The organism is Rickettsia endosymbiont of Oedothorax gibbosus, assembly GCF_936269705.1.
Classification (GTDB): domain Bacteria; phylum Pseudomonadota; class Alphaproteobacteria; order Rickettsiales; family Rickettsiaceae; genus Tisiphia.
Genome location: NZ_OW370493.1, coordinates 173,015 through 229,682 on the forward strand (window position 1 = coordinate 173,015; position 56,668 = coordinate 229,682).

Below are 56,668 nucleotides of genomic sequence, written 5' to 3' on the forward strand. Positions count from 1 at the left end.
TGGCAGGAAGCTAAGATACATGCTCTTACTCATAGTTTGCATTATTCTGGTGGAGTTTTTGAAGGAGAAAAAGCCTATAATGGTAAAATTTTTAAATTAGAAGAACATACACAACGCTTGATAGAGTCAGCAAAAAGTCTAAGCATAGAGGTGCCATATAGTTTTGAAGAAATTATAGAAGCTCACCAGCTACTTATAACAAAAAACAATATTAAAGATGCGTATATTCGCCCATTAATTTGGTTGGGTAGTGAATCTCTTAATCTGACTAATGTAAACTTATCGGTTAATCTATTAATTGCTGCTGTTCCATCAACTCTTAGACCTTCTGGTGCCTTAAGTCTGCATATTGCTCGTTGGCGAAAATGTCATCCAAACTCATTGCCGCCACAATGTAAATCATCAGGACATTATAATATGATGATAGTATGCCAGAAAGAAGCTAAGTCTCTGGGGTACGATGATGCAATTTTATTAGATTGGCGGGGATATGTTGCTGAATGTAGTACGGCAAATATCTTCTTTGTTAAAGATGATCAATTATTCACTCCAATAGCTGATAGTTTCTTAAATGGCATAACACGTCAAACAATTATTGAACTTGCTAATGATTTAAATATCAAGGTTATAGAAGAGTATATAACTCCAGATAGGGTAGGGGAGTTTAATGAATGTTTTATGACAGGTACAGCTGTAGAAGTTAAGGGGATTAAATCGATTAACCTTGGTGAGCGAAATGTCATCTTTGAAGATAGTAAAATTACTAATTTGCTAAAAAAAGAATATAATTACTTAGTGTACAAATAAATAGTGATATACTGAGGTTATGTAAAGTACTTCCGTCTATTAGCGAAGAGTAGCTTGGCAATACCGTCATTGCGAGCGAACGTATGTGAGTGAAGCAATCCACAAAAATGATTAAATGGATTGCTTCGTCGGCTCATGCCTCCTCGCAATGACGTTGGGGTAGAAGTGCTTCCGTCATTGCGAGACCATATAATGGTCGAAGCAATCCATTGTTCATTGGATGTTATATATGACATTCCCGTTGAGACAAATGGCTAAATGCTAATTGGCTTAGCTATAGTCAATTCAGGAGAATTTGGGGCTAGGAACGATGGAGCGACGCCTATTAAGTAATAGGCGAGCGATGAGTGACGACGTCACCAACTTCTAATCAATTGACTATAATAAAAATGATATGAATTTAACAGGTGTTTATGGAAAATAATATATTAAAAGGAGTCATTACAGCTATGATAACTCCTTTTAAGGAGAATAAATTAGATTTTGCTTCTGTGGAAAAGATAGTGAACTATCAAATTGCTAATAAAGTTGATGGGATAGTGGTTGCTGGTTCTACTGGTGAGGGAGCTAGTTTAACTTTGCAGGAATATCAGTCTTTATTACAAGCGGTTATGGAAATTGTTAATAAACGTATGCCAGTAATAGCTGGTTGTTCAGCCATGACTACTAGCGTCGCCGTAGATATGGTGCAAATATGCACAAAAGTTGCCGTTGATGGATTTATGTGTAGTATTCCTTCTTATGTAAAGCCAACTCAAGAGGGAATATATTTGCATTTTGAAACTATCCATAATGCCAGTAATTTACCAATAATGCTATATTCAGTACCTAGTAGAACTTTGGCAGACTTTTCCGATGATACGATAATTAGGCTCAGTAAACTACCGCGTATTGTAGCCCTTAAAGATGCTGGTAACGATTTAGAACGCCCCTTACGAATTAGGGCTATAGTCAAAGATTTTAATTTATTGTGTGGTAATGATGAATTAGCTTTATCTTATAATGCTCATTCGGGGGTAGGGTGTGTTTCTGTTGCGTCCAATATCACGCCTAGTTTGTGCAAGAAATTACAGGATAATTGTCGTGAGGGTAATTATCAGGAAGCTCTGCAAATTCAACAGCAATTACTACCTATATATAAAGCATTATTTGCAGAATCCAATCCGATACCGGTAAAATATGCTGCGGCAAGATTGGGGTTATGTGCCAATGAATTAAGGCTTCCTTTAACTTCAGCTAACGTCGTTACCGAGGAAAAAATAAATAAAGCTATGGAATATGTCGGAATATAAAAAAGTAATAGCACAAAATAAGAAGGCATATTTCAATTACTTTATTGAAGAAAAAATTGAAGCTGGCATAATATTGACTGGTAGTGAAGTTAAATCATTGCGTCAAGGAAAAGCCAGTATAGAAGATAGTCATGCAGAAAATTCAGCAAATGAAGTGTTTTTGTATAATTGTCATATTGCGGAATATGAAAAAGCTAATAGGTTTAATCACTCGACTAGAAGGACACGTAAGTTGCTCCTTAATTCGAGTGAGATAAAAAAAATAATTGGTAAGATTCGCTTAAAGGGTTATACTCTCGTAGCTCTTTCTTTATATTTTAATAAGAAAAATAAAGTAAAAGTTGAGTTAGGGATCGCAAAAGGTAAAAAATTACATGATAAAAGACAGACAATTAAAGAACAAGATTGGAAAAGGGATCAAGGGCGAATTATGCGGGTGAAGTGCTAACCATCATAAATGGATTACTAAAATGGATTAGATTGCTTCGTCAAATATTAAGAAAAAATCAACGAATGGTGAATTAATGACAATAACTGCTGAATACCTAATTGAAAGAAAGCAAAATAAGAAGAAATTAATGCTTTGGAAGCTAGCAACAATTTTTATGTTTATAGTTTTAATTGTGGTGATGATTAAGCAATTTGATTTGACAAAATCTGAATATATAACTACTAATAGTAAATATATAGCTGCTATTTCAATAGAAGATATAATTTTTGAAGATGCAAAACGTGATACAAGATTGGAAAAAATCATTGATGATGATCAGATTAGTGCTTTAGTGGTTAATGTCAATTCTCCTGGTGGAACTGTTGTTGGTTCAGAGAAAATTTATAATATACTCAGGAAAATATCCGCAGAAAAGCCGGTAGTAGTTGTTATGGGTACATTGGCAGCCAGCGGGGGATACTTGATATCCTTAGGAGGTAATTACATAATTAGTCATAATGGGACAATTACCGGCTCAATTGGTGTAATTCTTCAAACTCTAGAAGTCACAGATTTAGCAAAAACTTTAGGTATTACCTTTAATAATTTTAAATCCGGAGAATTAAAGGCGGTTCCTAATCCTACTGAAAAAGTCACAGAAGCTGTTCGTCAGGCAATAATGTCGAATGTACTAGATACTTATGATTATTTCATTGAACTAGTGGCTTTAAGAAGGAATATACCAATTGATCAAGTTAGAGAACTAGCTGATGGGCGGATATATTCTGGTCGCCAAGCTTTAAAGCTAAAGCTTGTTGATGCTGTGGGGTCACAGGATGATGCGATTAAATGGTTACAGGAAGTTAAAAAAATCGATAAGGATTTGAAAGTAAAAGAATTTAGAATAAAACCGAAACCAAAATTCCTTGAAATGATTATGGAAGATTTTGATAGTATCTTGCCAAGTTTTTTCAAGAATAAATTTCAAGGATTAGGGGCAATCTTTTGATTTATGGCAAAAAAATCTGACTTAGTAAATAAAATATCGGAGAACCTTGGTTATCTTTCTAGAGAGGATATAAAAGATTCGGTAGATTTGGTTTTGGATTATTTGCAATCTAGCTTAGCTGAACAAAACCGTATTGAAATTAGAGGGTTTGGTAGTTTCTCGGTTAGGCAGCGGAAATTTTCAAATAGTGAGCAATCATATAAAATCGTTTATTATCGTATGCCTAAAAATTATGGTAACATATGGGAGAAAAATATAGGGTCTTAAATTTACTCCTCATCCCTATCTTTTATTAAAATCAATTTATTGCAAGATTTTTAGTGGAGAAGATGGTAAAATAGCATTAGTTATCAATATAGAATTAAGAGGTTATATTATATGTTTTTATCAAAATTTCTTGACCCTAAAAATGATTTTTGTTTTCGCCAAATATTTGGTACTGAAAAGAACAAGGATATACTTGTTCATTTTTTAAATGATGTCCTAAAGTTTGAAGGTAGTGACCAAATAACTAATGTGGAATTTTTGCCAACTATCCAAGACCCTGATATTGCTATTTACAGAAAATCTATAGTTGATGTATTATGTAAAGATCAACATGGTAATCAATTCATCGTAGAGATGCAGATAAGTAAGCATCCAGGATTTGAGAAAAGAGCCCAATATTATGCGGCTAAAGCATATTCTAGGCAAATACTCAAAGAAGATGAAAACCATAAAAAGTTGGCAGTATACGCTAAATTAAAAGGAGTGATATTTTTAGCAATAGCAGATTTTGTGATGTTTGACGATAAAAAACATTGGAAGTCAGAGCATCGTCTTTTAGATACAGAAAGCTACGCTAATGATTTAAAAGATTTTTACTTTGTTTTTTTAGAACTCAAGAAATTTAATAAAATTATCAATAATCTAGAGACTACAGAGGAAAAGTGGATGTATTTTTTCAAACATGCAGGAGATAGTACATTAACATTAGCCGAAATAGAGAAGTTAATAGGTAAGGATAAAATTATTAGGAGAGCCTTTGAGGCGGTAGACCAAGCAAGCTGGTCAGAAGCGGAGCTTAACACTTATGAGGAAAGAACAAAAGCCTATTTTGATAATTTAGCGGTAGAACAGCAACAAATTGAAGATGCTGAAGCTAAAGGAAAAGCTATAGGTGAAGCTAAAGGCAAGGCTGAAGGCAAGGCTGAAGGTATTAAAGAAAGTACTATAGCCATGGCGAAAGAAATGCTAGCTGATAATGAGCCAATAGAAAAAATAGTTAAATATACAAAACTAACTATTAAGGAAATAGAAGCATTAAAAAAAGAATGAACCTTAACAAGAATGTAATCGATTGTCTGAATTAAAATTTGATGAAAAGCAGCTATTTCTGCTTAGTAGAATCAAGAATGTTGCTAAACAAATTGAAGATAAGTCATTTTTGAAATTCTTTAATAGCAGTTTATTAGCAAAACAAGGTATCTATTTATATGGTAATGTAGGTAATGGCAAGACTGCATTAATGCAACATTTTTTTCAAATATTGCAAATTAAGAAATTAATGATCCATTACCAGAACTTGATGCAATCGGTACATAAAGATATTTATCAGTTACAAGACAAATCAAAGTCTAAAAATAATATTATAAAAAGCATTGCGACAAATTATGCAAAACAAGCAGCAGTAATATGTATCGATGAGTTTGAAATTAAAGATATAGCTGATGCTATGATAATAGGACCGCTACTCCTTGAACTGATAAAATGTAAGGTATTTATCTTCATTACCAGTAATACCAAACCAGAAGATTTGTATAAAGATGGTTTACAAAGAAATTCTTTTCTGCCAATAATTAAAGAGATTATTCAAAGGTTTGAAGTCATGCACTTAGATAGTGAGCATGATTATCGGTTAGATAAAATTATACAGAGGACTGGCAGGCATATAATCTACCCAATTAATGAAAATAATAAATTGGAGATACAAGAACTTATTAGCAAGTTAAATCATAATAACCAACTTGTTCCTAAAGATATTGTTGTTTTCGGACGAGAAATATCTTTTAAAATGGCTAGCGAGAAAATATTAGTAACAGATTTTGAAGAGTTATTTGTAAGAGAATTAGGTTATGTTGATTATGTAGATATTTGTCAAAAATTTTCTATTATAATAGTAGAAAATATTCGTATAATAAGTTCTGATAATACAGATTTAGCTGTTAGATTTATAAATTTTGTTGATAATGCTTATTTTTATAAGGTTGTACTATTTATGACTTTACAAGATGAACCCATAAAAATATATCAGAATGGTTTGCGTAGTAATGAATTTAAGAGAACTATTTCAAGGTTGCATGAAATGAATAGTGATAGCTATGCCAATTAAAGGCGGTAAATTTATTACGTTTGAAGGCGGAGAAGGGTGCGGTAAATCTACCCAGAGTAATATGTTATCCCAGTATTTACTGTCACAAAATATCCCTACAGATTTAACACGTGAAGTGGGTGGAACTATTGCGGCTGAGAAAATGCGTGACATTTTAGTGCATCAAGATTTGTTGCCTATGTCAGAACTGCTGCAAGTTATGGCGGCACGTTATGACCATCTTCATAAAAGGATTATTCCTAAGCTAAATTCTGGGGTTTCAGTTATTTGTGATAGGTTTATAGATTCTACGGCTTGTTATCAAGGGCAAGAGGTAGGTACTGATTTAGTTTACGACCTTCATAAATCTCTAATATCACCTGTGATGCCTGATATTACCTTTTTTATTGATATAGAGCCAAATATTGCTTTAGCAAGGGCATGTGCGAGAGGTAATAATAATAAATTTGAAAGTAAGAATATTGAATTTCATCAAAAAGTCTATGATAAATTTCAATATATATCAGATAAATTTCCAGATAGAATAGTAAAAATAAACGCTGCAGATCTTAGTGCAAACGAAATTCATGATATAATTGTTGTGATGCTCACACGAAAGCTTGAAAAAACTATATAATTTTGTCACGTAACTATTTTGTTAATAGAGAAATATGCTAATTTTCATTGACTTTATTGCCATAGAGCTTTAAAAGTGCTAATGTAGCTTCACCCGACTTCCGCAAGAAAATGTTGAAAGATGGGAAGAGATGATATGGAGGAGCCATAGAGCTGGGAAATGATTTTTTCAGGCGGCTTGTTGTGCCTAGTAAATAATTTGTTGTTGACTTTGGTTTTTGTTATGCTATAAATATATTATTACATCTTAACTCTACAATTACCCAAATGTACATACGTCGTAAAAAAACACCCAACAGTCCAAGGCAATCAATACAAGTGGTTGAAGGATACCGAGATAGCAAAGGTAATGTCAAACAGCGTATTGTCCGGCATTTAGGGGTATTCTTCGATGATGCAGAAGAAGCCAAATTAGTTGCATTAGCAGAGGATTTAATTGTAAAGATTAAAGCTGAACGGGCAGTAGCTTCCGGTCAGGGCAGCTTCTTTGCTGATGATGGCTTAGCTAGCAAAAAAGGTCGCCCAGTCAAAAAGCAACTATCGGATATTATCCCTGTTAACCAAGTTAAATTAGACGAAATAGTTGAGACTGCTAGGCTTGTAGAAGGGGTGCATGAGGTAGGCGGGTATGTTTACGATCAAATGGATTTCAACCAACTATAGTTAATTCAGGGGAATTTGGTGCTAGGAACGATGGAGTGACGCCTATAAGTAATAGGCGAGCGACGACGTCACCAACTTCCCATCAATTGACTATAATGCAACGTAAACGTGATTCTGAGATACTTCGCAATTTGGTATTAGCCCGTATGGTAAAGCCTGATAGCAAGCGTGGTCTAGCGCAATATTTAAGCGAACAATTTGACAAAAACCATGATTTAGACGCCATATATCGCATGATGGATAAGTTGCAGGAGCAGATCCTAAAATTAAAGAATTATGCTTTAAAAATACCTTGGCTCTAATCCCTAACAAGCAAGTAAGTTTAGTATTTTTTGATGTTACAACATTATATTTTGAATCAACAGAAGTCTATGAACTCATAATAGTTGAAATGGGAGAAAATTAATATTTTGTTGTAGAGCTTGATTTGAAGTTGAGACAGGAGAAGTTTTGAGGGTAGGCTCATGGGCTTTTTTAATTGAACTGATTGTTGCTTTATTAATATTAAGATGTTTAGCTATCTCTTGGTAAGAATAATGATGGAGTAATTGGTAAACTAATTCCTTTAGATGGTTTGGTATAGGATCAAACTTATTAGTTTTAGTTTGACGCCAGGCTTTAAATTGCTGAGCTACTTGCTCAATAGTAATTGATGGTATTTGCATAGTATGGAATCCAAATGTATAAAAAATTCATACTAGCAAAAACATTAGATAAAGTTATGCAGTTTTGCTGCAGGTATACAACCATTGAAGAAATAGAGAAGTTATAGCTAACCCATTAATGTTTTCGATAGTTTCTTTGTTTCTATTAGTTAGGAATCTTCCTGTGATAACTATAGTCAATTCAGGAGAATTTGGAGCTAGGAGCGATGAGTGACACGTCCCCAACTTCTCCTGAATTGATTATAGTTATCACAGGAAGACTCTTAGGAGATGTGCTTTAATGTCAATAAAGCACCCTATTTTGTGTTATTCCTACGAAAGCAGCTATTCTCGTTCTATTTGCAAGACATCTTATCGTCTTTATTGTTTATTTCTTATAATTATGTGTAGTTATGACTTTAGAAGAATTTCACCAAAAATATAATTATGTTCAATCAACCAAGATGATGCAACAATATTTAGACATCAAATTTGCTAATCTTGATTGTCTTCTATTGTTTAGGATGGGTGATTTTTATGAAATGTTTTTTGAGGATGCAATTCTTGCCAGTCAAGTTTTAGGTATTGCTTTGACTAAAAGAGGTTCTAATGGTGATTGTGAGATTGCTATGTGTGGTGTCCCTCATCATGCTCTTGAGACCTATTTGAATAAATTAATTGAAGAGAATTACAAAGTTGCTATTTGCGATCAATTAGAGACACCCGAAGAGGCAAAAAAACGTGATGGTTATAAGGCTGTAGTACATAGGGATGTAACGCGTATCATCACCCCAGGTACTATTACTGAAGAATCTTTAATTGATGTTTGCGAGCCTAATTATTTGGCAAGTTTAGTTTTGTTAAAAAACAAAGCGTCAATTTGTTACGTAGATATTTCTACTGTGGAAATTTCAGTTATTGAGATTCCGCAAAATGAGATTATCAACGAACTATCGCGTCTTAAGCCAAAAGAGATTTTACTTAGTGAAAATTTGAGGGGACATCAATTAGCTAGTAATATTAATAACCAATTGCATTTTCGTATCTCATATCAAGTTGATAGTTTTTTTGCTAGTAAGAAATGTCATAAAATTATCTTAGATTTTTATAAAATTAATGATCTAAAAGCTATAGGTGAAGTATCTGAATGTCAAATAAGTAGTATTGGTAGTGTTTTAGAATATTTATCTTTGACCCAAAAGCAAAATATACCTTCTCTACCTTTACCTCGGTTGGTTAATTATCATAATTTTATGATTATTGATTCGGCAACTCGGCGGAATTTGGAAATTACCAGTAATTTATTAGGAAAAACCAAAGGCAGTGTTCTTGCTACTATTGATCATACCGTGACTAAGGCTGGTAGCCGTCTATTATATCACTTTTTATCTACACCACTAATAGATATTGATCAAATAAATTCTCGACAAAATATAACTGAGTTTTTTTATGCAAATATTGCAATAGTAGGAAATATTAAAAAATTACTCAAGAAAACTGGAGATTTAGAACGTTGCTTATCTAGAATTATGATGAATCGTGGTTCAGGACGAGATTTGTTAAATATTAAATATACATTAAATGCTGCACTGGAAATAAAGGGCGAATTTATTGCTCATTACGGGCTAAATTTGCCAGACTATATAGAAAACTTAATTAAACCATTATCTGGCAATGAACAATTATATTCCTTACTAGAGCAGGCAATTAGGGAAGATGCTCCAAATAATATCAATGAAGGCGGTATAATAAATCATCATTATCACCCTAAAGTACAAGAATTATATGACCTAATTAATAATGGCAAATCACATATAGAGAAGCTAAAGAATCTATATCGTCTTGATACTGGCATTGAAACTCTCAAAATATCACATAATAATGTGCTTGGGTTGTTTATTGAAATTACCCTAAGACATAGTGATAAGATGGTAGACACAAAATTTATTCATCGTCAAACAACTTCTAATGCTAGTCGATATACTACTATTGAATTACAAAAATTAGAAAGCGATATGGTTAATAGCAAAAGTTTAGCAATTAGTCTTGAACTGGAATTATATAATAAAATATGCCAGCAAGTTATTGATAATGCCATGTTTCTTCGATTGCTTAGCTGTTCTTTGAGTCAACTTGATGTATTCTGTAATTTTGCTTATATTGCCGATGAATATAATTATGTTAGACCAGTTTTAACGAACGATTTAACTTTTGAAATTATCAAGGGACGTCATCCAGTTGTTGAGCAAAGCTTGTTATGTGATAAAAAAAGTTTTATTGACAATAATTGTACTTTATCAGAATCTAATAGAATTTGGTTAATTACTGGACCTAATATGGCTGGTAAAAGTACTTTTTTGCGGCAGAATGCTCTAATAGCCATATTAGCACAAATTGGTAGTTTTGTACCAGCGACAAGTGCCAAGATAGGAGTGGTAGACAAGATATTCAGTAGAATAGGGGCAGGGGACGATTTGCAGGCAGGACAGTCGACTTTTATGGTGGAAATGCTAGAGACATCAGCTATTTTAGCACAATCTACTAAAAATTCCTTAGTGATACTAGATGAGGTTGGGCGTGGAACTTCGACATATGATGGTGTATCAATTGCTTGGTCAGTACTTGAATATATTCATGATAATCTCAAATGCCGATGTTTATTTGCTACGCATTATCATGAATTAACCAGTATGAGTAATTTTTTGCCAAGCCTAAAAAATTATACAGTTGCTATTGAGGAATTAGGAAAAGAAATATTATTTTTGCATAATATTATAGAAGGGGCGGCTGATAAATCTTATGGAATTCATGTAGCCTACTTAGCGGGGCTACCAAAATCTGTTATAATTAGGGCGAATGACATTTTAGCAAAATTAGAAAAAAGTGCAACGTACAAAAATAAGCATATATTAAATACCGAATCAAACAATTTAAGTCTATTTAATTTGCCAGTAGAAAGCAAAAAAGAAATGAAATTCAATAAGTTAGAAAAAGAAATTAATAAAATCGATCCTGATCAACTCTCTCCTAAGCAAGCTTTAGAGTTAGTCTATAAGTTAAAAGGATTGATTGTTGAGTAAATGCCTATGATTCGTTTTTTGGATTGCATCAATGCCACTAAAGTGGCTCCTCGCAATAACGCATAAGCGTTAGTTTAAGAAAACATTGAAAAACCGTCATTGCGAGGAGACCGTAAGGTCAACGAAGCAATCCAGAAAAGGGATTAGAAATGGATTGCCACGACCACTACATGGTCTCGCAATGACGACTAATTCACTTTAAGATTATAAAATAATTTTTTATAAAAATAACGATTGCCTTATTAATTATATCATGTATAATATACCCCATAAAATAAAAATCCGTTCAATACGGCATATAAATTGTAAATGTATGTCATTAGAACAATTAACTTTAATTAACCTCAGTTTGATGTAAGAGGAAGGTTGAGATTGTTTAATTTTCCAAAAGCTACAGAAATTTTATTAGGCTTAAAAACATAGGCAAGCAGTCCAGCTAATACGTTAGTTTGAAAATTCATAACAGATCTATGCCTTGTATGGTCTATATGACAAAGGTTTTTTAGTTGATCGTTAATGGTTTCAATAATATACCTTTTATTTAAAAACCGCTTTTTAATAGGATCTATTATTCTTTCTTTCATATTACTTTTAATTTTTGTTATTAGTTCTAAACCTTGATTAGCAAGGGATTGAGTGAGTTTTTTACTATAGTACCCTACAATTTTGAGAAGATGAAGAAGAATGGTTGATTTAGAGTGGTGTGAAGTAGTATAAGGTAGGTATTTTTATAACAAAATGCATAATATAATACTTCAAGAATTGATTTTATATATAGACGGAAATAAATCAAGATTAAAATGTTTGGTTGGTATGGTAATTAGTTTGCTGACGGGCAGCTCAATTTATCAAAAAGGTTTAGCACTTGGTATTTTAGGTGATGCTAAAGCGACGTCAAAAACTCATAGAATTTATCGTTTTTTAAAAGATTTTAATTTTGATTATATGAAGGTTGGCTATTTGCTATTAAGCTTTTTTGCTTCAAAAAATTATGTCGTAGCAATGGATAGGACAAGTTGGAAATTTGGTAAATCCGATATTAATATTTTATTTTTAGTAATGGTAATTGGTAAAATATCGGTGCCAATATTCTGGAAGACTTTGTCGCATGGTGGCGGGTGTTCTGCAGAATTTATGAAGGAATTTTTACAGAAATTTATTAATAATTTTGGCGTTGAAAGAATAAAATATTTGCTTGCTGATAGAGAATTTATGAATAAAGAATGGTTAGACTTTCTGATAAATAACCATCTAAAGTTTGTTATTCCATTAAAAATGGATCATAAAATTCGTCTTACAAAAGGTTTAAGAACTTTAACCATTGAAAGAATATTTAGTGATGTTAAAGCCTTAGAGTATAGGGCTTGTAGTGGTATATTATGGAATAGAAAGGTTAATTTTACCGCATATAGAAATGATAAGAGCGAGCTGATGGTTCTGGTGTCTTCAATTGAAATAGAGCAAGATATTTTTGCTTTATATAAATTTCGTTGGAGTGTTGAACGACTATTTTTGCACCTAAAAAGCGGTGGTTTTGATATTGAAAAAAGTCACATTGTAAAATTGGATAGATTTGAAAAATTATTAGTGATAACTGCTATTGCTTCAGCTTTAATAGTCAAAAATGGAATAATACAAAATGCCTTAAATCCCATCCGAATAAAACGGTACAAAACCATTGAAAGACAATTGTTTTCATTATTTACCTATGGCTTTGATCATATCAAAAATGCTTTTTATCAATCTACAACAGCCATAACGCAGCTAATATCCACATTATTAATACCTCCCAAACAAAAACTTTTTTCTATCCTAATACCATCTTTACAAAAATTGTAGGGTACTATGGTTTTCGTCAATCGTGGCCTGAAGTAGAGATTATTTTTCGTGGTGATGGTGGATTTTGTCGTCATCAGATGCTGGATTGGTGTGATGAAAATAATGTAAAATATATAGTCGGAATAGCCCAAAATACTAGACTCAACAAGCTGCTTGAGCCATTGATGCAACAATCTAACGAAGCCTTCACAATTAGCAAAGAGAAGCAACGCTTTTTTAGTGAATTTAAATATAAAGCTGATAGCTGGAGTCGTCATCGTAAGATAGTTGGTAAATCAGAAGTAACTAGCCTTGGTGAGAATCCAAGATATATAGTAACTAATTTAGCAGGTAAGCCAGAAGATTTATATGATAAAAATTACTGTGCACGTGGAGATATGGAAAATCGTATAAAAGAGCAACAGTTAGAGCTATTTGCCGATCGCACTTCATGCCATAAATGGTGGGCTAATCAACTCAGACTAATTTTGTCAAGCCTTGCCTATACATTAGTAGAATAACCTGAGTTTGACGTAAGCACCAAACAAAATGCTAAGCATTATGTAATAACATAAACAAACTGTTGGTGGTGAGCTATGGTAAAAATAAAACCTTCTTTCAAACTAGTGTGTTAGGAGAAAGAATATTTGAAAAGTAAGAAGGGAGGGATTATAAAGTTCTCGAATAATAACAACAAAATTGGAGAATATATTATGATCCCTCTTACGGAGATTTTCTGCTTAATTGATGATTTTTGCAAGCATTTTGATACGGAGCAAAATAAATATATATTACCAAATCCTAACCGTAAGCGTAAAGTAGTTTGCAGTATAGGACTCTCAGAGATTATTACTATTATAGTAATGTTTCACTTGAGTCACTACCGTACCTTTAAAGATTTTTATTTATGCTGCCTATGTCAAAGTTATAGAAAGGAATTTCCAAAACTTGTGAGCTATAGTCGTTTTGTTCAGTTAATGCCAATGAGCTTCATGCCCATGGTATTACTGCTAAAAAGCCTATCAGGAAAACAAACTGGTCAATATTATATCGACTCTACTAAACTTCCTGCTTGCCATAATTTAAGAATTAATAGACATAAAGTATTCAAAGACATAGCAAAAAGAGGTAAGACTTCCACTGGGTGGTTCTTTGGTTGTAAGCTACATATTGTCATTAACAGTTGCGGAGAGATTATGAGTTTTTCTTTAACTCCAGGAAATGTTGATGATAGAGCAGTGGTAGAAAATTTAGTAGATAAATTACAAGGCTGGCTTTTTGGTGATCGTGGGTATATCAGTAAAAAACTCACTCAATCCCTTGCTAATCAAGCTTTAGAACTAATAACAAAAATTAAAAGTAATATGAAAGAAAGAATAATAGATCCTATTAAAAAGCGGTTTTTAAATAAAAGGTATATTATTGAAACCATTAACGATCAACTAAAAAACCTTTGTCATATAGACCATACAAGCCATAGATCTGTTATGAATTTTCAAACTAACGTATTAGCTGGACTGCTTGCCTATGTTTTTAAGCCTAATAAAATTTCTGTAGCTTTTGGAAAATTAAACAATCTCAACCTTCCTCTTACATCAAACTGAGGTTAAATTAGTTACTATATATCTTACGTCAATTCGGGATAAGGATATTGTGAACATGTAGATTAAAATCAAATTTTGTTGAAGGTTTATTTTTCTTTAATGAGTAAGCAACAAGAGTAGATAATATATGGACAAAGGCATTTATTGGTGATCTATGTCTAGTATGTTCAAGGTTCATTTTATTTTTTAGATAATCAAAAACTGTTTCAATTAAGTTACGCTTTCGAAGTAAGATTTTTTCTTTCAAATCCATTAATTTATTTTCCATATTCTTCTTAATTCCATGAATCATTTTTAAGCCTCTTTCATATAAATTTAAGAACAAATTTTGCTTAATATAACCTTTATCAGCTGCTATAATTCCAGTTAATCTTTTTGTTAACTCCGGTACTGGAACCCTATCATCTACATTGCCTTTGGTCACTTTTAATGCCATAAACTCCCCTTTATTATTGATTATTACATGTAATTTAAAACCATAAAAATACCCCATAGAGGATTTACTATGTTTGGCTAATCCTTTAAAAACTTTATTGCTATAACGCCTTTTATTGTGACAAGCTTTAATCGTTGTAGAGTCAATAAAATAAATACCTGTTTCCTCACCAAACAACAAATGAATCAACATATTTAGCGGTATGAATAATCGTGCCATTAATTCAACAAATCTATTATAACTCAAGGCTTTGGGAAAATCATCCTTATGCATGCACTCTATATAACTTTTATAGAAAAATTTAAAATTCTTAGCATAGGATGTATGAAACATAATTATTATTGTTAACATTTCACTTAGACTCATGCTACAACAGCGATTTCTTTGCTTATTTGATGGTAATAACTTTCTCTGTTCATACTCCAAATAAATTTTACAAAAATCATCTATAAAACTATATAATTCTGTGATATCTTTTTTCATGCCTGTAGTTTGTTTTTTTGTTTAAAAATATAAATACTGCAGGCACTCCTTTTTGACAATCCTTTTATCTATTACTATTTCATCTATATCTTATCCCGAACTGACGTATCTTGGATTCTCACCAAGGCTAGTTACTTCTGATTTACCAACTATCTTACGATGACGACTCCAGCTATCAGCTTTATATTTAAATTCACTAAAAAAGCGTTGCTTCTCTTTGCTAATTGTGAAGGCTTCGTTAGATTGTTGCATCAATGGCTCAAGCAGCTTGTTGAGTCTAGTATTTTGGGCTATTCCGACTATATATTTTACATTATTTTCATCACACCAATCCAGCATCTGATGACGACAAAATCCACCATCACCACGAAAAATAATCTCTACTTCAGGCCACGATTGACGAAAACGCTTGACTAATAGAGATAATATTGCCCAGCTATGCTTTGCTTGTTCTAGCTTTGAGCTGCGAAGATTGCTTACTAACAGCTTTTTTCCACAAAAAACATATAAAGGTAGAAAGCAATTATGACGATAATATCCATGATAAAACTTCCCCTCTTGATTGCCATAAATTTCATCATCAGTGGCATCAAAATCAAGTATTAATTGTTTCGGCACGGTTTTACGAGATTCGACAAACTTGTCAATCATCACCTTATGAGCTTTAAGAGCAAATCCACGATCTGCTTTATTTTCTAAACGGCATAAAGTAGAGCTACTAGCCATATCGTCCAGTGTGTCTATACTTGTTTGCAAAGCTGGACATTTTCTTAAATTATCGTGATCATTTAAATCTTCATAACCAAGAGCAATACCATAAATACACTGTTTGAGCATTGTTAAAATAGTATGAGTAATTTTATCAGAATCTCGCTTATCAGGAAAAATCTTAGCCAGTTCATTAGTTAGACCAAGTCTTTTATCTGCTTCTCTTAGCAATAATACACCTCCATCGCTACTAATATTACCTCCTGTGAAATTTATTTCTATTTGACGATTTTTTACTTTCGATTGGTAAATTAATCCTGTACAATTTGTCATGGCAAAACCCTCTATGTAATCTTCTTTTAACACTGATATTATATAGTATTACAAGGGTTTTGTCTCTATTCTTTCATGCAATATTCAGGTTAGCATTTTGTTTGGTGCTTACGTCAAACTCAGGTTAATTTAAGTGAAAATTAACATATCCATGACCACTTATAAGCGATATTGCCATTTTATTTTTATAAATACCACCTTCATGCAATATCCAGGTTAGGCTTGTGCCAGTCGATATAGAATTTTACTATGAATTGCTTTTCTGGAGTGGGGGCATTTATTGCAATTTATTTACACACAAATTATGATATTAGTAATGATAGTATTATTCAATACTTGGGTAAATAAAGAATTAAGATTTAACAAATTGTATCTGATATTATTATATTTAAATTTTTTGATAAGTATTTCAGCTATTTGGGGCATAGTACCCTACAATTTTTGTAAAGATGGTATTAGGATAGAAAAAAGTTTTTGTTTGGGAGGTATTAATAATGTGGATATTAGCTGCGTTATGGCTGTTGTAGATTGATAAAAAGCATTTTTGATATGATCAAAGCCATAGGTAAATAATGAAAACAATTGTCTTTCAATGGTTTTGTACCGTTTTATTCGGATGGGATTTAAGGCATTTTGTATTATTCCATTTTTGACTATTAAAGCTGAAGCAATAGCAGTTATCACTAATAATTTTTCAAATCTATCCAATTTTACAATGTGACTTTTTTCAATATCAAAACCACCGCTTTTTAGGTGCAAAAATAGTCGTTCAACACTCCAACGAAATTTATATAAAGCAAAAATATCTTGCTCTATTTCAATTGAAGACACCAGAACCATCAGCTCGCTCTTATCATTTCTATATGCGGTAAAATTAACCTTTCTATTCCATAATATACCACTACAAGCCCTATACTCTAAGGCTTTAACATCACTAAATATTCTTTCAATGGTTAAAGTTCTTAAACCTTTTGTAAGACGAATTTTATGATCCATTTTTAATGGAATAACAAACTTTAGATGGTTATTTATCAGAAAGTCTAACCATTCTTTATTCATAAATTCTCTATCAGCAAGCAAATATTTTATTGTCCCAAAATTTGGTTAAAACCTCCGGCTTCAGCCGGAAAAGACTTCAGTCCTTGTTCTAAAATATTTCAATTTACTAATGTTATCATATATATTATTCTCTGAATAGAGAATAATATATATGACTGATTATAGTAAGTCTAGCCACACCGTATTTTACCACCGCTTCCATATCGTTTGGATTACTAAGTATCGATACAAAGTACTCACAGGTAACCTCAGGATTAGAATTAGAGAAATTATTGCTCAGGTAGCAGAATATCTTGGTATCAAAATCATCAATGGAATATTATCTGCCGATCATGTCCATATTATGGCTGAAATTCCACCTCATATATCCATTAGTCAGTTTGTTAAAGCAGCTAAAGGACGTTCATCATATAAAATTCAGCAAGAATTTCCTGAAATTAGAAAAACTTACTGGGGACGCCACTTTTGGGCTAGGGGCTTCTTTAGCTCAACCAGTGGTAATGTCACTGATGATATAATCAATAACTACATTAACAATCATTCAGATGCACATCAGCCTAATAATGTAATGAATATCTCTTTAGAGTAAATCCGTGACTTCTAGTCGCAACTTCAACCTACCAGCTTCAGCTGGTTAGTTATTGAGTCTTTCAACGCCAAAATTATTAATAAATTTCTGTAAAAATTCCTTCATAAATTCTGCAGAACACCCGCCACCATGCGACAAAGTCTTCCAGAATATTGGCACCGATATTTTACCAATTACCATTACTAAAAATAAAATATTAATATCGGATTTACCAAATTTCCAACTTGTCCTATCCATTGCTACGACATAATTTTTTGAAGCAAAAAAGCTTAATAGCAAATAGCCAACCTTCATATAATCAAAATTAAAATCTTTTAAAAAACGATAAATTCTATGAGTTTTTGACGTCGCTTTAGCATCACCTAAAATACCAAGTGCTAAACCTTTTTGATAAATTGAGCTGCCCGTCAGCAAACTAATTACCATACCAACCAAACATTTTAATCTTGATTTATTTCCGTCTATATATAAAATCAATTCTTGAAGTATTATATTATGCATTTTGTTATAAAAATACCTACCTTATACTACTTCACACCACTCTAAATCAACCATTCTTCTTCATCTTCTCAAAATTGTAGGGTACTATATATTTGGGGACACTTATCATATGATATTATAGATGCTGAATTCAAAGAATATTATACTAAACAAATGAAATATGGTGGTGGGATAGCCCCAGTTCTGTCTTTGATACTAATATTTTATGAGCTAGTTAGCCATAATCATAAACTAGTGGTAAATTCTCTTATGAGAAATTCTCCTATAAAAGCAAGCATCATTTGTTCTAGCATATTATTTTTGTCTGGAGGGTTTATTGGTGTGTTAATTACCAGTATGAACGTTACTGTTCCTGCCCACTATCATGGTTCGATTGTTGGAATAAGTGTGGCATTTATGGGATTTAGCTTTCTTTTATGTGACAATGCATGTAATAATGAACAAAAGAAAAATTCATATTCCTCTGCAGCAATTATTACTTTAACTATCGGACAAATGTTACATATTATAACTCTTCTTTTGGCTGGTGGTTATGGGGTGATGCGAAAAACACCAGGGGTAGAAATGGCTATTAGCAGTAAGTTACTGATGGGGGCAATGGGTGGTGGAGAACTAATTGCTATTGTTGGTGGCTTGATGTTTGTTGTTATTTGTGGTAAAAAGATGGTATTGAAATAATTAGTATAATAAAAATAATGACCTTGAAAAAACCTACTATAGAAGAAGCCCAAGAGGCAGTTAGAACTTTATTGCGATTTATTGGCGAGGATCCAAATAGAGAAGGGTTAGCGAAAACTCCTGATAGAGTAATAAAAACTTACCAAGAGATGTTTTGTGGGTACAATAAAAATGTAGAAGAAATATTATCTACTAAATTTTATGAAACTGGTAACTTTCAGGACTTCATTCTATTAAAAGACATAAAGTTTAATTCTTTTTGCGAACACCATTTATTACCAATAAATGGTACGGTTGATATAGCTTATATACCAGATAATTGTATAATAGGTATCAGTAAATTTGCCAGAATAGTTGATGTTTTTGCAAAAAGATTACAGATTCAAGAAAAAATGACAGTACAAATTGCTGAAACATTACAGAAATATATTAAGCCTATGGGTGTTGCGGTCAGGATTTCTGCATTACATAGTTGTATGACTCTTAGAGGTGTTATGCAAAATGATAGTATTATGAATACTATGCATTATACTGGTATATATTTAGAGCAGCAGAAATATCGTCATGAATTTCTAAATATTATTGCCAAAAAATAATCAAAGGTAATAGACCTCTTGCATAACCTAATCTAATTGGTAATTTTGTTGTCAAAACTCGTCTCCGTTCCTCACGTACATCTTAGTACGCTGCGGTACTCGACTTCGTTTTTCCTAAAAATTCCTCAATTATCTTTAGGTTATGCAAGAGGTCTAATGTAACCCAGTGGGCAAGTTATTTAAACAAAAAAGATGTCATTCCAGCTCCGGTGCAGAATCTCTAAATCCTCGCCTACGCTGGGAGAACAACTGTTATCATTGAGGTAAAGCAGTCATGTTACTATCAAAATATTTTTTACCCGTGCTAAAGGAAGAGCCAGTAGAGGCTCAAGTAGTTTCTCACAGATTGATGCTTAGAAGTGGTATGATAAGACAACAATCTGCTGGAATTTATAGCTGGTTGCCTATGGGATTAAAAGCCCTGAAAAATGTTGAGAATATTGTTCGACTTAATATGAATAAAGTAGGTGCCATTGAAATATTAATGCCTTGTATTCAACCAGCATCTTTATGGATGGAATCTAGAAGATTTGAGAATTACGGTAAGGAAATGCTAAAATTCCAAGATCGCCACGATAATACTTTATTATTTGGACCTACTAATGAAGATATGGTTACCGATATTTTTAGAAATAATATTAAGTCCTATAAAGATTTGCCAAAAAACTTATATCATATTCAATGGAAATTTAGGGATGAAATTAGACCTCGCTTTGGGGTGATGCGTGGTAGAGAGTTCTTAATGAAAGATGCATATTCTTTTGATATAGATCAAATAAGTGCGATAAAAACTTATAATCAGATGTATCTAGCATATATGCAAACTTTTCGTGATATAGGGCTCCGTGTAATCCCAGTGCTTGCTGATAATGGTCAGATTGGTGGGGATTTAAGCCATGAGTTCCATATTCTTGCCACTAATGGTGAGAGTACTATTTTTTATGACAAAAAATTTCTATCTTTAATAGATCAGGAAAATTTAGATATTGAAAAATTACAATCCTTATATGCGGTAGCAGAAGAAAAACATGTTCATGATAAATGTTTGTTAACAGAAGAGAATCTTGCTAATAGTAAGGCTATAGAGGTTGGGCATATTTTTTATCTTGGTACAAAATATTCTAAAGCAATGAAGGCTCTAGTAAATGCTAGTGATGGGAGTCTTGTGCCAGTGGAAATGAGTTCCTATGGTATAGGTATTTCAAGACTTTTAGCCGCCATAATTGAATCAAGTCATGATGATAAAGGGATTATATGGTCTCCAAATATTGCTCCTTTTATGGTATCAATATTAAATTTGAATATACTTGATAGTAAATGCAATGAACTATCACAAAATCTATATGATCAGCTTGTAGCGAATAAAATAGAGGTGTTATACGATGATACAAATGAGAGAGCTGGTAAAAAATTTGCCACTCATGATCTTATAGGTTCACCGTACCAAATAATTATTGGTTCCAAAAACTCTGAGAAAGATGTGGTCGAATTAAAAGATCGTAGAACAGGAATAATAGAAGAGTTAACAATAGAAAATGTTGTTACCTACTTCTCTAAAATTCTTTCTTATATTTAAGTTATGACTCTAGACAAGCCAAAACATGACGAAATCTTTCGCAAATCTATGGAGAATCCCATAGTTGCTAAAGAGTTTTTGGCAACTCATTTGCCGAAGGATGTGTTGGCTTTAATCGATAGCACAACTGTAAAATTAGAAAAAGATAGTTTTATTGAGTTAGACCTTTCTGAAACTATTTCAGATGTATTATTTTCTGTTAAGTTTAATGATCAGGATGGCTATATTTTTTTGCTATTGGAACATCAAAGTACTGTTGATAAAATGATGGCATTTAGGTTATTTAAATATATGATTAATATTTGTGATCTATATTTAACTACTAACCCTAAAGCTAAAAGCCTTCCATTAATTTATCCCCTAATAATTTATAATGGCAAGAAGAAATATAACGCATCGCTCAATATATGGAATTTATTTAGCCATCCAGATTTAGCCAGAGTCTTTTGGACAAATGATTGTCAGCTTATTAACGTACATGATATCCCCGATGAAGAACTTAAGGAAAAAGTATGGTCTGGGATTTTGTTATTTTTCCTCAAGCACATCCACGAACGTCAATTACTGAAGAGATGGCAAGAAATCTCTCATCTCTTGCCTAAATTGAGTAAAATAACAATAGGCTATGACCATATAAGAAATCTATTACAGTATACTTTGACCTTTATTGAGCAAAGTGATAAAATAGAGTTAGAAAAAATATTAAAAAATAGTTTAACTAAAGAGAAAGGAGAGGGAATTATGCCTAGTATAGCTCAAGTATGGAAAGAAGAAGGGATAGAGATAGGGCTACAGGATGGTATTAAAATCGGAGAGGCTAGAGGTGAAGCCAAAGGTAGAGCCGAGGGTAGAGCCGAGGGGGAAGCTAAATTAATAAAAATGATGATAAACAATGGTAGCTCCATTGAAGAAGTAGTAAGAATTACTGGACTATCTATTACTAAAATCAATGAATTACTGAAAGTATAGTAAATAATGAATTATTAGATTAGCTATATAAGCAAATTTTATTATGACTTCAGATAAGCCAAAACATGACGAAATCTTTCGCAAATCTATGGAGAATCCAATAGTTGCTAAAGAGTTTTTGGCAACTCATTTGCCGAAGGATGTGTTGGCTTTAATCGATAGCACAACTGTAAAATTAGAAAAAGATAGTTTTATTGAGTTAGACCTTTCTGAAACTATTTCAGATGTATTATTTTCTGTTAAGTTTAATGATCAGGATGGCTATATTTTTTTGCTATTGGAACATCAAAGTACTGTTGATAAAATGATGGCATTTAGGTTATTTAAATATATGATTAATATTTGTGATCTATATTTAACTACTAACCCTAAAGCTAAAAGCCTTCCATTAATTTATCCCCTAATAATTTATAATGGCAAGAAGAAATATAACGCATCGCTCAATATATGGAATTTATTTAGCCATCCAGATTTAGCCAGAGTCTTTTGGACAAATGATTGTCAGCTTATTAACGTACATGATATCCCCGATGAAGAACTTAAGGAAAAAGTATGGTCTGGGATTTTGTTATTTTTCCTCAAGCACATCCACGAACGTCAATTACTGAAGAGATGGCAAGAAATCTCTCATCTCTTGCCTAAATTGAGTAAAATAACAATAGGCTATGACCATATAAGAAATCTATTACAGTATACTTTGACCTTTATTGAGCAAAGTGATAAAATAGAGTTAGAAAAAATATTAAAAAATAGTTTAACTAAAGAGAAAGGAGAGGGAATTATGCCTAGTATAGCTCAAGTATGGAAAGAAGAAGGGATAGAGATAGGGCTACAGGATGGTATTAAAATCGGAGAGGCTAGAGGTGAAGCCAAAGGTAGAGCCGAGGGTAGAGCCGAGGGGGAAGCTAAATTAATAAAAATGATGATAAACAATGGTAGCTCCATTGAAGAAGTAGTAAGAATTACTGGACTATCTATTACTAAAATCAATGAATTACTGAAAGTATAGTAAATAATGAATTATTAGATTAGCTATATAAGCAAATTTTATTATGACTTCAGATAAGCCAAAACATGACGAAATCTTTCGCAAATCTATGGAGAATCCAATAGTTGCTAAAGAGTTTTTGGCAACTCATTTGCCGAAGGATGTGTTGGCTTTAATCGATAGCACAACTGTAAAATTAGAAAAAGATAGTTTTATTGAGTTAGACCTTTCTGAAACTATTTCAGATGTATTATTTTCTGTTAAGTTTAATGATCAGGATGGCTATATTTTTTTGCTATTGGAACATCAAAGTACTGTTGATAAAATGATGGCATTTAGGTTATTTAAATATATGATTAATATTTGTGATCTATATTTAACTACTAACCCTAAAGCTAAAAGCCTTCCATTAATTTATCCCCTAATAATTTATAATGGCAAGAAGAAATATAACGCATCGCTCAATATATGGAATTTATTTAGCCATCCAGATTTAGCCAGAGTCTTTTGGACAAATGATTGTCAGCTTATTAACGTACATGATATCCCCGATGAAGAACTTAAGGAAAAAGTATGGTCTGGGATTTTGTTATTTTTCCTCAAGCACATCCACGAACGTCAATTACTGAAGAGATGGCAAGAAATCTCTCATCTCTTGCCTAAATTGAGTAAAATAACAATAGGCTATGACCATATAAGAAATCTATTACAGTATACTTTGATCTTTATTGAGCAAAATGATAAAATAGAGTTAGAAAAAATATTAAAAAATAGTTTAACTAAAGAAAAAGGAGAAGAACTTATGCCTAGTATAGCTCAAGTATGGAAAGAAGAAAGGATTCAAATCGGACTACAAGATGGTATCAAAATTGGAGAGGCTAGAGGAGAAGCAAGAGGAGAAGCAAGAGGAGAAGCTAAATTAATAAAAATGATGATAAAAAGTGGTAACTCTATTGAGGAAGTAGCAAGAACGACTAGATTATCTGTTACAAAAATCAATGAATTACTGAAAGTACAGTAAATTGGTGCTTGTTAGCAAGGCGTTACTTTAATAATAACGCCTATGTATAGCATAATACCTTAAAATTTTTGTTATTCTCATAATAATAAAAAAAATTATAGGGTATGAAAAAAATAAGCAATATTGCAAAAATAATGCAAACAACTATTAGTGGGTCAAAAAAATCTGTTATATTTATAGATATATACTCAAATGATTTGGAAAATTGGATTTGAAAATAATGGGCTAGGAGGCAGCCTCCTAGCCTACGGCAGCGTATGTGAGTATGCGAGTCCCTGATATTTTCAAAAAAACAATCCTTCAAAGCAGGAGAGTGTAGATGTATTAAGGTAGAATAATTATTAATATAGGAATAACATGGGTTATAGTTTAAAAGTACTGGATCATTACGAAAATCCGCGTAACGTTGGATCATTGGACAAAAATGATGCATATGTTGGGACAGGTCTTGTGGGAGCCCCTGCCTGTGGTGATGTAATGAAGCTACAAATTAAAGTTAGTGCAGAGGGAATTATTACAGATGCAAAATTTAAAACATTTGGTTGTGGTTCTGCTATTGCTTCAAGTTCTTTAGTAACGGAATGGGTTAAGGGTAAATCTCTTGACGAGGCTGGTAGTATAAAAAATACAGAGATAGCCAAGGAATTATCTTTGCCACCAGTAAAACTCCATTGTTCTTTATTGGCAGAAGATGCCATAAAAGCGGCAATACTTGATTATAAAACTAAAAACTCATAGTAATTATTATGAAAAATGTTATGTCATTGACTGAGGCAGCAGCTCAACAAATAAAGAGATTGATAGACAGGCGTGATAAACCATCTTTTGGTATTAGGATTGGTGTGAAATCTGGTGGTTGTTCCGGTCTATCTTATTATGTAGAATATGCTGATATCAAAAATAAGTTTGATGAGGTGATAGAAGATAAAGGTGTACGAATATTAATTGACCCAAAAGCTCTAATGTATCTTCTAGCAAGTGAAATGGATTATGTAGAAGGTAAGTTTAAGTCTGGCTTTACTTTTAACAATCCAAACGAAAAAGGTAGTTGTGGATGTGGGAAATCGTTTAATGTTTAATATGCAATTACTAGATTTTGTTAATAAAAAAAACTATATAGATGGAAATTGGCTAGATTGCCAAGAGCAGTTATCAGTTTATAATCCTGCCAATGATAAAGTGGTTGGGTCGATACCAAATTTGCCTAATGATTTAATTATTAGTGCTATTGACAGTTCTGTTAGAGCTTTTAAGATTTGGTCACAGACTTCTTTTGAACAAAGAATAACTATATTAAGAAAATGGCATTCTTTAATATTAGAGAATATTGATCAACTAGCCTATATAATTACCTTAGAACAGGGGAAATTATTAGAAGATGCAAAGCGTGAGATATTATATGGGGCATCTTTTATTGATTGGTTTGCTAGTCACATTCATAATATTCAAGGTAAAATAAAGCCTGGAAAATCAATAAATCGGCTCTGTACAAATAAGTGTGTAAATTTTTCAAAGGTTATATAAAAATATAATATAACAAAAGGAGAAATTATAATGCGTCACAAACAAAATGAAGCAATGAATCAAGCAATAGATTTATTAATAAATAATGATACAGATATATCAACTTTATTTAAAGAGGATGGTTTATTAAAACAATTAACCAAAAGGCTTGTAGAGAAGGCATTGCAGTCAGAGATGAATAATCACTTAGGATATGATAAATATTGTCATACTGATAGCAATAATGCAGCGATTCCAAATATGTCATAGAAGGAAGGTAAGTAAAAGGATATGGAATAAGTTTTTCGTAGAGGAATAGTTAAAAAAGTAGTCAAAGTTGGATAAATTATCTAAGATAATATCAATATAATATTGGTATCAAGTTATGCATTCAAAGAAACATTTAAGTTTTAGTGCAATCAGAAGTATGATTGCAGATAGATTTGCTGGTATAGAAGATAGAAGGGGTGTAAATAGTAGTAATAGTATAGCAGATATTATGTTATCTGGTTTGGCGTGTATGTATTTTCAATCAGTATCTTTGCTAGAATTTCAAAGGCGTATGGAAAGGAAGGAACAACGTAATAATCTGCGTAGCATGTTTACAGTACAATCGCTTCCTAGCGATCAGGGGATGAGGAACGTAATAGACCAAGTAGATAGTGACGTAACGTTTAGACCTATTTTCAAAGAATTATTTAGTAAATTACAACGAGGGAAGCATCTAGAACAATATCAAATATTTCCTGGTAAATACTTATTAAATGTTGATGGTACACAATATTACAGCTCTGATAAAGTGAGTTGTAAACGTTGCCTAATTAGAGGGCATAAAAATAACCAATATCATTGTCATCAAGTATTACAAGGGGCTATTGTAAAATTTGGGTTACGACAAGTAATACCAGTAATGCCTGAGGAAATTCGTGTACAAGATGGTGATGAGAAAGAGGATTGTGAGACGAATGCTTTCAAGAGATTTTTGACAAGATTTAGAAAGGATCATGATAAATTAGGGATAATAATCAATGCTGATGCCTTATATGCAACAACTCCAGTGATAGAAACAATTCGTGATCATAAAGCTAATTATATTTTTAAAGTAAAACCCAATAATCATAAGACATTAATGGATAATGTTCAATCTGTAGATAAATCAAAGATAGAGACATTGAGCCTTAGAAGGAACAAATTGATAATTGAATGGGTTAATGATGTTGAATTATTTACTAGCACTAAGGTAAGAACAAATTATATAGCGGCATGGGAGCTAGTGCCGCAGAAAGATGGTAGTAACAAAAGTCAGTATTATGGTAAATGGATTACTGATCTAGAAATCACCTCAGATAATGCTAAAACAATAATAGACGGAGCAAGAGCACGTTGGAAAATAGAGAACGAATGCTTTAATAGCTTAAAGAATCATGGTTATAATATAGAACATAATTACGGTCATGGTTCTGAGAATCTATGTTATAATTTCTACAATTTTACTTTGTTAGCATTTACTATTCATCAAATACACCAATTAGTTGATAAATTATTTCAAGAAATGAGGGAGCAATTTGGTAGATTAGGATCGTTATGGGAACGAATAAGAAGTTTAGTAGACCTTTTTTTCTTTGAATCAATGGAAATGTTATGGGAGATATTAGCTGGCAAACGAGATTACAGAGTCCCGCCAATATAGATTCGACCTATCAAAAGCTTTTTCTAGAGCAATAGACTTATTTATTGCTAACCGTTGGTTTTTACCAAATTGATTACAATAACGTGAATTATGATAAGTTTGTATAAAAATATTTATAGAATTCAAGAAAATACATACAAATCTTTAACAGAAAAATAGATTATTCGTCTTAAAGTTGAGTGGATCGCAATGCTAAAATTTCCCTATGTATCCATAATGTCATATTTGGAATTGCTGCATAATTGTACTATAGTACTCGGGAATACACTGCTTATAGCTTCTGGAAAGCCCTTTAAACCCCACACAAGCAACATAAATTTGTTCAATTCCTCGATTCTTTAACTCAGTAACTACTTGCATCCAAAATTTAGCACCTTCATTTTTGCCTATCCAAATGCCAAGTAACTCCTTTTTCCCTTCTATATTTACAGCAAGTGCTAAATATACTGCTTTATTTATTACTATGTGATTGTCTCTAGATTTTACATAGATACAGTCCAAGTATAATATTGGATACACCCTATCTAAACAACGATTTTGCCACCTAGTTACTTCTTCTATTACCCCATCTGTTATGGTGGATATCAAGTCACCAGATACATCAGTTTGATATATTTCTTCTAAATGCCCTCGGATCTCGCTGACTGTCATACCGCGACCATAAAGGGATATCACTTTCTCATCAAATCCATTAAATCTCCTCAGCCCTTTTGGTATTAATTGAGGATTATACTCTCCTTCCCGATCTCTTGGTACTTCTACTGTCAGCTTACGACCATCCCCATCAATTACTGTCTTCTCATAGCTACCATTACGACGATTATTATCTACTTTTGCCATCTTGCTATGTTTTGAATATCCTAATTCATGATCCAACTCACTTGCTAATATTTTCTCAACTATTTGCTTCTTTAGCTGTTGAAATAAACCATCTCGACCAAATAACTCCGATGGATCTGCTTTTGATAATAATTCTTCTACTAGCTGATTACTGATGTTTAATGTATCTTTATCTGTATCTAATTTTTTAGCCATAATTCCTCCTTGCTTGCTTAAGTTACTTTTTTTACAGTAATCTCTTACTGCTTTCTTTGCAACTTACACAAACTATAGGACAGACTCTTTTTGTGAATTATATCTCTATTTATCTAAATTTTTGTCTAGACAAAGGGGACCACCTTAATCGCCCTCGCATTATAAGCAGCTTTACAACAGCTATTTCCTCCTGAGCTTCTACTTACTATCTCGATCCTGGCAAATTGTATCGCCATAATTCTTTACTGTTCATTATCTCAATCTTGCATTACATTACCATGCTAATTTTAAATCATCGAGTAGAATCTAGATCAAATGAACCAGCAAAAAAAAAGCAATAAACTTTAGTTTATATATTGCGTAGTGCGACACGATGGCACTAAAATAAAGTCTGCAAGTATATTGCGGCTAGGTTGCATTTAGACCTAATTACTATTATTGCGGTGCAAGGTTGGTAACGATCTTGTGCTAAGCGCAATAAGAAGCCTAACTAAATTACTAATCTGGATGGGAAATAGGGGCAAGGTAAAGTTAAAATTGGTTAAACGAAAGTGAATCTTTGTTTGGAAAATATCGTAAATATAAAAGTAGATACTCCAGATAACATCTATTATAGGGATAAAGTTGAAAAGCTTAACTGTAAGAAGGCATACGCGACCTTCTTTAAAAATGCCAGTTCCCCGGTATAAAGAAGATAACCAACTTAACGCATCTTTAATTAGTGAAACGTGGTAAGCCTATTACTTGACAACTTGTAGTAGGTAAGAGAGGTCTTAAAAAGCTAATGACACTAAGCTGAAAGGCTACAGGAATAAATAACTGGGTGTATAGGCACTATGTGCTAATCAGAAATGATGCTGACTTGAGACTGGTGATTTACCCTAAGTAAGTAAACAAGATTATGAATTATATTGGAAAAGTTAGATGCAAAACGCAAATGTAACAATTAAGACCGATAATAATAACTTTGAGAAAATTTATTGGCATGCAATAAATTGGCAAGAAGTCAGAACGCCCTCGCAAAGCGAGGGGCTTGACGGTTATGAGCAGCCCAAAGGGCTGCCATTGTTAATTAAAATTCTCCTGATTCGTCAGAGCCTAAACTATCAAGTTGCTCTTGATTCTTAATGTAGTGTTTGATCTGATTCTCTTCAAATCCTACAGTTGAGACCGCATAACCTCTAGCCCACAACTTTTCTCCATTAAAATTACGTTTTCGTCCACCAAACTGCCTAGCAACGGCTATAGCACTTTTCCCCTTGATATAGCCTATTACTTCAGCTACAGAATATTTAGGAGGAATCTTGATGAGCATATGCACATGATCTTGTACCATATGCCCCTCTATGATCTTGCTCCCACGTTGAAAAGCTAACTCATGGAATACGTTCCCAAGATATTTTCTAACCTTCCCGTACAATTCTTTTTTACGACACTTTGGAATAAACACAATATGATATTTGCAATCCCATTTAGAATGATTTAAACTTTCGTATGTTGTCATATATTTTCTCCTTTGACCGTCAAGCCAAAGAAGTTATATATGATAACTTTTTATTTTATACTAAATCTAAAGGCCAAGCCTTGATGGTCTCACTAGTCAAACTAGTGGCTTACCTATCATTGAGTTAATAAAAAGGTTAATAATCTTCGTAGACGTATCTATAGGGCATCTGCAAATGGTAACATGAAATTAGTACGTAGTTTACAGAAATTGATGTTGAAATCAAGAACAAATAAATTACTTGCTATAAGACGTGTTACCCAAATCAATAAAGGGAAGAAAAGTCCTGGTATTGATAAAATAGTTGTTAATACAGATAAAGAAAGAAATTTGTTAATGGAAAAGTTAGCAAATAATAATCTATCATCTGTTAAACCGATCAAGCGTGTGTATATTCCCAAACGAAAAGGCAAACTTAGACCTTTAGGTTTACCTATTATTTTGGATAGATGTATGCAAACTGTTGTTAAATCAGCACTTGAACCATTTTGGGAAGCTAAGTTTGAAGGTAATAACTATGGTTTCAGACCTGGACGTAGCACCCACGATGCAATACAGAGAATTTCTGCTATTGTCTGCCCTGGCACAACCAGGGGGTGGATACTAGATGCTGATATTAAAGGTGCATTTGATAATATTGATCATAATGTTCTTTTGAAAATTATAGGAAATTTTCCAGCACGAAATTGGATTAAAGCATGGCTTAAATCTGGTGTGATGGAAGAATATCAATTCACGTCAATTCGGGATAAGGATATTGTGAACATGTAGATTAAAATCAAATTTTGTTGAAGGTTTATTTTTCTTTAATGAGTAAGCAACAAGAGTAGATAATATATGGACAAAGGCATTTATTGGTGATCTATGTCTAGTATGTTCAAGGTTCATTTTATTTTTTAGATAATCAAAAACTGTTTCAATTAAGTTACGCTTTCGAAGTAAGATTTTTTCTTTCAAATCCATTAATTTATTTTCCATATTCTTCTTAATTCCATGAATCATTTTTAAGCCTCTTTCATATAAATTTAAGAACAAATTTTGCTTAATATAACCTTTATCAGCTGCTATAATTCCAGTTAATCTTTTTGTTAACTCCGGTACTGGAACCCTATCATCTACATTGCCTTTGGTCACTTTTAATGCCATAAACTCCCCTTTATTATTGATTATTACATGTAATTTAAAACCATAAAAATACCCCATAGAGGATTTACTATGTTTGGCTAATCCTTTAAAAACTTTATTGCTATAACGCCTTTTATTGTGACAAGCTTTAATCGTTGTAGAGTCAATAAAATAAATACCTGTTTCCTCACCAAACAACAAATGAATCAACATATTTAGCGGTATGAATAATCGTGCCATTAATTCAACAAATCTATTATAACTCAAGGCTTTGGGAAAATCATCCTTATGCATGCACTCTATATAACTTTTATAGAAAAATTTAAAATTCTTAGCATAGGATGTATGAAACATAATTATTATTGTTAACATTTCACTTAGACTCATGCTACAACAGCGATTTCTTTGCTTATTTGATGGTAATAACTTTCTCTGTTCATACTCCAAATAAATTTTACAAAAATCATCTATAAAACTATATAATTCTGTGATATCTTTTTTCATGCCTGTAGTTTGTTTTTTTGTTTAAAAATATAAATACTGCAGGCACTCCTTTTTGACAATCCTTTTATCTATTACTATTTCATCTATATCTTATCCCGAACTGACGTAATTCACCAAAACAACAGTTGGAACTCCTCAAGGGGGAGTAATCAGTCCATTACTTTTAAACACAGTTCTTCATGGAATGGAAGACATACTTAACATAATACCAATTGCAATAATTAACGCAGTGGTGTAAAATGGGTTTTTAACTGATAAAGGTACTCAAATGGCTAGGTTAATATTACCACAAGGTTTTCATGGTCATGATTTTATAAAAATGATGAAACATGAGCCGCATGGTCGAAATCGTATACGTTTATTGGCGATGTATCACCTTCAATTAGGCAAATCTTTAAAAGCCATATCTGAAATAGTGAAGTCACACTGGAAAACTGTGCAATCATGGCTCAGAAGATTTAGGAATCATGGTTTTGAAGGATTATTTGAATCACAAAGAAGCGGCGCCCCTAGGAAGATTAACACTATACAAGAGTCTGCTCTTTTTGATAAAATCAATACGCTCAGTGAAAGTAAAACTGGTGGGTATATAACTGGAAAGGAGCTACATATCATGTTACTTGAGGAATATGGTGCTAAATGCGCTTTAAAAACAGTCTACAATACTATGCACCGCCTTGGTTTTAGCTGGATTACTTCTCGTTCAATGCATCCAAAGTCAAATCAAGAGACTCAAAATACATATAAAAAAACTTCCCAGACATGTTAACAAAATTATTACCAAAAAATATCGATAGATGTAAAGTTGATATATGGTCTCAGGATGAAACTCGAGTTGGGCAACAAGGTAGCTTAACTCGTATATGGGCTAAGCGTGGCACTAGACCCCGTAAAGTTCGGCAACAGCAATTCATTTCAACATATATTTATGGAGCTGCTTGCCATGATACAGGAGAAGCTTTTGCATTAATTTTACCATATGCAAACACACAGGCAATGAATAAATTCTTAGAAGAGCTTTCTCGCAGTATTCAAGGCAACCGACATATAGCTTTACTAACGGATAATGCAGGTTGGCACACAGCCAAAAAACTAACTGTGCCAAGCAATATCACTTTGATACCGCTTCCGCCCTATGCACCGGAACTTAATGCAATGGAACAAGTTTGGGAATGGATCAAAAATCATTTCTTGTCTAACCAATGTTATGGTGTATATGAAGATATCGTCACTATGGCTTGTTATACCAATTGCAATAATTAACACGGTGTGTTTATCCAGTCTCTATACATAATTGATTTTACTAAATCTACATTATGAGCAAATTGATTCCAAGCGTAACAAGCCATAGTGACGATATCTTCATATACACCATAACATTGGTTAGACAAGAAATGATTTTTGATCCATTCCCAAACTTGTTCCATTGCATTAAGTTCCGGTGCATAGGGCGGAAGCGGTATCAAAGTGATATTGCTTGGCACAGTTAGTTTTTTGGCTGTGTGCCAACCTGCATTATCCGTTAGTAAAGCTATATGTCGGTTGCCTTGAATACTGCGAGAAAGCTCTTCTAAGAATTTATTCATTGCCTGTGTGTTTGCATATGGTAAAATTAATGCAAAAGCTTCTCCTGTATCATGGCAAGCAGCTCCATAAATATATGTTGAAATGAATTGCTGTTGCCGAACTTTACGGGGTCTAGTGCCACGCTTAGCCCATATACGAGTTAAGCTACCTTGTTGCCCAACTCGAGTTTCATCCTGAGACCATATATCAACTTTACATCTATCGATATTTTTTGGTAATAATTTTGTTAACATGTCTGGGAAGTTTTTTTATATGTATTTTGAGTCTCTTGATTTGACTTTGGATGCATTGAACGAGAAGTAATCCAGCTAAAACCAAGGCGGTGCATAGTATTGTAGACTGTTTTTAAAGCGCATTTAGCACCATATTCCTCAAGTAACATGATATGTAGCTCCTTTCCAGTTATATACCCACCAGTTTTACTTTCACTGAGCGTATTGATTTTATCAAAAAGAGCAGACTCTTGTATAGTGTTAATCTTCCTAGGGGCGCCGCTTCTTTGTGATTCAAATAATCCTTCAAAACCATGATTCCTAAATCTTCTGAGCCATGATTGCACAGTTTTCCAGTGTGACTTCACTATTTCAGATATGGCTTTTAAAGATTTGCCTAATTGAAGGTGATACATCGCCAATAAACGTATACGATTTCGACCATGCGGCTCATGTTTCATCATTTTTATAAAATCATGACCATGAAAACCTTGTGGTAATATTAACCTAGCCATTTGAGTACCTTTATCAGTTAAAAACCCATTTTACACCACTGCGTTAATTATTGCAATTGGTATTACGCTTGGAATCAATTTGCTCATAATGTAGATTTAGTAAAATCAATTATGTATAGAGACTGGATAAACACACCGTGTTAATTATTGCAATTGGTATTAGACATGGCAATAGCAATTATCTTTTATCTAAATTTTCAAAAAAATATTGAGTCTGTCCTATAGTTTGTGTAAGTTGCAAAGAAAGCAGTAAGAGATTACTGTAAAAAAAGTAACTTAAGCAAGCAAGGAGGAATTATGGCTAAAAAATTAGATACAGATAAAGATACATTAAGCATCAGTAATCAGCTAGTAGAAGAATTATTATCAAAAGCAGATCCATCGGAGTTATTTGGTCGAGATGGTTTATTTCAACAGCTAAAGAAGCAAATAGTTGAGAAAATATTAGCAAGTGAGTTGGATCATGAATTACGTTAATTCGGGATAAGGATTAGTAAAAATGCTTTAGCTATAACTAATACAAGATTTTGGATATGTATAAATTGCATTTCTGTGAATTCATACATTAATTGCTCTTCGTAGTGTATATATGTCTGCTATTTTTACTAATCCTTATCCCGAATTAACGTATGAATTAGGATATTCAAAACATAGCAAGATGCCAAAAGTAGATAATAATAGTCGTAATGGTAGCTATGAGAAGACAGTAATTGATGGGGATGGTCGTAAGCTGACAGTAGAAGTACCAAGAGATCGGGAAGGAGAGTATAATCCTCAATTAATACCAAAAGGGCTGAGGAGATTTAATGGATTTGATGAGAAAGTGATATCCCTTTATGGTCGCGGTATGACAGTCAGCGAGATCCGAGGGCATTTAGAAGAAATATATCAAACTGATGTATCTGGTGACTTGATATCCACCATAACAGATGGGGTAATAGAAGAAGTAACTAGGTGGCAAAATCGTTGTTTAGATAGGGTGTATCCAATATTATACTTGGACTGTATCTATGTAAAATCTAGAGACAATCACATAGTAATAAATAAAGCAGTATATTTAGCACTTGCTGTAAATATAGAAGGGAAAAAGGAGTTACTTGGCATTTGGATAGGCAAAAATGAAGGTGCTAAATTTTGGATGCAAGTAGTTACTGAGTTAAAGAATCGAGGAATTGAACAAATTTATGTTGCTTGTGTGGATGGTTTAAAGGGCTTTCCAGAAGCTATAAGCAGTGTATTCCCGAGTACTATAGTACAATTATGTATTGTACATATGGTTCGCAATTCAGTAAAGTATGTGTCATATAAAGATTTAAAAGAGGTCACATCAGATCTAAAACAAATTTATACAGCTAATAATGACGAAATGGCACGTTTAAAACTTCAGCAATTTGGTGTAAAATGGGATAAAAAATATCCGGTAATTTCTGATATTTGGCAACGTAATTGGTCTGGGATAATACCGTTTTTTGCCTTTCCTGAAGAGAACAGAAAGGTAATTTATACTACTAACACTATAGAATCTGTAAATCGTCAAATTAGAAAAATTATCAAAAATAAGGGGGTGTTTCCAGATGATAAGTCAATTCAAAAAATAATATTTTTATCCCTACAAAATGCAGCCAAAAAATGGACCATGCCTATTAAAGATTGGTCTTTAGCTTTAAATCAATTTGAAATACTTTGTGGAGATTTTAAATATGATTTATTGGAAAATAAAAAATGAACTTACACAAATTAAATGATTGACTCGGAATTTAAAGGTTAGGTGTAATATGATAGAGCCTAATCATAATAAGTTAACAATTGTACAACAGTGTAAGTTATTGGATATTAGCAGGTCAACCTATTACTATCAACCTACTGGTATTAGTGAACAAGATATCAAGATTATGGCAATAATTGATGAGACCTATACTATGCATCCATATTATGGTATGCGGCGGATGGCTAAATATTTACAAGCCCAAGGTTTTTCGGTAGGTCGTAAAGCTGTTAGACGTTACTACAAGATAATGGGTCTTGAAGCTGTTTATCCTAAAATAAATTTAAGCAAGAGGAATCAAGCGCATAAAATATATCCTTATTTACTAAAAGGATTAGAAATAGTATTGCCAAACCAGGTTTGGAGTGCAGATATAACGTATATAAGACTGAGCCAAGGATTCGTATATTTAGTAGCTAGAGCCTTTCTAATTAAGTGTGTAAATTTTTCATAGGGCTTAAATTCTACCTTCAAATTTTATCAAAAAGTGAGCCATAGCTGCGTTCCAGTTCGGAATCGGCATAACCCATTTCTTGGTCATATAATCAATTGCCAAATATAAGGTCTTAAAAACGGCATTATCATTTGGAAAAACCCTTTTATTCTTAGTAACCTTACGTAATTGGCTATTGACAGATTCTATACTATTAGTTGTGTATATTACTTTCCTTATCGCCTCAGGGTATTCTAGAAAAACCATTAAATTTTCCCAATGAACATACCAAGATTTAGCAATTTGTGGATACTGTTTACTCCATTTAGCTTCAAAAGATTCTAAAGCAAGATGTGCTTCTTCCTCTGTGCTAGCAGTATATATAGGCTTTAAATCAGCCGCTAATTCTTTTCGGTCTTTATATGATACATATTTTAAACTATTTCTAATCTGATGTACAATACATAATTGATGTTCGGTTTTCGGAAAAACTGCTTCTATTGCCTCAGACATACCGGTTAAATTATCACTGCAAGCAATAAGCATGTCTTGCATACCTCTGTTCTTCATCTCAGTAAAATTACCAAGCCAAAATTTAGCTCCTTCATTTTCACTGTTCCACAATCCTAAAATATCCTTCCTTCCAGATAAATCAATACCTAATGCTACATATACAGACTTATTGATAATTCGTTTATCTTGACGTACTTTTACTACTAAACAGTCAAAAAATACTATAGCATATACTCGATCCAATGGTCGGCTTTGCCATATCTTGACATCCTCAATTACATCATCAGTAATTTGACTTATCAAACTTTCGCTAACGTCAGCTCCATACAATTCTTGCATTTGAATCTTAATATCAGATAAGCTCATTCCTTTAGCGTATAACGATATTATTTTATCATCAAATCCTTCAATACGTCTTTGACGTATAATGGTTCCAATATTTTGGACAGAAAAATAAGAAAAATGAGATAGAATTCTTTAGCAAACAAGGAGAGCTAGAGATGAAAAAACAAGTAAGGCAATATAGTGCTGAGGAGAAAGCCAAAATTGTCATAGAAGCAATTAAGGGAGAGCTAACAATAGCCCAGATAACCAGTAAGTATGGTGTTCATGCAACACAGATCAGTAACTGGAAAAAACAAGGTCTTGAGTTGTTAGTACAAGGTTTTAAGAATAAAACACAGAGTGCTGATCCAAATCAGCAGGGGTTAATCAAGAATCTATATGAGCAAATTGGTCAGTTAAGCGTTGAGTGTGACTGGCTCAAAAAAAAAATCTGCATTGTTTGGAATTAAAGGTTAGGTGTAATATGATAGAGCCTAATCATAATAAGTTAACAATTGTACAACAGTGTAAGTTATTGGATATTAGCAGGTCAACCTATTACTATCAACCTACTGGTATTAGTGAACAAGATATCAAGATTATGGCAATAATTGATGAGACCTATACTATGCATCCATATTATGGTATGCGGCGGATGGCTAAATATTTACAAGCCCAAGGTTTTTCGGTAGGTCGTAAAGCTGTTAGACGTTACTACAAGATAATGGGTCTTGAAGCTGTTTATCCTAAAATAAATTTAAGCAAGAGGAATCAAGTGCATAAAATATATCCTTATTTACTAAAAGGATTAGAAATAGTATTGCCAAACCAGGTTTGGAGTGCAGATATAACGTATATAAGACTGAGCCAAGGGTTCGTATATTTAGTAGCTATTATTGACTGGTATAGTCGTTATATTCTAAGTTGGCGAATCTCCATTAGTTTGGAAAGTGAATTTTGTGTAACAGCCCTTGAAGACGCTATAGAAAAATATGGTATGCCAAAAATATTTAATACTGATCAAGGAGTACAATTTACCTCGGAGAATTTTATTAGTATGCTAAAGCTACATAATATCTTGATTAGTATGGATGGTAAGGGACGAGCCTTAGATAATATTTTTATTGAACGTTTTTGGCGATCATTAAAACAGGAAAAAATTTATCGGATTATTTTAACAACAGTAAAGGAGGCAAAGACAGCAATTAACGAATATATGGACTTTTATAATAGACAAAGGATGCATCAAGCTTTGGATTATAAAACTCCAGAATGTGTATATTTTGAAAAAAATATTGTATAAAAACAACAATTTAATTTTTGTGAATTATATCTCTATTTATCTAAATTTTTGTCTAGACAAAGGGGACCACCTTACTTATTTGTACAGAGCCGGTTTCTGCATTCTTATAAATATCCTTGAGTGGCCTCTCATTCCCACGGCTTCTAGAGCCTCGACATAATTACGGATTTTATTCAGAATACTTATTCATTAACTCTTTAACTTTCGTTCTCTTTATTGTTACTATTCTTTACTCGCAATATTTATCAATTACCAATTTTTATTTAGTTGACATAGTTTCTTCTTTTTTCTCAACTAAACTAATTTGCAACATATTCGCTACCATTGGTGACTACTGCATAAGCAATCCTTGCTAACTTATTTGTATACCTACAGCAAAACTGCATAACTTTATCTAATGTTTTTGCTAGTATGAATTTTTTATACATTTGGATTCCATACTATGCAAATACCATCAATTACTATTGAGCAAGTAGCTCAGCAATTTAAAGCCTGGCGTCAAACTAAAACTAATAAGTTTGATCCTATACCAAACCATCTAAAGGAATTAGTTTACCAATTACTCCATCATTATTCTTACCAAGAGATAGCTAAACATCTTAATATTAATAAAGCAACAATCAGTTCAATTAAAAAAGCCCATGAGCCTACCCTCAAAACTTCTCCTGTCTCAACTTCAAATCAAGCTCTACAACAAAATATTAATTTTCTCCCATTTCAACTATTATATTCTATAGATACCGATCCTGTAGCTGCCCCCAAACAAAATCACTATACTTGTCACATTATTAAACCAAATGGTACCAAACTTATTATCCAAACACTAGAACCAAAAACCATAATTCAGACATTTTTATGTTGCAACTAACCCCGGCGTCAGTTATTTTTGTTACCACTATTGCCATCGATTTTCGCAAGGGTATCGATGGCTTAATCGCTGTTTGTAGACAAAAACTTTCTTCTGACCCTCTTAATGGTTCCTTGTTTTTATTCTATAATAAAAACAGAACTGCCATTAAAATTTTGTCCTTTGACGGTCAAGGCTTTTGGCTATGCTCTAAACGCCTATCCAAAGGTAAATTTACCGCAAAACTTTTCCCATCTGATAATTCATCTTATCAAATTTGTTATAGAACCTTACACATTCTTATTCATAATGGTAATCCTAGTTCTGCCAAATTCTCTAATGATTGGCTTCCTGTCGTTTAAGCTGCTGTCTCGATTAATTCCGTATTATTCATATATCTTGCATAGGCAAAAGGCGTATAATTCGCAGGACTCTTCTTTGCTTTGCTACTCTGCTCTTGTAGCCAATTTAAATATTTAAAGGCATTGATCTCGTTCTCACTACAAGTCTTTACTATACTATACAGACCACTATGTATCTCAGCACTATTGATTGTTTTAAAGAATAATGAATTCTTCCTTTGTAAAATAATGGTACGCAGTGATCTCTCAGCCCAATTATTATCAAGATTGCTAACTGGCATTTTGAGTCAAACCTTCTTTATTATTTATCCAATATTTCATAGCTTGTCCAAGCCTACTATTAGGCTCAACTTTCTTGTCGTTAAATAATTCGTCTATTTTGTTATATATGTTTTCTATATATTTACCGCTATGTTCCTGATGATACAAAGTTTTTCTTCAGGACTCATCTCTTTACATTGATGTTCATTGTGGTAAATCCCTCGTGTTTGTTTGAGAAAATATCCGCATTCTTCAGGGTAATATAGTTCATTCTCTGTAAATTTTCTCTGACCATGTGACAAACAATTGATCATCACTATTATTGCCAGTAATTCTTGATCTGCTTCTGATAATACCGGGTTATTATTATTACTTGCGTCAGTCATTAATTGGATAGAATCTGTTCTATTCTTACGATTCTTTAGTACGTTACCTATATTTTCTCCACCATGCCTATTACCGGTAAAATATAAAACTATCACCTCATTATTTGCAGTCTTAGCACATATTGTAGTAGTATAACAGCTGCGTCCTTTCTTATTTTGAGTACGTAATTTCTTATTGGCTATAGTAATTTCTAAAATCCTAGCTCTAGTATCATCAAGGTTCAGTGAACTACATTCAGCAGCCATTTCCAATAATACCCCGTAAATTTCAGCTCCACCACCTTCTTGCCAAACATCTAAATATTGTTGCCAGAGCGAGCTATATGCCACAGGAACACCACTTAAACTTTGCAGCCTAGATAAACGGTAGAAAGGAGTGCCATAGGTCTTTTGTAACACTATTGCACTTCTGCTACTATTTGTCCATTTGTTGATATTTTTATTGTTCATAACTATATAATCACAAGCATTACAACGTAGCGTTTTCTTTACATATCTGTTGACTGTAATTGGAGCATTACCTGTAAATTGTAGCAATTTTCTAGCTTCACTATTATATAGTTTGCCATTACAACAGTGAGGACAGCTATCACCACTACAAAAATTCTCAGGAGTTAAATAGCTGGTATTCGCATCCTTATAATCATCAAACCCATATTTACCTTGCTAATTACTACGATCTATCTTTTTGGGCTTATCGCACTCTTCTTCATTACCACCATTCCCGTTATCAGATTCACTTGGCGGTTCTTTTAATGAATCTGAACTATCTTTTTTTTGTTATCTGCCTTAAAACCAATCAGCATTTCCTTAAGCTTATTTATACTGATATTTGATGATGCTAGCTTGTCTATTAGCTCATTACAAAATTTCACAAGTTCTACTATCGTTTGCTATAGTACCCTACAATTTTGAGAAGATGAAGAAGAATGGTTGATTTAGAGTGGTGTGAAGTAGTATAAGGTAGGTATTTTTATAACAAAATGCATAATATAATACTTCAAGAATTGATTTTATATATAGACGGAAATAAATCAAGATTAAAATGTTTGGTTGGTATGGTAATTAGTTTGCTGACGGGCAGCTCAATTTATCAAAAGGTTTAGCACTTGGTATTTTAGGTGATGCTAAAGCGACGTCAAAAACTCATAGAATTTATCGTTTTTTAAAAAATTTTAATTTTGATTATATGAAGGTTGGCTATTTGCTATTAAGCTTTTTTGCTTCAAAAAATTATGTCGTAGCAATGGATAGGACAAGTTGGAAATTTGGTAAATCCGATATTAATATTTTATTTTTAGTAATGGTAATTGGTAAAATATCGGTGCCAATATTCTGGAAGACTTTGTCGCATGGTGGCGGGTGTTCTGCAGAATTTATGAAGGAATTTTTACAGAAATTTATTAATAATTTTGGCGTTGAAAGAATAAAATATTTGCTTGCTGATAGAGAATTTATGAATAAAGAATGGTTAGACTTTCTGATAAATAACCATCTAAAGTTTGTTATTCCATTAAAAATGGATCATAAAATTCGTCTTACAAAAGGTTTAAGAACTTTAACCATTGAAAGAATATTTAGTGATGTTAAAGCCTTAGAGTATAGGGCTTGTAGTGGTATATTATGGAATAGAAAGGTTAATTTTACCGCATATAGAAATGATAAGAGCGAGCTGATGGTTCTGGTGTCTTCAATTGAAATAGAGCAAGATATTTTTGCTTTATATAAATTTCGTTGGAGTGTTGAACGACTATTTTTGCACCTAAAAAGCGGTGGTTTTGATATTGAAAAAAGTCACATTGTAAAATTGGATAGATTTGAAAAATTATTAGTGATAACTGCTATTGCTTCAGCTTTAATAGTCAAAAATGGAATAATACAAAATGCCTTAAATCCCATCCGAATAAAACGGTACAAAACCATTGAAAGACAATTGTTTTCATTATTTACCTATGGCTTTGATCATATCAAAAATGCTTTTTATCAATCTACAACAGCCATAACGCAGCTAATATCCACATTATTAATACCTCCCAAACAAAAACTTTTTTCTATCCTAATACCATCTTTACAAAAATTGTAGGGTACTATGATCGTTTGCTGTTCATCTCCCGTTAATGAACTTTCCTTGACGTGTTGTATTAGTTCTTCTCGTTCTTCAGCACTTAAGGTCGCTACTTTTGGTTTTTTCATTTGATTAATTATCATTATTATTAATATTTCAAATGTTATAATATAACTGGTACTTTTTCAACTAGTTTTTATTAATCGGTGATATTTGCATAGTAGAAACCCAAATTTATACAATAAATTCGTACTAGCAAAAAAATTAGATAGTGTTACGCAGTTTTGCTGCAAGTATACACTTATTTGCTAAACCAACACATATAATATTATATGATTTATTTTCAGCAAATTTCTTCACTGCCCACTGCACTAGTTTATCTTTCGATTCCTTACCACTTTTTGCTCTTATTGCTATTGTCCTTGCGGCTTGAATCAACATAGTTCTGGCATATCTATCTCCCTGTTTGGTAATCCCTCCTAAAACTATCTTATCTCCTGAGCTATGTTGCTTTGGTACCAAACCAAGCGAAGCAGCAAAATCCCTCGGGGTTGGATAACTTTCCATTGGGGCTACACTCAAACAACTAGCATTGATTGCTCCAATGCCAAAAATTTGCTGCAACCTAGTAGCTTTCTCACTTTGCTTATTATTGCTGATAATCAGCTTTTCTAAAGTTTTCTCTTTGTCACATAAATCCTCAATTTCTTTACATTCTAAAAGTAAAATTGACCGTATCCCAGAATTTATATAACCTTTACTATACGCTAACTCTACCTCCAGCCTACATGATTTGCAAAATTTATTTTTACTTAATTTTGTATTATAGCCATATTCACATAAACTTGATATTGTAGAATTAGTTTTTTGCACACGATCTCTGATCGTATTACTTCTAATTTTATGCAAAAATTTTATATCTTGTTCCTCTTTGCTTTTTGGCAGCACAGTTTTTAATTCTGGATCACGAGCCGCTTTGCATATTGCTAACGCATCGTTATAATCATTTTTCTGTTTCGATGTAGCATAAACTTTTACATCTTTTGTTTTCATTAGTTTGACTTGCAAACCAAGCTTAGCAATTTCCTATGACCAATAATTAGCTCCTCCACATGCTTCCATAGCTACCAATGAACTTTTATCGAGATTGCTTAAATAGGCTATTAACTCATCTCTTGTAACTTTTTGATAACCTATTTTTTTGCCATTTTGATCGACTTGCACCAAGTGCATACTATTTTTTGCTAAATCTATTCCTATTATAGTATTTTTTATGCTATTATTTATCATGGTATGGACCTATTAATTAAATTATTATTTAATTTGGAGCAGCTGAAAACTATTTTTCAGCTGACTCCGTACAAGTAAAGCATATTTCGCTTCACTCGTCCATACCATCATTCCCGCGTAGGCGGGAATCTGGATACCTGCCTTCGCAGGTATGACACTGAGTTAAGTAGGGGTGACAAGAAAGCACGGAAATGACAATTTATGGATTGCCACGCTCACATATGTTCGCTCGCAATGACGAGTTATAGATTTATACGTCATTGCGAGAAAGACCCTAGGTAGACGAAGCAATCTATAAAAGCAATCAAAAATGGATTGCTTCGTTGCTACTTAAAGTAGTTCCTCGCAATGACAAGCCTATAACTCGTCATTGCGAGCGAACGTATGTGAGCGTGGCAATCCATGAAGTCATATATTGCTTCGTTGACTTACGGTCTTCCTCGCTAATAGAGGTTGACCACATACAACTTTTAAACTGCCATGATTATAGTCAATTGATGAGAAGTTGGTGACGTCGTCGCTCAATGCTCGCCTATTACTTATAGGCGTCGCTCCATCGCTCCTGCTACCTAATTCTCCTGAATTAACTATACCTCAAAAAACTCTTCCAACTAAGTATGTAGAAAATACCTGAATAAAAATAATAAAAATATTTTTCATAAAATACTTAGTGCATATCATAATTAGTATATACTATAGTCAACTTAGGAGAATTGACTATATAATGATTTATAATATAAACTCGTAGAAATATATGGATAATAATAACGACTTCCCTGGTCAAGTAAATTTTGGTTTTTCCAAAGTGTCCTTTGAGCAAAAAAGAGATATGGTTAGAGATATTTTTTCTAGCGTTGCTAATGAATATGATGTAATGAATGACTTAATGAGCTTAGGGATACATCGTTTATGGAAAGATCAATTTGTTAGGCAAATTCCTAATTTAACATCAAATATATTGGACGTTGCAAGTGGCACCGGCGATATAGCTTTTAGGATAATAAAGCGAGCTAAGGAGCAAAATATATTACCCCAAGTCACTTTGTGTGATATAAATTTAGACATGCTGACGATAGCTCGTAATAAAGCTGTTGATAGTAACATATTACATGGATTAGAGTATGTCGTAGCTGATGCGGAAAAATTACCTTTTCCTGATAATAGTTTCGATTGCTATACTATAGCATTTGGTATTAGAAATGTGTCAAAAATTGACAATGCCCTAAAAGAAGCTTATCGCGTACTAAAGCCCAAGGGCAAATTTCTATGTTTAGAATTCTCTAAAATGCAATATGAGGGTCTGAAGCAATTATACCAGTTTTATTCGTTTAATATTATTCCTAAGATTGGTAAAATTGTAGCAAACAACGAAGCAGCTTATCAATATTTGGTAGAAAGTATTAGTTTATTCCCAGATCAGGAGAATTTTGCAATTATGTTAAAGGATGCTGGATTTAGCGATGTTAGTTATAAGAATCTTAATTTAGGTGTTGCTGCTATTCATAGTGGTTATAGATGATTAGCTTATTATTGAATTTTTGGCATATATTAAGAGTGGTAAGTAAGCAACAAATTCTGACTTATCCAGGTACCATAAAATTACCATCTAGGTTAAGAATTCTTGGTTGGATGATAACCATAATAGTTTATCCGATTGGTTTATTTAAACTACCAAAAGACGATTTTGGTATGAGGTTAACTGATTGTTTTAAAAAATTAGGACCTGTTTATATAAAATTTGGGCAAACTCTTTCCACCAGACCAGATCTCATCGGAGTTAAAATTACTAACTACTTGCAATCTCTACAAGATAAGTTGCCGCCTTTTAGTAGCAACATCGCACGACAGATTATTGAGGAGTCTTTTGGGCAAAGTGCCGATGAGTTATTTTCCGCCTTTGAGGATATACCAGTTGCGGCGGCGTCGATTTCTCAAGTACACAAAGCTAGGCTGAAATCAGGTGAGTTGGTTGCGGTAAAAATATTACGCCCTGAAATTCATCACACATATAATAAGGACATTAAACTTTTATATATTCTGGCTAAGCTAGTAGCAAGAATATCGACAAAATTAAAAAGATTACGATTAGTGGCAGTAATGGATGTATTTAATGCTACTATGAAGTTTGAGCTTGACCTACGTTTAGAGGCAGCTGCCGCCTCAGAATTGTTTGACAATTTCCAAAATGATGTTGATATATATATTCCTAAAATTTATTGGCAACTGACGCATGAATATATAATAACCACAGAATGGGTAGATGGAACATCAATTTATGCTCGAGATAAGCTGATAGAACAGGGCTTAGATCCAGCTAAAATAGCTCAAAAATTTGCTGTAATGTTTTTTAATCAAGTATATAGAGATGGTTTCTTTCATGCAGATTTGCACCCTGGCAATATTCTAGTTAGGTCAGATGGTAGCATAGTGTTACTAGATTTTGGTATTATGGGTAGATTACCTGATAAAGATAGAATGGCAATTGCTGAGAGCCTATTTGGTTTTCTAAGTAAAAACTATAAGCTAGTAGCACTTGTCCATCTTCGGGTTGGTTATATAGATAAAAATACCGATCTTGATCTTTTTGCCCAAGCCTGTAGAGCAGTGAGCGAACCGATTATAGGATATGCTGTCAAAAATATTTCTATAGGTAAGTTACTTGCCCAATTATTTAAAATTACTGAAGATTTTGGTATGGAGGTGCAACCACAATTGCTATTATTACAGAAAACTATAGTAGTAGTTGAAGGGGTAGGACAACAGCTCGATCCAGAAATTAATATGTGGCAGCTTATAGAACCATGGATCAAGAAATGGGCGGCTAAAAATCTTAGCCCAGAGGCAAAGGTGATTAGGCTTTTAAAGCATTTAGTAACTCATCTTACGCATGGCATTTAAAAGTTATAAAGAAAATAGCTTAGCGTCATTGCTAGAAGTGTGGGAACCGCACGACGAAGCAATCCAGAAAAGTGGTTAGTAATAGAAATATTGGAAAGATTATGTAAATGAAAATAGTAACTTGGAATATTAACTCTCTACGTTTGCGACTTGATTTGCTTAAGAAGCTAATTGATCAACATCAGCCTGATATTATATCTCTCCAAGAGACCAAAACAGTTAATGAATTATTTCCTCATCAAGCTATTAATGATATGGGTTATAATCATATATATTATTCAGGGCAAAAATCTTATAATGGAGTAGCAATTTTATCGAAAATTCCTATTACTAATAGATTCTCCCTTGAATTATATAATAGTGATAAAAGGCATGTAGTAGTTGAAGTTCTGGGTATAGAAATCCATAATTTTTATGTACCAGCTGGTGGAGATATAGCTGATGTAAAGATCAATGAGAAATTTAAACATAAATTGGCATATTTAGAATTAGTACAACAATGGTTGACTAATAATCGTAGTAAAAATAGTAAGATGATCATAACAGGAGACTTAAATATCGCACCATATGAGCATGACGTATGGTCGAGTCGTCAATTGCGAAATGTTGTTAGCCACACAGATATAGAGCGTTCAACCTTGTTGGAGTTACAATCTTCTCTGGGTTTTATCGATAGTAGCCGTCATTTCGTACCATATGATCAAAAATTTTATACTTGGTGGAGTTATAGAAACATAGACTGGAAAAAATCTAACCGGGGACGTAGATTAGATCATATTTGGACTAGTTGTAACTTACAAGATAAGATGTTATCGGTCAGCTCCTTATCAGAAGCTAGGGGATGGCTTCAACCTTCTGATCATGTGCCTTATTTTTTAACACTAAATAACCTGAGTTTGACGTAAGCACCAAACAAAATGCTAAGCATTATGTAATAACATAAACAAACTGTTGGTGGTGAGCTATGGTAAAAATAAAACCTTCTTTCAAACTAGTGTGTTAGGAGAAAGAATATTTGAAAAGTAAGAAGGGAGGGATTATAAAGTTCTCGAATAATAACAACAAAATTGGAGAATATATTATGATCCCTCTTACGGAGATTTTCTGCTTAATTGATGATTTTTGCAAGCATTTTGATACGGAGCAAAATAAATATATATTACCAAATCCTAACCGTAAGCGTAAAGTAGTTTGCAGTATAGGACCATAGTACCCTACAATTTTTGTAAAGATGGTATTAGGATAGAAAAAAGTTTTTGTTTGGGAGGTATTAATAATGTGGATATTAGCTGCGTTATGGCTGTTGTAGATTGATAAAAAGCATTTTTGATATGATCAAAGCCATAGGTAAATAATGAAAACAATTGTCTTTCAATGGTTTTGTAGAGCCTTTCTAATTAAGTGTGTAAATTTTTCATAGGGCTTAAATTCTACCTTCAAATTTTATCAAAAAGTGAGCCATAGCTGCGTTCCAGTTCGGAATCGGCATAACCCATTTCTTGGTCATATAATCAATTGCCAAATATAAGGTCTTAAAAACGGCATTATCATTTGGAAAAACCCTTTTATTCTTAGTAACCTTACGTAATTGGCTATTGACAGATTCTATACTATTAGTTGTGTATATTACTTTCCTTATCGCCTCAGGGTATTCTAGAAAAACCATTAAATTTTCCCAATGAACATACCAAGATTTAGCAATTTGTGGATACTGTTTACTCCATTTAGCTTCAAAAGATTCTAAAGCAAGATGTGCTTCTTCCTCTGTGCTAGCAGTATATATAGGCTTTAAATCAGCCGCTAATTCTTTTCGGTCTTTATATGATACATATTTTAAACTATTTCTAATCTGATGTACAATACATAATTGATGTTCGGTTTTCGGAAAAACTGCTTCTATTGCCTCAGACATACCGGTTAAATTATCACTGCAAGCAATAAGCATGTCTTGCATACCTCTGTTCTTCATCTCAGTAAAATTACCAAGCCAAAATTTAGCTCCTTCATTTTCACTGTTCCACAATCCTAAAATATCCTTCCTTCCAGATAAATCAATACCTAATGCTACATATACAGACTTATTGATAATTCGTTTATCTTGACGTACTTTTACTACTAAACAGTCAAAAAATACTATAGCATATACTCGATCCAATGGTCGGCTTTGCCATATCTTGACATCCTCAATTACATCATCAGTAATTTGACTTATCAAACTTTCGCTAACGTCAGCTCCATACAATTCTTGCATTTGAATCTTAATATCAGATAAGCTCATTCCTTTAGCGTATAACGATATTATTTTATCATCAAATCCTTCAATACGTCTTTGACGCTTCGGAATTAATGCAGGTTCAAATGTACTACTTCTATCCCTTGGAACCTCAATCTCTACAACTCCATTATTTGTTACTAGATTCTTTACTTTACTACCATTACGAACATTATTGCTATCAGTATGACAATATTTATCATATCCTAAGTGATTATTCATCTCTGACTGCAATGCCTTCTCTACAAGCCTTTTGGTTAATTGTTTTAATAAACCATCCTCTTTAAATAAAGTTGATATATCTGTATCATTATTTATTAATAAATCTATTGCTTGATTCATTGCTTCATTTTGTTTGTGACGCATTATAATTTCTCCTTTTGTTATATTATATTTTTATATAACCTTTGAAAAATTTACACACTTATTTGTACAGAGCCAAATTTGAAGGTAGAATTTAAGCCCTATGAAAAATTTACACACTTAATTAGAAAGGCTCGTTACTTCTTCAAACTTATTTTTAAGTTTTCCCTCTTTACCTTTAATATTCGCCATAAATTCTTCATTATTAGTATTAATACCGCTTTTTGTTGCTATTTCTTTAACTTGTGATTCAGGACTTCTATTAATTAGCTTATCATGTTCATTGCTAAAATCATTCAATGCTTTTTCTGCATGCTGACCAGATACTTGCTGCTTACCGCTATTTATTTCAGGTATTAAATTTTGTAATTCTTCAGATGCTATTTTATTCCATACTTTCATCACGTCAGGATGCCTTTTGTCTATTAGCTTCCTCACGGAGTTTGCATCCATACCAAACTCTATTACGCAGCGGTCTAACACTTCTTGATACATATCTTTGTTAACTGTCGCTGATTCTAATTCAAGTTTGCTTTTTGTTTTATACCAATTATCTACTGTTTCTTGACGCATTGATACTTGTGCCTCTAATCTTTTCTGTTCTTCATAGCTACTTCTTACTGCATCGCTATAATGTTTCTCAGCACTATTATCTTTTCCCCATACTTCACTTGATGCTGCTTTGACTATATTGTTGTAATCTTCATGAGTATTATTTTGTGTTGATGTATCATTATCCTCCATAAAAAACTGATCGCTTATATTTCTAGCAGTAACTGAACCTTCTACACTACCAGAGACACCAATACCAGTAAGTCCTTTTAGTGGAGTAGCCGCAGTCATAGATGCTTTTAACGCTGCATCTGTTGCTTGTTGCCAACTATATCCATATTGTTCTTTAAGAGTTCTTACGCTGTTTATTGCTCGCTGAAGTGACTTGCCTTGCTCTCCCATTATATCATAATTACAGCTTTCCCCACTATGTTCACGCTGTGCTAAGTTGGAAACAAAATCAGCTGTTTTACTAAAAGTGTTACTCTTTGCATCTGATAGTGATCTTTGATCTGATTTCAACAAACTTTCAGACGTGTGTATGCCTTGAGTCACATGATTTTGGGTTGTTTGTTCCAGATTAAATTTGGTGATACCAACCGAAGTATTAATACCTTGACCGCCAGTGTAAATTACGTTGCCATCAGGATTATTGCGAGCTATACTACCATCAGCTTGCTGCCAGCTATTACCTCCTTCAACATATTGCATATTATGGTCGGTCTTATATCCTGATTTCATATATTGCTGACTGTTCCCTTCTGAAATATTATCAATGCTTCTATTACCACTTGCTGCCTCTGCTCCTATACTACCACCTGTTGCTTGCAGCCCACCAATAATTGATCCAGCTAAGTGACCAAGACTGCTAACTCCACCTTGCATAATAGCAAATGCCAAAAATGGTATTACCATTTGTAAACCTGCTGCTACTGTTACTATTGTATCAACATGATTGGTGATTGTACTGCTACTACTGAAACTTAACATTAAATTTGAGCCAGTCTTTAAATGACTATACGTACCCATAATCATATTAATAATGGCACTTAATGCTGACCATAATTGTAGTGATGCCACTAGGGTTAGGTAAGAAGTATATTTTGCTATGCCACCACTAAAGATCAGCATTGGCACTAAGAATATAAATGATGCATAGACTATACATTTTATTACCACTAGTAACATTGGTAGATATAAGCTTGCCATATCGCTTGATAATAGCCAGCCGCTTTCTTGGTTAGTTCGTGCTCTTGCCATTGCATAGTTACCGGATGTATAGTCAGATATACTATTGATCATCATTTGCTGACGTAGTATGTCACCCGCTTTTTGACCACCACCATAGAGTGCTTTAATATTTTTCTCTAAAACATTTGATATAATTGATGAGCTAGTTGATGGAGTATAATCTGCTCCCTCTCTTGCTAAAGCAAATTCTGTATTGGCATTTTTTGACACTACTCTTTTGATTTCTTCATCAAAATAATTTTCAAAGAAATTTACTGCCTCTCTACAAGTGACATTATGCATTTTATCTCCTATCCGCAGATAAAGACGAGTTAAAGTTCCAGCTTTGCTACTTACTAATTTCCAAATATCTGGAGTATCTATTAATTGTTTAGGAGTAAATTGGTAGCTGATCATTGCTGGAAGTACAATACATTGCTTGATAAAAGATCGCATATTTTCTACAAATTCTGGGTCTTTTATGCGAACCTGACGTAATTCCTTTTTTAGTCTTGCACCAAATAACATCCCATAATTATAATAAGAAAATGTAGATGACCCAGAAACAAGAGACTCTATCGGTGCATATACTTGCTCAAAACCGATAGTGATCAAATGACCAAATTCCTCTAATATTCCAACAGGAAGGGCAAAAGCTATGGGAATATTATCAATCTTACCTATTCTTTTAGTGACATGATCTTTAACAATCATTTCTGTTTTAGGTAGTAATAATGTGTTAATTAGTATAATCATACCAATTACTTTAAACACATATGCCCTCCACACCATATTACTATTACTGTACGACATTTTTACTGCATAATAGCATCCGGTAATTATGCATAGACTATTTACTAAATCTGTATAAAATTCACTATTGCGTAACATTGCCAGACCATTTAACACATAGTACAAAGCATCGTAATAACCGTAAGTATGAATTGTTAAATCAAGTTCCATATTTTTTACCTATTTTCCTTTTTTTCAAACGTCATTGCGAGGAGCCAGTTTGCAATACACGTCAGTTCGGGATAAGATATAGATGAAATAGTAATAGATAAAAGGATTGTCAAAAAGGAGTGCCTGCAGTATTTATATTTTTAAACAAAAAAACAAACTACAGGCATGAAAAAAGATATCACAGAATTATATAGTTTTATAGATGATTTTTGTAAAATTTATTTGGAGTATGAACAGAGAAAGTTATTACCATCAAATAAGCAAAGAAATCGCTGTTGTAGCATGAGTCTAAGTGAAATGTTAACAATAATAATTATGTTTCATACATCCTATGCTAAGAATTTTAAATTTTTCTATAAAAGTTATATAGAGTGCATGCATAAGGATGATTTTCCCAAAGCCTTGAGTTATAATAGATTTGTTGAATTAATGGCACGATTATTCATACCGCTAAATATGTTGATTCATTTGTTGTTTGGTGAGGAAACAGGTATTTATTTTATTGACTCTACAACGATTAAAGCTTGTCACAATAAAAGGCGTTATAGCAATAAAGTTTTTAAAGGATTAGCCAAACATAGTAAATCCTCTATGGGGTATTTTTATGGTTTTAAATTACATGTAATAATCAATAATAAAGGGGAGTTTATGGCATTAAAAGTGACCAAAGGCAATGTAGATGATAGGGTTCCAGTACCGGAGTTAACAAAAAGATTAACTGGAATTATAGCAGCTGATAAAGGTTATATTAAGCAAAATTTGTTCTTAAATTTATATGAAAGAGGCTTAAAAATGATTCATGGAATTAAGAAGAATATGGAAAATAAATTAATGGATTTGAAAGAAAAAATCTTACTTCGAAAGCGTAACTTAATTGAAACAGTTTTTGATTATCTAAAAAATAAAATGAACCTTGAACATACTAGACATAGATCACCAATAAATGCCTTTGTCCATATATTATCTACTCTTGTTGCTTACTCATTAAAGAAAAATAAACCTTCAACAAAATTTGATTTTAATCTACATGTTCACAATATCCTTATCCCGAATTGACGTAATATCTAACCTTTTCAAAAAAACTAATAAACTTGCCATCATTTGCCCTGTTCCTTCAGTTATGCTATTTGCATCGTCCTTATGTCTCATCATTCCAGGTCTAGAGTAATCAACTAGATATTCATTAACCCAAGCTTCTTTAAATGATTCTCTTATTCCAGAACCTTCAAGCTCTTCTGCCCTAATATTACTTAATTCTGATCCCTTAGATCTTGCCTGCCTGCTGCCAACTAGATCATTAAAACCTGTTTCAGATTCAGCTCCTTTTACTGCAGATGCCTTTTGTCTTTCTAAAACTTGTTCAAAACCTTTATAGTTCTCTATTTTTTCATTAAATAACGGGTCTACTTTATTGACATTAGTTTTAGCAGTAGGTTCCGTATATACAGCTAAGCTAGTTAGCTGCCAGAATGTTAGTAGGACTACAGTGAGCTTTAGCAACCAACAACTCATATACCAAAAGTTTTTAAATGTTATTTTAAATTTAATCATTTTTCAGTAACCTCTCGGCTTCTTGTGATAAATCACCATTAACTGCAAATTTCTCTAAAGCCTTTTTAACGGAGATACTGCCAGTAATCTTATCGTAAGTAACTTTGCAAAATTTACCAAAACACCCATCTAAGTAACCTTGTTGTTTAACCAGCAAAATAGCTGGGACAACGTTAATACCAAACTGGTCAAAGGCTTCATCATCTATTTGCATACTGCCTGCTTCACCATTTTTTGATATCGACATAACTAGTTTGGTAAGTTCTTTAAAGCTACCATTGGGTAATCCCTTAAATACCAATGTTCCACCATATTTAACTGCTTGTTGATGATATATCCTCAGTAAATTACCTGGCATCCCGCTACTTACAAATATCTTAAGCACTGCTGAATTAATAAGTTCTTTGTCCCACAATTCTTTATCACCGCAATTTTGATGTTGTTTCAAACAATGTTGCTCATCTAACTCACGCAACTTTTGTAAAATAGCTTCTCTTGTTAATATTTGTCCTGCATGTCTCAATTCTTTAGCAAAATTTTGCTGCTGATCAGTTGCCTCAATATTTTTTATGTTATTTAGCAATTCGCTATTAGCGTTGCTGATATTTTGTGCTATAGTTAAGTGACTAATGCCAAATAGCAATGCAACTAAAAGGCACAGCAATTTTTCTTTCGCCATACTAAGTACCCCCAATCTTGTCCGTCATACGGATATTCTTTAAATGTTGAATACATCATGTCACTTAAGCCCAAAGACCAACAACCAATACTGCTGGACGTTGATACTGGGTTGACCATCTGTAGCTTATATTGACTCTTTTTAATCTTTAATGCCTTAGACTTACGGCATAATTTACCACCACCTGTTAGAGAAGTGTTTTCATCAGTTGACGTCTCCTCTGCTAATCCTATTCGGTGCATCTTGGCAATTATTCGGGTAGCTAGTAAACTACTACTCTGAACTCCACCAACATGGTCAGCATTTGCCCCAGAAAATGGATACATATTACCCCAACAACCAGCACACCAAAACATACTATCTAATGGCAACCTGACTGTGCTACTTGCACAATCTAAGGCACAAGCTGCCTGGGCTATAGGGTTAGCAAATAAAAAAGCTTCAGGATTTAACAAGCTCTGCAATTTCTCATCATTCCAAGTAACATCAAATTCACTCATATAAGCCACATCAAAGCTATTTTGTTCTAAACAGATAAAATCAGTGATAAGTTCAAGCCAATAAATTAGTGGGTAAATATAATAATGGACATGGTAAAAACTATCGTGAACATGCCTATCATCATATCCTCTATTGAAGCTACTAATCCTTTTTGCATCATATCCAAGAGATGATAGCGGTTCTCCACCAAGATTAGTCATACAATAAGGTGTTCTCGTAACATCAATAAGTCTTACTGGTTCCCAAAATCCTACTGCTATTCCTGGTACAGGAACATTTGCTTTTATACATAGACAAACTGGTGATGAGGGATTTTTGGTATCTCTTTGTTTAGGCAGGACACCACTACCAATATTAATGACGTTGCCTATATTTATCGGTAATATGCAACTCCAACAAATGTCAGTAATTGGGTTGACAAAGTGCCCTTTACATGTGATACTTGCAGATGCTGAAAATGGCATAAAAATAGCCACTATCAGTATGATGCTTAACCGTGTCTTTGCACCTTGAGCTGGGTCGCCAAACTTTCTGCTCAAGGCTGCATTATTAATATTTGTCAACTTTTTGCCTCTTACATCATTTAAATCCAAATTCTTCAAAAGGATTTAGTAATTTCACTCCAAATTTATTAAAATGTTTAGTATTACGAGTAACTAAAACCATGTCATGAACTATTGCTTGTGCAGCAAGTAGGCTATCTACCTGATTTGTAGAATCAATAGCAAGTAATTCTCCCCAACATTTACATACATCTATACTATCTATACCAATGGTTCTAGCGGTATAATTTTTAATTAAAATATCTTGCCACCTTTCTAAACTTAATGATGCTACTAAATCTGTCTGTCTCTTTTTAGCAATCCCTTTTTGAATCTCACCGATTGTTAAGTAACTTATATATAATGATTCTATAGCTACTTGATATAACCAAGATATTACCTGGCTATTTGGACTTTTCTTACGGAACTCTGACAATATATTAGTATCAAGTAAATATCTCATATATCAATATCTTCCCTAGCTTTACTTGGTTTTCTTTCAAATAAATCCTCATCATCATCGTTATCAACTTTTGGTATGGATAATAAAAATTCTTTAAATGACATAGGGGGTTTTATTTTATCACCTATATAATCTTCCTCTGAGATAATATAGACAGCTTTATGCCTCTTCTTATCATTTACTAATTGAGGTTGCCCGTTTTCAGCGAGTTCAATAATTTCTTCAAAATGTTCCTTTGCCTCTTGTAACTGCCATTTTTGCATAATTTACCTCTAATTTTATTAATTTAGTTATAATACCATTTTAACATTATTAGACCTAGCTCAAACTTTAGGTTAAATAGTTTCATAGTGCATTATAACTGTTTTTTTGCACCCACTAATCGATTTCTACTTCTCTTATTCTTAACAACTTGCCTTCTTGTTCTATTATCGCTGGGACTTGCTCAATTTTGAATTTTGTCGTTAAAATTCCTGCTTGATCAAAATATACTTCTCTATTTAGTTCTTTCTGTAAATCCAGCGGTCTGCCAGCGATTAATATTAACTTGTCTTCTCCCTTTATTACTCCGTTGCTTTGTTGCTGCCTAAACCACTCTATTTGCAAGCTATCTTTACCATTAATAAATATTAGTTTCTTGTCTAAACTCATGTGATCTAATGGATTCAATCTTGTACCTAGGGCATAAAGTAGTTTGTCATTAGGTAAAATAATATCTTCTTTTACTATATAGCTTGGCTCATAAGTAAAATTCTGTGGTTTCTCAGTTCGTTTTATATTTGTAACAAACACAGGTTCTTCTATTCTATTTTTAGCAATTTCTAACATTTTTCTTTGCTCCTGTTCTATATCAACTAGCCTTAGTTTTCTTTGGATCATTGTTAAAAATCCTTCTTCTTTAACCTCGAAAATTGTTCCATATATACCAAAATCCTTGGCAATGGTTATTTGTGGTAGTAAGATTACTAAAGCTATTGTTATTAGTTGTCTCATTTATATTTAGTTCACTTAGTTTTTTATGTTTGCTTTTTTAGCTACTACGATTAGTATTTAATCCATAGTGAACTAGCGTCATTGCGAGCTGGTATATCCCCACGAAATTAAGCACGACAAAGCTCCGTCTTTATAATAGATGCAAGGGGTTCTACCAATGGTTTTAT

Annotated in this window: 63 protein-coding genes and 7 pseudogenes (2 of these 70 cut by a window edge); 43 read left to right on the top strand and 27 right to left on the bottom strand. The window is 33.0% G+C overall.

All coding sequences use genetic code 11. The features are described 5' to 3' along the window. The 10 genes and pseudogenes from NBW66_RS00915 to NBW66_RS00960 all read left to right on the top strand — a co-directional run. On the top strand, positions 1 to 807 hold the 3' portion of the coding sequence (locus NBW66_RS00915) for a branched-chain amino acid transaminase (protein WP_250311467.1). The gene continues 96 nt to the left of window position 1, outside the view; 807 of the gene's 903 nt are visible here — the last part of the coding sequence; its start codon lies off the left edge, out of view; it ends in the stop codon at positions 805 to 807. Between the two features lie 413 nt (positions 808 to 1,220). Further along, positions 1,221 to 2,099 (top strand): 4-hydroxy-tetrahydrodipicolinate synthase, encoded by an 879-nt coding sequence (dapA, locus tag NBW66_RS00920; protein ID WP_250311468.1) that lies wholly within the window; start codon positions 1,221 to 1,223, stop codon positions 2,097 to 2,099. Further along, positions 2,086 to 2,547, top strand: coding sequence for an SsrA-binding protein SmpB (smpB, locus tag NBW66_RS00925; protein WP_250311469.1), 462 nt, complete (start codon positions 2,086 to 2,088; stop codon positions 2,545 to 2,547). The genes dapA and smpB overlap by 14 nt, the downstream gene beginning before the upstream one ends. A 76-nt stretch (positions 2,548 to 2,623) precedes the next feature. Then, on the top strand, positions 2,624 to 3,538 hold the full coding sequence (gene sppA / locus NBW66_RS00930; protein WP_250311470.1) for a signal peptide peptidase SppA: 915 nt from the start codon (positions 2,624 to 2,626) through the stop codon (positions 3,536 to 3,538). Between the two features lie 3 nt (positions 3,539 to 3,541). Next, on the top strand, positions 3,542 to 3,805 hold the full coding sequence (locus NBW66_RS00935) for an HU family DNA-binding protein (protein ID WP_250311471.1): 264 nt from the start codon (positions 3,542 to 3,544) through the stop codon (positions 3,803 to 3,805). A 111-nt stretch (positions 3,806 to 3,916) separates the two neighbouring features. After that, positions 3,917 to 4,855, top strand: coding sequence for an Rpn family recombination-promoting nuclease/putative transposase (locus NBW66_RS00940; protein ID WP_250311472.1), 939 nt, complete (start codon positions 3,917 to 3,919; stop codon positions 4,853 to 4,855). 22 nt (positions 4,856 to 4,877) lie between these two features. Then, positions 4,878 to 5,909 carry a cell division protein ZapE gene (gene zapE / locus NBW66_RS00945; protein WP_250311473.1) on the top strand — a complete coding sequence of 344 codons (1,032 nt, stop codon included), beginning with the start codon at positions 4,878 to 4,880 and terminating at the stop codon, positions 5,907 to 5,909. Continuing rightward, a complete protein-coding gene (tmk, locus tag NBW66_RS00950) occupies positions 5,899 to 6,525 on the top strand; it encodes a dTMP kinase (protein ID WP_250311474.1) in 627 nt (208 codons plus the stop codon). The genes zapE and tmk overlap by 11 nt, the downstream gene beginning before the upstream one ends. 266 nt (positions 6,526 to 6,791) lie before the next feature. Further along, a pseudogene (locus NBW66_RS00955) lies at positions 6,792 to 7,184 on the top strand (IS1634 family transposase); the annotation flags it as partial. Positions 7,185 to 7,333: 149 nt separating this feature from the next. After that, positions 7,334 to 7,489, top strand: a complete 156-nt coding sequence (locus tag NBW66_RS00960; RefSeq protein ID WP_250311476.1) for a hypothetical protein — start codon at positions 7,334 to 7,336, stop codon at positions 7,487 to 7,489. 75 nt (positions 7,490 to 7,564) lie between these two features. Here the strand turns inward: NBW66_RS00960 and NBW66_RS00965 are convergent, their stop codons facing one another. Beyond that, complete coding sequence (locus NBW66_RS00965) at positions 7,565 to 7,852, bottom strand: hypothetical protein (protein ID WP_250311477.1); 288 nt, start codon at positions 7,850 to 7,852, stop codon at positions 7,565 to 7,567. A 392-nt stretch (positions 7,853 to 8,244) separates the two neighbouring features. Between NBW66_RS00965 and mutS the strand changes: the two genes are divergently transcribed. Continuing rightward, positions 8,245 to 10,911 carry a DNA mismatch repair protein MutS gene (gene mutS, locus NBW66_RS00970; RefSeq protein WP_250311478.1) on the top strand — a complete coding sequence of 889 codons (2,667 nt, stop codon included), beginning with the start codon at positions 8,245 to 8,247 and terminating at the stop codon, positions 10,909 to 10,911. A gap of 344 nt (positions 10,912 to 11,255) precedes the next feature. On the opposite strand, the pseudogene NBW66_RS00975 reads toward mutS, so the two are convergent. Beyond that, positions 11,256 to 11,570 (bottom strand): annotated as a pseudogene (locus NBW66_RS00975) (transposase); the annotation flags it as partial. Between the two features lie 79 nt (positions 11,571 to 11,649). On the opposite strand from NBW66_RS00975, the gene NBW66_RS00980 reads away from it, so the two are divergent. From NBW66_RS00980 to NBW66_RS00990, 3 genes are all read left to right on the top strand, one after another. After that, on the top strand, positions 11,650 to 12,750 hold the full coding sequence (locus tag NBW66_RS00980; protein WP_250310546.1) for a transposase: 1,101 nt from the start codon (positions 11,650 to 11,652) through the stop codon (positions 12,748 to 12,750). After that, a complete protein-coding gene (locus NBW66_RS00985) occupies positions 12,744 to 13,250 on the top strand; it encodes a transposase (protein ID WP_284346779.1) in 507 nt (168 codons plus the stop codon). Before NBW66_RS00980 ends, NBW66_RS00985 begins: the two co-directional genes overlap by 7 nt. A 192-nt stretch (positions 13,251 to 13,442) precedes the next feature. After that, positions 13,443 to 14,333, top strand: a complete 891-nt coding sequence (locus NBW66_RS00990) for an IS982 family transposase (protein ID WP_250311479.1) — start codon at positions 13,443 to 13,445, stop codon at positions 14,331 to 14,333. Positions 14,334 to 14,361: 28 nt separating this feature from the next. On the opposite strand, the gene NBW66_RS00995 is transcribed toward NBW66_RS00990, so the two are convergent. The 3 genes from NBW66_RS00995 to NBW66_RS01005 form a co-directional block, all read right to left on the bottom strand. Beyond that, a complete protein-coding gene (locus NBW66_RS00995; RefSeq protein WP_250310582.1) occupies positions 14,362 to 15,252 on the bottom strand; it encodes an IS982 family transposase in 891 nt (296 codons plus the stop codon). Positions 15,253 to 15,342: 90 nt separating this feature from the next. Beyond that, a complete protein-coding gene (locus NBW66_RS01000; protein WP_250311480.1) occupies positions 15,343 to 16,326 on the bottom strand; it encodes an IS1380 family transposase in 984 nt (327 codons plus the stop codon). Positions 16,327 to 16,725: 399 nt separating this feature from the next. Then, the gene (locus NBW66_RS01005) at positions 16,726 to 17,373 is read right to left on the bottom strand and encodes a transposase (protein ID WP_284346684.1); all 648 of its coding nucleotides are present in this window, start codon (positions 17,371 to 17,373) and stop codon (positions 16,726 to 16,728) included. Between the two features lie 130 nt (positions 17,374 to 17,503). Here NBW66_RS01005 and tnpA (NBW66_RS01010) point away from each other — a divergent pair, with 130 nt between their 5' ends. Then, positions 17,504 to 17,941: an IS200/IS605 family transposase gene (gene tnpA, locus NBW66_RS01010; protein WP_250310592.1), complete on the top strand. Its 438-nt coding sequence runs from the start codon at positions 17,504 to 17,506 to the stop codon at positions 17,939 to 17,941. Positions 17,942 to 17,986: 45 nt separating this feature from the next. Here the strand turns inward: tnpA (NBW66_RS01010) and NBW66_RS01015 are convergent, their stop codons facing one another. Further along, positions 17,987 to 18,442, bottom strand: a complete 456-nt coding sequence (locus NBW66_RS01015; RefSeq protein ID WP_250311016.1) for a hypothetical protein — start codon at positions 18,440 to 18,442, stop codon at positions 17,987 to 17,989. Between the two features lie 153 nt (positions 18,443 to 18,595). Here NBW66_RS01015 and NBW66_RS01020 point away from each other — a divergent pair, with 153 nt between their 5' ends. The 11 genes and pseudogenes from NBW66_RS01020 to NBW66_RS01070 all read left to right on the top strand — a co-directional run bounded on the left by NBW66_RS01020 (position 18,596) and on the right by NBW66_RS01070 (position 27,463). Then, positions 18,596 to 19,120, top strand: coding sequence for a heme-copper oxidase family protein (locus NBW66_RS01020; protein WP_250311481.1), 525 nt, complete (start codon positions 18,596 to 18,598; stop codon positions 19,118 to 19,120). Positions 19,121 to 19,137: 17 nt separating this feature from the next. After that, on the top strand, positions 19,138 to 19,716 hold the full coding sequence (gene folE / locus NBW66_RS01025) for a GTP cyclohydrolase I FolE (protein ID WP_192866950.1): 579 nt from the start codon (positions 19,138 to 19,140) through the stop codon (positions 19,714 to 19,716). Positions 19,717 to 19,990: 274 nt separating this feature from the next. Next, entirely contained in the window at positions 19,991 to 21,292 is a 1,302-nt protein-coding gene (gene proS / locus NBW66_RS01030; protein ID WP_250311482.1) for a proline--tRNA ligase, read from the top strand. Between the two features lie 3 nt (positions 21,293 to 21,295). Next, entirely contained in the window at positions 21,296 to 22,261 is a 966-nt protein-coding gene (locus NBW66_RS01035; RefSeq protein WP_250311483.1) for an Rpn family recombination-promoting nuclease/putative transposase, read from the top strand. Between the two features lie 43 nt (positions 22,262 to 22,304). After that, entirely contained in the window at positions 22,305 to 23,270 is a 966-nt protein-coding gene (locus tag NBW66_RS01040; RefSeq protein WP_250311484.1) for an Rpn family recombination-promoting nuclease/putative transposase, read from the top strand. Positions 23,271 to 23,313: 43 nt separating this feature from the next. Further along, positions 23,314 to 24,270, top strand: coding sequence for an Rpn family recombination-promoting nuclease/putative transposase (locus tag NBW66_RS01045; RefSeq protein WP_250311485.1), 957 nt, complete (start codon positions 23,314 to 23,316; stop codon positions 24,268 to 24,270). Positions 24,271 to 24,627: 357 nt separating this feature from the next. Continuing rightward, positions 24,628 to 25,008, top strand: a complete 381-nt coding sequence (gene iscU, locus NBW66_RS01050; RefSeq protein WP_094649773.1) for a Fe-S cluster assembly scaffold IscU — start codon at positions 24,628 to 24,630, stop codon at positions 25,006 to 25,008. 8 nt (positions 25,009 to 25,016) lie between these two features. Continuing rightward, positions 25,017 to 25,349 (top strand): HesB/IscA family protein, encoded by a 333-nt coding sequence (locus NBW66_RS01055; RefSeq protein WP_250311486.1) that lies wholly within the window; start codon positions 25,017 to 25,019, stop codon positions 25,347 to 25,349. Continuing rightward, positions 25,342 to 25,794, top strand: coding sequence for an aldehyde dehydrogenase family protein (locus NBW66_RS01060; protein ID WP_250311487.1), 453 nt, complete (start codon positions 25,342 to 25,344; stop codon positions 25,792 to 25,794). Before NBW66_RS01055 ends, NBW66_RS01060 begins: the two co-directional genes overlap by 8 nt. A gap of 54 nt (positions 25,795 to 25,848) precedes the next feature. Then, positions 25,849 to 26,019, top strand: a pseudogene (locus NBW66_RS01065) (transposase); the annotation flags it as partial. 139 nt (positions 26,020 to 26,158) lie between these two features. After that, positions 26,159 to 27,463, top strand: coding sequence for a transposase (locus NBW66_RS01070; RefSeq protein ID WP_250311217.1), 1,305 nt, complete (start codon positions 26,159 to 26,161; stop codon positions 27,461 to 27,463). Between the two features lie 219 nt (positions 27,464 to 27,682). On the opposite strand, the gene NBW66_RS01075 is transcribed toward NBW66_RS01070, so the two are convergent. The 3 genes and pseudogenes from NBW66_RS01075 to tnpA (NBW66_RS01080) all read right to left on the bottom strand — a co-directional run bounded on the left by NBW66_RS01075 (position 27,683) and on the right by tnpA (NBW66_RS01080) (position 30,002). Next, positions 27,683 to 28,498: an IS256 family transposase gene (locus NBW66_RS01075; protein WP_250311488.1), complete on the bottom strand. Its 816-nt coding sequence runs from the start codon at positions 28,496 to 28,498 to the stop codon at positions 27,683 to 27,685. 146 nt (positions 28,499 to 28,644) lie between these two features. Then, positions 28,645 to 28,734: pseudogene (locus tag NBW66_RS14830) on the bottom strand (conjugal transfer protein TraA); the annotation flags it as partial. Between the two features lie 836 nt (positions 28,735 to 29,570). Then, on the bottom strand, positions 29,571 to 30,002 hold the full coding sequence (tnpA, locus tag NBW66_RS01080) for an IS200/IS605 family transposase (protein WP_250310729.1): 432 nt from the start codon (positions 30,000 to 30,002) through the stop codon (positions 29,571 to 29,573). A 135-nt stretch (positions 30,003 to 30,137) separates the two neighbouring features. Here tnpA (NBW66_RS01080) and NBW66_RS01085 point away from each other — a divergent pair. Continuing rightward, positions 30,138 to 30,773: pseudogene (locus NBW66_RS01085) on the top strand (reverse transcriptase N-terminal domain-containing protein); the annotation flags it as partial. On the opposite strand, the gene NBW66_RS01090 reads toward NBW66_RS01085, so the two are convergent. Next, the gene (locus NBW66_RS01090) at positions 30,741 to 31,631 is read right to left on the bottom strand and encodes an IS982 family transposase (RefSeq protein WP_250310582.1); all 891 of its coding nucleotides are present in this window, start codon (positions 31,629 to 31,631) and stop codon (positions 30,741 to 30,743) included. The pseudogene NBW66_RS01085 and the gene NBW66_RS01090 sit on opposite strands and share 33 nt — an antisense overlap. A 268-nt stretch (positions 31,632 to 31,899) precedes the next feature. Between NBW66_RS01090 and NBW66_RS01095 the strand changes: the two genes are divergently transcribed. Further along, the gene (locus tag NBW66_RS01095) at positions 31,900 to 32,400 is read left to right on the top strand and encodes a helix-turn-helix domain-containing protein (protein ID WP_250310542.1); all 501 of its coding nucleotides are present in this window, start codon (positions 31,900 to 31,902) and stop codon (positions 32,398 to 32,400) included. After that, positions 32,394 to 32,894 carry an IS630 family transposase gene (locus NBW66_RS01100; protein ID WP_250311490.1) on the top strand — a complete coding sequence of 167 codons (501 nt, stop codon included), beginning with the start codon at positions 32,394 to 32,396 and terminating at the stop codon, positions 32,892 to 32,894. The genes NBW66_RS01095 and NBW66_RS01100 overlap by 7 nt, the downstream gene beginning before the upstream one ends. Here the strand turns inward: NBW66_RS01100 and NBW66_RS01105 are convergent. Together NBW66_RS01105 and NBW66_RS01110 are read right to left on the bottom strand one after the other, a co-directional pair. After that, positions 32,891 to 33,451: an IS630 family transposase gene (locus NBW66_RS01105; protein ID WP_250310543.1), complete on the bottom strand. Its 561-nt coding sequence runs from the start codon at positions 33,449 to 33,451 to the stop codon at positions 32,891 to 32,893. The genes NBW66_RS01100 and NBW66_RS01105 overlap by 4 nt on opposite strands. Then, entirely contained in the window at positions 33,445 to 33,945 is a 501-nt protein-coding gene (locus NBW66_RS01110) for a helix-turn-helix domain-containing protein (RefSeq protein WP_250310542.1), read from the bottom strand. The genes NBW66_RS01105 and NBW66_RS01110 overlap by 7 nt, the downstream gene beginning before the upstream one ends. Before the next feature lie 297 nt (positions 33,946 to 34,242). On the opposite strand from NBW66_RS01110, the gene NBW66_RS01115 reads away from it, so the two are divergent. The 3 genes from NBW66_RS01115 to NBW66_RS01125 all read left to right on the top strand — a co-directional run bounded on the left by NBW66_RS01115 (position 34,243) and on the right by NBW66_RS01125 (position 36,164). Next, positions 34,243 to 34,422: a hypothetical protein gene (locus tag NBW66_RS01115; RefSeq protein WP_250311491.1), complete on the top strand. Its 180-nt coding sequence runs from the start codon at positions 34,243 to 34,245 to the stop codon at positions 34,420 to 34,422. 112 nt (positions 34,423 to 34,534) lie between these two features. Beyond that, positions 34,535 to 35,671 (top strand): IS256 family transposase, encoded by a 1,137-nt coding sequence (locus tag NBW66_RS01120; protein ID WP_250311492.1) that lies wholly within the window; start codon positions 34,535 to 34,537, stop codon positions 35,669 to 35,671. A gap of 49 nt (positions 35,672 to 35,720) precedes the next feature. Continuing rightward, the gene (locus tag NBW66_RS01125; RefSeq protein WP_250311493.1) at positions 35,721 to 36,164 is read left to right on the top strand and encodes an IS3 family transposase; all 444 of its coding nucleotides are present in this window, start codon (positions 35,721 to 35,723) and stop codon (positions 36,162 to 36,164) included. A 3-nt stretch (positions 36,165 to 36,167) separates the two neighbouring features. On the opposite strand, the pseudogene NBW66_RS01130 reads toward NBW66_RS01125, so the two are convergent. After that, positions 36,168 to 37,079, bottom strand: a pseudogene (locus tag NBW66_RS01130) (IS256 family transposase); the annotation flags it as partial. Positions 37,080 to 37,156: 77 nt separating this feature from the next. Here NBW66_RS01130 and NBW66_RS01135 point away from each other — a divergent pair. From NBW66_RS01135 to tnpB, 4 genes are all read left to right on the top strand, one after another. Then, positions 37,157 to 37,450 (top strand): transposase, encoded by a 294-nt coding sequence (locus NBW66_RS01135; protein WP_250311341.1) that lies wholly within the window; start codon positions 37,157 to 37,159, stop codon positions 37,448 to 37,450. A gap of 14 nt (positions 37,451 to 37,464) precedes the next feature. Next, positions 37,465 to 38,283, top strand: a complete 819-nt coding sequence (locus tag NBW66_RS01140) for an IS3 family transposase (protein ID WP_250310686.1) — start codon at positions 37,465 to 37,467, stop codon at positions 38,281 to 38,283. 442 nt (positions 38,284 to 38,725) lie between these two features. Beyond that, on the top strand, positions 38,726 to 39,151 hold the full coding sequence (locus tag NBW66_RS01145) for a hypothetical protein (RefSeq protein WP_250310639.1): 426 nt from the start codon (positions 38,726 to 38,728) through the stop codon (positions 39,149 to 39,151). Beyond that, positions 39,139 to 39,492 carry an IS66 family insertion sequence element accessory protein TnpB gene (gene tnpB, locus NBW66_RS01150; RefSeq protein WP_250310638.1) on the top strand — a complete coding sequence of 118 codons (354 nt, stop codon included), beginning with the start codon at positions 39,139 to 39,141 and terminating at the stop codon, positions 39,490 to 39,492. The genes NBW66_RS01145 and tnpB overlap by 13 nt, the downstream gene beginning before the upstream one ends. On the opposite strand, the gene NBW66_RS01155 is transcribed toward tnpB, so the two are convergent. Both NBW66_RS01155 and NBW66_RS01160 read right to left on the bottom strand, forming a co-directional pair. Beyond that, on the bottom strand, positions 39,489 to 39,773 hold the full coding sequence (locus tag NBW66_RS01155) for an IS66 family transposase (protein ID WP_250311030.1): 285 nt from the start codon (positions 39,771 to 39,773) through the stop codon (positions 39,489 to 39,491). The genes tnpB and NBW66_RS01155 overlap by 4 nt on opposite strands. 114 nt (positions 39,774 to 39,887) lie before the next feature. Continuing rightward, entirely contained in the window at positions 39,888 to 40,589 is a 702-nt protein-coding gene (locus NBW66_RS01160; protein ID WP_250311495.1) for an IS66 family transposase, read from the bottom strand. 533 nt (positions 40,590 to 41,122) lie between these two features. Between NBW66_RS01160 and NBW66_RS14355 the strand changes: the two genes are divergently transcribed. Next, positions 41,123 to 41,245 carry a hypothetical protein gene (locus NBW66_RS14355; protein WP_284346704.1) on the top strand — a complete coding sequence of 41 codons (123 nt, stop codon included), beginning with the start codon at positions 41,123 to 41,125 and terminating at the stop codon, positions 41,243 to 41,245. A 47-nt stretch (positions 41,246 to 41,292) separates the two neighbouring features. Continuing rightward, positions 41,293 to 42,222, top strand: a complete 930-nt coding sequence (locus NBW66_RS01165; protein ID WP_250312225.1) for a transposase — start codon at positions 41,293 to 41,295, stop codon at positions 42,220 to 42,222. 246 nt (positions 42,223 to 42,468) lie between these two features. Here the strand turns inward: NBW66_RS01165 and NBW66_RS01170 are convergent, their stop codons facing one another. Continuing rightward, positions 42,469 to 43,272: an IS110 family RNA-guided transposase gene (locus NBW66_RS01170; RefSeq protein ID WP_284346705.1), complete on the bottom strand. Its 804-nt coding sequence runs from the start codon at positions 43,270 to 43,272 to the stop codon at positions 42,469 to 42,471. A gap of 18 nt (positions 43,273 to 43,290) precedes the next feature. Further along, positions 43,291 to 43,494: a hypothetical protein gene (locus NBW66_RS01175; RefSeq protein ID WP_250310719.1), complete on the bottom strand. Its 204-nt coding sequence runs from the start codon at positions 43,492 to 43,494 to the stop codon at positions 43,291 to 43,293. 754 nt (positions 43,495 to 44,248) lie between these two features. Here NBW66_RS01175 and ubiE point away from each other — a divergent pair. The 4 genes and pseudogenes from ubiE to NBW66_RS14365 all read left to right on the top strand — a co-directional run. After that, entirely contained in the window at positions 44,249 to 45,013 is a 765-nt protein-coding gene (gene ubiE / locus NBW66_RS01180) for a bifunctional demethylmenaquinone methyltransferase/2-methoxy-6-polyprenyl-1,4-benzoquinol methylase UbiE (RefSeq protein ID WP_250311497.1), read from the top strand. Next, a complete protein-coding gene (gene ubiB / locus NBW66_RS01185; RefSeq protein WP_250311498.1) occupies positions 45,010 to 46,392 on the top strand; it encodes a 2-polyprenylphenol 6-hydroxylase in 1,383 nt (460 codons plus the stop codon). The genes ubiE and ubiB overlap by 4 nt, the downstream gene beginning before the upstream one ends. Before the next feature lie 107 nt (positions 46,393 to 46,499). Then, a complete protein-coding gene (gene xth / locus NBW66_RS01190; protein WP_250311499.1) occupies positions 46,500 to 47,297 on the top strand; it encodes an exodeoxyribonuclease III in 798 nt (265 codons plus the stop codon). A 176-nt stretch (positions 47,298 to 47,473) separates the two neighbouring features. Then, positions 47,474 to 47,596, top strand: a pseudogene (locus tag NBW66_RS14365) (IS982 family transposase); the annotation flags it as partial. Between the two features lie 10 nt (positions 47,597 to 47,606). Here the strand turns inward: NBW66_RS14365 and NBW66_RS01195 are convergent. The 3 genes from NBW66_RS01195 to NBW66_RS01205 all read right to left on the bottom strand — a co-directional run bounded on the left by NBW66_RS01195 (position 47,607) and on the right by NBW66_RS01205 (position 51,772). Continuing rightward, the gene (locus tag NBW66_RS01195) at positions 47,607 to 47,756 is read right to left on the bottom strand and encodes a hypothetical protein (RefSeq protein WP_250310699.1); all 150 of its coding nucleotides are present in this window, start codon (positions 47,754 to 47,756) and stop codon (positions 47,607 to 47,609) included. A gap of 59 nt (positions 47,757 to 47,815) precedes the next feature. Then, on the bottom strand, positions 47,816 to 49,030 hold the full coding sequence (locus NBW66_RS01200) for an IS256 family transposase (protein ID WP_250310568.1): 1,215 nt from the start codon (positions 49,028 to 49,030) through the stop codon (positions 47,816 to 47,818). A 117-nt stretch (positions 49,031 to 49,147) separates the two neighbouring features. After that, positions 49,148 to 51,772 (bottom strand): conjugal transfer protein TraG N-terminal domain-containing protein, encoded by a 2,625-nt coding sequence (locus NBW66_RS01205; protein ID WP_284346706.1) that lies wholly within the window; start codon positions 51,770 to 51,772, stop codon positions 49,148 to 49,150. A 165-nt stretch (positions 51,773 to 51,937) separates the two neighbouring features. On the opposite strand from NBW66_RS01205, the gene NBW66_RS01210 reads away from it, so the two are divergent. Further along, a complete protein-coding gene (locus NBW66_RS01210; RefSeq protein ID WP_250310582.1) occupies positions 51,938 to 52,828 on the top strand; it encodes an IS982 family transposase in 891 nt (296 codons plus the stop codon). Here NBW66_RS01210 and NBW66_RS01215 read toward each other — a convergent pair. The 7 genes from NBW66_RS01215 to NBW66_RS01245 form a co-directional block, all read right to left on the bottom strand. Next, a complete protein-coding gene (locus tag NBW66_RS01215; RefSeq protein ID WP_250311500.1) occupies positions 52,796 to 53,323 on the bottom strand; it encodes a hypothetical protein in 528 nt (175 codons plus the stop codon). The genes NBW66_RS01210 and NBW66_RS01215 overlap by 33 nt on opposite strands. After that, the gene (trbC, locus tag NBW66_RS01220) at positions 53,316 to 54,002 is read right to left on the bottom strand and encodes a type-F conjugative transfer system pilin assembly protein TrbC (RefSeq protein WP_250311501.1); all 687 of its coding nucleotides are present in this window, start codon (positions 54,000 to 54,002) and stop codon (positions 53,316 to 53,318) included. Before trbC ends, NBW66_RS01215 begins: the two co-directional genes overlap by 8 nt. Beyond that, positions 53,972 to 55,066, bottom strand: coding sequence for a conjugal transfer pilus assembly protein TraU (traU, locus tag NBW66_RS01225; RefSeq protein ID WP_250311502.1), 1,095 nt, complete (start codon positions 55,064 to 55,066; stop codon positions 53,972 to 53,974). Before traU ends, trbC begins: the two co-directional genes overlap by 31 nt. A 16-nt stretch (positions 55,067 to 55,082) precedes the next feature. Beyond that, on the bottom strand, positions 55,083 to 55,508 hold the full coding sequence (locus tag NBW66_RS01230) for a type II toxin-antitoxin system VapC family toxin (protein WP_250311503.1): 426 nt from the start codon (positions 55,506 to 55,508) through the stop codon (positions 55,083 to 55,085). Further along, complete coding sequence (locus NBW66_RS01235) at positions 55,505 to 55,771, bottom strand: type II toxin-antitoxin system prevent-host-death family antitoxin (protein WP_250311504.1); 267 nt, start codon at positions 55,769 to 55,771, stop codon at positions 55,505 to 55,507. The genes NBW66_RS01230 and NBW66_RS01235 overlap by 4 nt, the downstream gene beginning before the upstream one ends. 115 nt (positions 55,772 to 55,886) lie before the next feature. Then, a complete protein-coding gene (locus NBW66_RS01240; protein WP_250311505.1) occupies positions 55,887 to 56,501 on the bottom strand; it encodes a conjugal transfer protein TraW in 615 nt (204 codons plus the stop codon). A 107-nt stretch (positions 56,502 to 56,608) separates the two neighbouring features. Then, positions 56,609 to 56,668 carry the 3' portion of a hypothetical protein gene (locus tag NBW66_RS01245; protein WP_250311506.1) on the bottom strand. It continues 159 nt past the right edge of the window, so only the last 60 of its 219 coding nucleotides appear in the window; its start codon lies beyond the right edge, outside the window — the gene reads right to left on this strand; its stop codon occupies positions 56,609 to 56,611.

Coding starts and splice junctions, on each gene's coding strand:
- tnpA (WP_250310729.1), bottom strand. CDS start 30,002: ATGACAACATACGAAAGTTTAAATCATTCTAAATGGGATTGCAAATAT.
- NBW66_RS01105 (WP_250310543.1), bottom strand. CDS start 33,451: ATGTTAACAAAATTATTACCAAAAAATATCGATAGATGTAAAGTTGAT.
- NBW66_RS01115 (WP_250311491.1), top strand. CDS start 34,243: ATGGCTAAAAAATTAGATACAGATAAAGATACATTAAGCATCAGTAAT.
- tnpB (WP_250310638.1), top strand. CDS start 39,139: ATGTTGCAACTAACCCCGGCGTCAGTTATTTTTGTTACCACTATTGCC.
- NBW66_RS01110 (WP_250310542.1), bottom strand. CDS start 33,945: ATGGCTAGGTTAATATTACCACAAGGTTTTCATGGTCATGATTTTATA.
- NBW66_RS01215 (WP_250311500.1), bottom strand. CDS start 53,323: ATGATTAAATTTAAAATAACATTTAAAAACTTTTGGTATATGAGTTGT.
- tnpA (WP_250310592.1), top strand. CDS start 17,504: ATGACTGATTATAGTAAGTCTAGCCACACCGTATTTTACCACCGCTTC.
- NBW66_RS01210 (WP_250310582.1), top strand. CDS start 51,938: ATGAAAAAAGATATCACAGAATTATATAGTTTTATAGATGATTTTTGT.
- NBW66_RS01160 (WP_250311495.1), bottom strand. CDS start 40,589: ATGAACAATAAAAATATCAACAAATGGACAAATAGTAGCAGAAGTGCA.
- NBW66_RS01140 (WP_250310686.1), top strand. CDS start 37,465: ATGATAGAGCCTAATCATAATAAGTTAACAATTGTACAACAGTGTAAG.
- NBW66_RS01070 (WP_250311217.1), top strand. CDS start 26,159: ATGCATTCAAAGAAACATTTAAGTTTTAGTGCAATCAGAAGTATGATT.
- NBW66_RS01040 (WP_250311484.1), top strand. CDS start 22,305: ATGACTTCAGATAAGCCAAAACATGACGAAATCTTTCGCAAATCTATG.
- smpB (WP_250311469.1), top strand. CDS start 2,086: ATGTCGGAATATAAAAAAGTAATAGCACAAAATAAGAAGGCATATTTC.
- proS (WP_250311482.1), top strand. CDS start 19,991: ATGTTACTATCAAAATATTTTTTACCCGTGCTAAAGGAAGAGCCAGTA.
- mutS (WP_250311478.1), top strand. CDS start 8,245: ATGACTTTAGAAGAATTTCACCAAAAATATAATTATGTTCAATCAACC.
- ubiE (WP_250311497.1), top strand. CDS start 44,249: ATGGATAATAATAACGACTTCCCTGGTCAAGTAAATTTTGGTTTTTCC.
- NBW66_RS01095 (WP_250310542.1), top strand. CDS start 31,900: ATGGCTAGGTTAATATTACCACAAGGTTTTCATGGTCATGATTTTATA.
- NBW66_RS01020 (WP_250311481.1), top strand. CDS start 18,596: ATGAAATATGGTGGTGGGATAGCCCCAGTTCTGTCTTTGATACTAATA.
- NBW66_RS01135 (WP_250311341.1), top strand. CDS start 37,157: ATGAAAAAACAAGTAAGGCAATATAGTGCTGAGGAGAAAGCCAAAATT.
- NBW66_RS00960 (WP_250311476.1), top strand. CDS start 7,334: ATGGTAAAGCCTGATAGCAAGCGTGGTCTAGCGCAATATTTAAGCGAA.
- NBW66_RS01100 (WP_250311490.1), top strand. CDS start 32,394: ATGTTAACAAAATTATTACCAAAAAATATCGATAGATGTAAAGTTGAT.
- NBW66_RS00940 (WP_250311472.1), top strand. CDS start 3,917: ATGTTTTTATCAAAATTTCTTGACCCTAAAAATGATTTTTGTTTTCGC.
- NBW66_RS01235 (WP_250311504.1), bottom strand. CDS start 55,771: ATGCAAAAATGGCAGTTACAAGAGGCAAAGGAACATTTTGAAGAAATT.
- NBW66_RS01155 (WP_250311030.1), bottom strand. CDS start 39,773: ATGCCAGTTAGCAATCTTGATAATAATTGGGCTGAGAGATCACTGCGT.
- NBW66_RS00995 (WP_250310582.1), bottom strand. CDS start 15,252: ATGAAAAAAGATATCACAGAATTATATAGTTTTATAGATGATTTTTGT.
- NBW66_RS00980 (WP_250310546.1), top strand. CDS start 11,650: ATGCATAATATAATACTTCAAGAATTGATTTTATATATAGACGGAAAT.
- NBW66_RS01230 (WP_250311503.1), bottom strand. CDS start 55,508: ATGAGATATTTACTTGATACTAATATATTGTCAGAGTTCCGTAAGAAA.
- iscU (WP_094649773.1), top strand. CDS start 24,628: ATGGGTTATAGTTTAAAAGTACTGGATCATTACGAAAATCCGCGTAAC.
- dapA (WP_250311468.1), top strand. CDS start 1,221: ATGGAAAATAATATATTAAAAGGAGTCATTACAGCTATGATAACTCCT.
- xth (WP_250311499.1), top strand. CDS start 46,500: ATGAAAATAGTAACTTGGAATATTAACTCTCTACGTTTGCGACTTGAT.
- NBW66_RS01175 (WP_250310719.1), bottom strand. CDS start 43,494: ATGATAAATAATAGCATAAAAAATACTATAATAGGAATAGATTTAGCA.
- NBW66_RS01060 (WP_250311487.1), top strand. CDS start 25,342: ATGTTTAATATGCAATTACTAGATTTTGTTAATAAAAAAAACTATATA.
- ubiB (WP_250311498.1), top strand. CDS start 45,010: ATGATTAGCTTATTATTGAATTTTTGGCATATATTAAGAGTGGTAAGT.
- trbC (WP_250311501.1), bottom strand. CDS start 54,002: ATGGCGAAAGAAAAATTGCTGTGCCTTTTAGTTGCATTGCTATTTGGC.
- NBW66_RS00965 (WP_250311477.1), bottom strand. CDS start 7,852: ATGCAAATACCATCAATTACTATTGAGCAAGTAGCTCAGCAATTTAAA.
- folE (WP_192866950.1), top strand. CDS start 19,138: ATGACCTTGAAAAAACCTACTATAGAAGAAGCCCAAGAGGCAGTTAGA.
- NBW66_RS01125 (WP_250311493.1), top strand. CDS start 35,721: ATGATAGAGCCTAATCATAATAAGTTAACAATTGTACAACAGTGTAAG.
- NBW66_RS01075 (WP_250311488.1), bottom strand. CDS start 28,498: ATGGCTAAAAAATTAGATACAGATAAAGATACATTAAACATCAGTAAT.
- NBW66_RS01120 (WP_250311492.1), top strand. CDS start 34,535: ATGTCTGCTATTTTTACTAATCCTTATCCCGAATTAACGTATGAATTA.
- tmk (WP_250311474.1), top strand. CDS start 5,899: ATGCCAATTAAAGGCGGTAAATTTATTACGTTTGAAGGCGGAGAAGGG.
- NBW66_RS01045 (WP_250311485.1), top strand. CDS start 23,314: ATGACTTCAGATAAGCCAAAACATGACGAAATCTTTCGCAAATCTATG.
- NBW66_RS01205 (WP_284346706.1), bottom strand. CDS start 51,772: ATGGAACTTGATTTAACAATTCATACTTACGGTTATTACGATGCTTTG.
- NBW66_RS01090 (WP_250310582.1), bottom strand. CDS start 31,631: ATGAAAAAAGATATCACAGAATTATATAGTTTTATAGATGATTTTTGT.
- NBW66_RS01240 (WP_250311505.1), bottom strand. CDS start 56,501: ATGAGACAACTAATAACAATAGCTTTAGTAATCTTACTACCACAAATA.
- sppA (WP_250311470.1), top strand. CDS start 2,624: ATGACAATAACTGCTGAATACCTAATTGAAAGAAAGCAAAATAAGAAG.
- NBW66_RS14355 (WP_284346704.1), top strand. CDS start 41,123: ATGCATAATATAATACTTCAAGAATTGATTTTATATATAGACGGAAAT.
- NBW66_RS01145 (WP_250310639.1), top strand. CDS start 38,726: ATGCAAATACCATCAATTACTATTGAGCAAGTAGCTCAGCAATTTAAA.
- NBW66_RS01015 (WP_250311016.1), bottom strand. CDS start 18,442: ATGCATAATATAATACTTCAAGAATTGATTTTATATATAGACGGAAAT.
- NBW66_RS00935 (WP_250311471.1), top strand. CDS start 3,542: ATGGCAAAAAAATCTGACTTAGTAAATAAAATATCGGAGAACCTTGGT.
- NBW66_RS00990 (WP_250311479.1), top strand. CDS start 13,443: ATGATCCCTCTTACGGAGATTTTCTGCTTAATTGATGATTTTTGCAAG.
- NBW66_RS01035 (WP_250311483.1), top strand. CDS start 21,296: ATGACTCTAGACAAGCCAAAACATGACGAAATCTTTCGCAAATCTATG.
- NBW66_RS01055 (WP_250311486.1), top strand. CDS start 25,017: ATGAAAAATGTTATGTCATTGACTGAGGCAGCAGCTCAACAAATAAAG.
- NBW66_RS01200 (WP_250310568.1), bottom strand. CDS start 49,030: ATGCGTCACAAACAAAATGAAGCAATGAATCAAGCAATAGATTTATTA.